The 57,671-nt window shown below is 41.3% G+C and carries 43 protein-coding genes and 6 tRNA genes (2 of these 49 running past the window's edge); 10 read left to right on the forward strand and 39 right to left on the reverse strand.

Going from position 1 to position 57,671, the window contains the following annotated elements; translation table 11 throughout:
- Positions 1-582, forward strand: partial view of a YeaH/YhbH family protein gene (locus MSG37_RS11420; RefSeq protein ID WP_248470791.1) — the final stretch only. Its footprint begins 687 nt before the window's first position; the window shows 582 of its 1,269 coding nt (coding positions 688-1,269); its start codon lies off the left edge, out of view; it ends in the stop codon at positions 580-582.
- A gap of 9 nt (positions 583-591) precedes the next feature.
- Positions 592-2,106 (forward strand): SpoVR family protein, encoded by a 1,515-nt coding sequence (locus MSG37_RS11425; protein WP_248470792.1) that lies wholly within the window; start codon positions 592-594, stop codon positions 2,104-2,106.
- Positions 2,107-2,172: 66 nt separating this feature from the next.
- Here the strand turns inward: MSG37_RS11425 and rplY are convergent, their stop codons facing one another.
- From rplY to MSG37_RS11485, 12 genes are all read right to left on the reverse strand, one after another.
- Positions 2,173-2,460: a 50S ribosomal protein L25 gene (gene rplY / locus MSG37_RS11430; protein WP_202722036.1), complete on the reverse strand. Its 288-nt coding sequence runs from the start codon at positions 2,458-2,460 to the stop codon at positions 2,173-2,175.
- A gap of 148 nt (positions 2,461-2,608) precedes the next feature.
- Positions 2,609-3,157: a DUF882 domain-containing protein gene (locus MSG37_RS11435; protein WP_248470876.1), complete on the reverse strand. Its 549-nt coding sequence runs from the start codon at positions 3,155-3,157 to the stop codon at positions 2,609-2,611.
- Positions 3,158-3,253: 96 nt separating this feature from the next.
- On the reverse strand, positions 3,254-4,558 hold the full coding sequence (locus MSG37_RS11440) for a L,D-transpeptidase family protein (RefSeq protein WP_248470793.1): 1,305 nt from the start codon (positions 4,556-4,558) through the stop codon (positions 3,254-3,256).
- Positions 4,559-5,057: 499 nt separating this feature from the next.
- Positions 5,058-5,143 (reverse strand) — tRNA-Leu (locus MSG37_RS11445).
- 121 nt (positions 5,144-5,264) lie between these two features.
- A tRNA-Cys gene (locus MSG37_RS11450) sits at positions 5,265-5,338 on the reverse strand.
- Positions 5,339-6,112: 774 nt separating this feature from the next.
- A tRNA-Leu gene (locus MSG37_RS11455) sits at positions 6,113-6,198 on the reverse strand.
- A 121-nt stretch (positions 6,199-6,319) separates the two neighbouring features.
- Positions 6,320-6,393: transfer RNA gene (locus tag MSG37_RS11460), tRNA-Cys, on the reverse strand.
- A gap of 12 nt (positions 6,394-6,405) precedes the next feature.
- Positions 6,406-6,481, reverse strand: a tRNA-Gly gene (locus MSG37_RS11465).
- Between the two features lie 152 nt (positions 6,482-6,633).
- Complete coding sequence (gene pgsA, locus MSG37_RS11470; RefSeq protein WP_248470794.1) at positions 6,634-7,182, reverse strand: CDP-diacylglycerol--glycerol-3-phosphate 3-phosphatidyltransferase; 549 nt, start codon at positions 7,180-7,182, stop codon at positions 6,634-6,636.
- A gap of 47 nt (positions 7,183-7,229) precedes the next feature.
- Positions 7,230-9,059, reverse strand: coding sequence for an excinuclease ABC subunit UvrC (uvrC, locus tag MSG37_RS11475; RefSeq protein WP_248470795.1), 1,830 nt, complete (start codon positions 9,057-9,059; stop codon positions 7,230-7,232).
- An 18-nt stretch (positions 9,060-9,077) separates the two neighbouring features.
- Complete coding sequence (uvrY, locus tag MSG37_RS11480) at positions 9,078-9,722, reverse strand: UvrY/SirA/GacA family response regulator transcription factor (protein WP_248470796.1); 645 nt, start codon at positions 9,720-9,722, stop codon at positions 9,078-9,080.
- Between the two features lie 206 nt (positions 9,723-9,928).
- Positions 9,929-10,019 (reverse strand) — tRNA-Ser (locus MSG37_RS11485).
- A gap of 222 nt (positions 10,020-10,241) precedes the next feature.
- Here MSG37_RS11485 and MSG37_RS11490 point away from each other — a divergent pair.
- Positions 10,242-11,951 (forward strand): S16 family serine protease, encoded by a 1,710-nt coding sequence (locus MSG37_RS11490; RefSeq protein ID WP_248470797.1) that lies wholly within the window; start codon positions 10,242-10,244, stop codon positions 11,949-11,951.
- 67 nt (positions 11,952-12,018) lie between these two features.
- Positions 12,019-12,534, forward strand: a complete 516-nt coding sequence (gene fabA / locus MSG37_RS11495; protein ID WP_220781851.1) for a bifunctional 3-hydroxydecanoyl-ACP dehydratase/trans-2-decenoyl-ACP isomerase — start codon at positions 12,019-12,021, stop codon at positions 12,532-12,534.
- A gap of 103 nt (positions 12,535-12,637) precedes the next feature.
- Here the strand turns inward: fabA and rmf are convergent, their stop codons facing one another.
- The 5 genes from rmf to rlmKL form a co-directional block, all read right to left on the reverse strand.
- Complete coding sequence (gene rmf, locus MSG37_RS11500; protein WP_220781850.1) at positions 12,638-12,814, reverse strand: ribosome modulation factor; 177 nt, start codon at positions 12,812-12,814, stop codon at positions 12,638-12,640.
- Positions 12,815-13,000: 186 nt separating this feature from the next.
- The gene (locus MSG37_RS11505; RefSeq protein WP_248470798.1) at positions 13,001-14,872 is read right to left on the reverse strand and encodes a DUF3466 family protein; all 1,872 of its coding nucleotides are present in this window, start codon (positions 14,870-14,872) and stop codon (positions 13,001-13,003) included.
- Positions 14,873-14,902: 30 nt separating this feature from the next.
- Entirely contained in the window at positions 14,903-16,822 is a 1,920-nt protein-coding gene (locus MSG37_RS11510; protein ID WP_248470799.1) for an ABC transporter ATP-binding protein, read from the reverse strand.
- A 1-nt stretch (position 16,823) separates the two neighbouring features.
- Complete coding sequence (locus MSG37_RS11515) at positions 16,824-17,060, reverse strand: glutaredoxin family protein (RefSeq protein WP_248470800.1); 237 nt, start codon at positions 17,058-17,060, stop codon at positions 16,824-16,826.
- Positions 17,050-19,185, reverse strand: coding sequence for a bifunctional 23S rRNA (guanine(2069)-N(7))-methyltransferase RlmK/23S rRNA (guanine(2445)-N(2))-methyltransferase RlmL (gene rlmKL, locus MSG37_RS11520; RefSeq protein WP_248470801.1), 2,136 nt, complete (start codon positions 19,183-19,185; stop codon positions 17,050-17,052). The genes MSG37_RS11515 and rlmKL overlap by 11 nt, the downstream gene beginning before the upstream one ends.
- A gap of 712 nt (positions 19,186-19,897) precedes the next feature.
- Between rlmKL and MSG37_RS11525 the strand changes: the two genes are divergently transcribed.
- On the forward strand, positions 19,898-20,503 hold the full coding sequence (locus MSG37_RS11525) for a peptidylprolyl isomerase (RefSeq protein ID WP_248470802.1): 606 nt from the start codon (positions 19,898-19,900) through the stop codon (positions 20,501-20,503).
- Between the two features lie 352 nt (positions 20,504-20,855).
- On the opposite strand, the gene MSG37_RS11530 is transcribed toward MSG37_RS11525, so the two are convergent.
- The 13 genes from MSG37_RS11530 to MSG37_RS11590 all read right to left on the reverse strand — a co-directional run bounded on the left by MSG37_RS11530 (position 20,856) and on the right by MSG37_RS11590 (position 41,747).
- Entirely contained in the window at positions 20,856-21,392 is a 537-nt protein-coding gene (locus MSG37_RS11530; RefSeq protein ID WP_248470803.1) for a cell division protein ZapC, read from the reverse strand.
- Positions 21,393-21,565: 173 nt separating this feature from the next.
- A complete protein-coding gene (gene pyrD, locus MSG37_RS11535) occupies positions 21,566-22,585 on the reverse strand; it encodes a quinone-dependent dihydroorotate dehydrogenase (RefSeq protein WP_248470804.1) in 1,020 nt (339 codons plus the stop codon).
- A 59-nt stretch (positions 22,586-22,644) separates the two neighbouring features.
- Positions 22,645-27,489: an NAD-glutamate dehydrogenase gene (locus tag MSG37_RS11540; RefSeq protein ID WP_248470805.1), complete on the reverse strand. Its 4,845-nt coding sequence runs from the start codon at positions 27,487-27,489 to the stop codon at positions 22,645-22,647.
- Positions 27,490-27,750: 261 nt separating this feature from the next.
- Positions 27,751-30,051: an MMPL family transporter gene (locus MSG37_RS11545; RefSeq protein ID WP_248470806.1), complete on the reverse strand. Its 2,301-nt coding sequence runs from the start codon at positions 30,049-30,051 to the stop codon at positions 27,751-27,753.
- Positions 30,052-30,063: 12 nt separating this feature from the next.
- On the reverse strand, positions 30,064-31,080 hold the full coding sequence (locus tag MSG37_RS11550) for a YCF48-related protein (protein ID WP_248470807.1): 1,017 nt from the start codon (positions 31,078-31,080) through the stop codon (positions 30,064-30,066).
- A 53-nt stretch (positions 31,081-31,133) separates the two neighbouring features.
- The gene (locus tag MSG37_RS11555) at positions 31,134-32,498 is read right to left on the reverse strand and encodes a DUF1329 domain-containing protein (RefSeq protein WP_248470808.1); all 1,365 of its coding nucleotides are present in this window, start codon (positions 32,496-32,498) and stop codon (positions 31,134-31,136) included.
- Positions 32,499-32,517: 19 nt separating this feature from the next.
- Positions 32,518-34,566: a DUF1302 domain-containing protein gene (locus tag MSG37_RS11560; RefSeq protein WP_248470809.1), complete on the reverse strand. Its 2,049-nt coding sequence runs from the start codon at positions 34,564-34,566 to the stop codon at positions 32,518-32,520.
- A gap of 316 nt (positions 34,567-34,882) precedes the next feature.
- A complete protein-coding gene (locus MSG37_RS11565; RefSeq protein WP_248470810.1) occupies positions 34,883-35,113 on the reverse strand; it encodes a DUF2835 domain-containing protein in 231 nt (76 codons plus the stop codon).
- Between the two features lie 119 nt (positions 35,114-35,232).
- On the reverse strand, positions 35,233-37,794 hold the full coding sequence (gene pepN, locus MSG37_RS11570) for an aminopeptidase N (RefSeq protein WP_248470811.1): 2,562 nt from the start codon (positions 37,792-37,794) through the stop codon (positions 35,233-35,235).
- Between the two features lie 124 nt (positions 37,795-37,918).
- Complete coding sequence (prc, locus tag MSG37_RS11575) at positions 37,919-39,964, reverse strand: carboxy terminal-processing peptidase (RefSeq protein ID WP_248470812.1); 2,046 nt, start codon at positions 39,962-39,964, stop codon at positions 37,919-37,921.
- Between the two features lie 33 nt (positions 39,965-39,997).
- Entirely contained in the window at positions 39,998-40,633 is a 636-nt protein-coding gene (gene proQ / locus MSG37_RS11580) for an RNA chaperone ProQ (protein WP_248470813.1), read from the reverse strand.
- A 286-nt stretch (positions 40,634-40,919) separates the two neighbouring features.
- Complete coding sequence (locus tag MSG37_RS11585; protein ID WP_248470814.1) at positions 40,920-41,375, reverse strand: GAF domain-containing protein; 456 nt, start codon at positions 41,373-41,375, stop codon at positions 40,920-40,922.
- Between the two features lie 81 nt (positions 41,376-41,456).
- A complete protein-coding gene (locus MSG37_RS11590; protein WP_248470815.1) occupies positions 41,457-41,747 on the reverse strand; it encodes a YebG family protein in 291 nt (96 codons plus the stop codon).
- Between the two features lie 191 nt (positions 41,748-41,938).
- Here MSG37_RS11590 and MSG37_RS11595 point away from each other — a divergent pair, with 191 nt between their 5' ends.
- The 3 genes from MSG37_RS11595 to MSG37_RS11605 are packed head-to-tail and all read left to right on the forward strand — an operon-like array spanning position 41,939 to position 45,801.
- Entirely contained in the window at positions 41,939-42,562 is a 624-nt protein-coding gene (locus MSG37_RS11595) for a paraquat-inducible protein A (RefSeq protein WP_248470816.1), read from the forward strand.
- Positions 42,552-43,199, forward strand: coding sequence for a paraquat-inducible protein A (locus MSG37_RS11600; protein WP_248470817.1), 648 nt, complete (start codon positions 42,552-42,554; stop codon positions 43,197-43,199). The genes MSG37_RS11595 and MSG37_RS11600 overlap by 11 nt, the downstream gene beginning before the upstream one ends.
- Complete coding sequence (locus tag MSG37_RS11605; protein ID WP_248470818.1) at positions 43,177-45,801, forward strand: MlaD family protein; 2,625 nt, start codon at positions 43,177-43,179, stop codon at positions 45,799-45,801. The genes MSG37_RS11600 and MSG37_RS11605 overlap by 23 nt, the downstream gene beginning before the upstream one ends.
- A gap of 106 nt (positions 45,802-45,907) precedes the next feature.
- Here the strand turns inward: MSG37_RS11605 and MSG37_RS11610 are convergent, their stop codons facing one another.
- The gene (locus tag MSG37_RS11610; protein ID WP_248470819.1) at positions 45,908-47,134 is read right to left on the reverse strand and encodes a nucleoside recognition domain-containing protein; all 1,227 of its coding nucleotides are present in this window, start codon (positions 47,132-47,134) and stop codon (positions 45,908-45,910) included.
- 59 nt (positions 47,135-47,193) lie between these two features.
- Between MSG37_RS11610 and rsmF the strand changes: the two genes are divergently transcribed.
- On the forward strand, positions 47,194-48,618 hold the full coding sequence (rsmF, locus tag MSG37_RS11615; protein WP_248470820.1) for a 16S rRNA (cytosine(1407)-C(5))-methyltransferase RsmF: 1,425 nt from the start codon (positions 47,194-47,196) through the stop codon (positions 48,616-48,618).
- Between the two features lie 345 nt (positions 48,619-48,963).
- Here the strand turns inward: rsmF and MSG37_RS11620 are convergent, their stop codons facing one another.
- The 8 genes from MSG37_RS11620 to apbC all read right to left on the reverse strand — a co-directional run bounded on the left by MSG37_RS11620 (position 48,964) and on the right by apbC (position 55,557).
- The gene (locus tag MSG37_RS11620; protein WP_248470821.1) at positions 48,964-49,752 is read right to left on the reverse strand and encodes a TatD family hydrolase; all 789 of its coding nucleotides are present in this window, start codon (positions 49,750-49,752) and stop codon (positions 48,964-48,966) included.
- A 45-nt stretch (positions 49,753-49,797) separates the two neighbouring features.
- Positions 49,798-50,124 (reverse strand): PilZ domain-containing protein, encoded by a 327-nt coding sequence (locus MSG37_RS11625; protein ID WP_248470822.1) that lies wholly within the window; start codon positions 50,122-50,124, stop codon positions 49,798-49,800.
- Positions 50,125-50,130: 6 nt separating this feature from the next.
- The gene (gene holB / locus MSG37_RS11630; protein ID WP_248470823.1) at positions 50,131-51,048 is read right to left on the reverse strand and encodes a DNA polymerase III subunit delta'; all 918 of its coding nucleotides are present in this window, start codon (positions 51,046-51,048) and stop codon (positions 50,131-50,133) included.
- Position 51,049: 1 nt separating this feature from the next.
- Positions 51,050-51,688, reverse strand: coding sequence for a dTMP kinase (tmk, locus tag MSG37_RS11635; RefSeq protein ID WP_248470824.1), 639 nt, complete (start codon positions 51,686-51,688; stop codon positions 51,050-51,052).
- Positions 51,685-52,692, reverse strand: coding sequence for an endolytic transglycosylase MltG (gene mltG, locus MSG37_RS11640; RefSeq protein ID WP_248470825.1), 1,008 nt, complete (start codon positions 52,690-52,692; stop codon positions 51,685-51,687). The genes tmk and mltG overlap by 4 nt, the downstream gene beginning before the upstream one ends.
- Positions 52,689-53,564: an aminodeoxychorismate lyase gene (gene pabC / locus MSG37_RS11645; RefSeq protein WP_248470826.1), complete on the reverse strand. Its 876-nt coding sequence runs from the start codon at positions 53,562-53,564 to the stop codon at positions 52,689-52,691. The genes mltG and pabC overlap by 4 nt, the downstream gene beginning before the upstream one ends.
- A gap of 226 nt (positions 53,565-53,790) precedes the next feature.
- Entirely contained in the window at positions 53,791-54,429 is a 639-nt protein-coding gene (udk, locus tag MSG37_RS11650) for a uridine kinase (RefSeq protein ID WP_248470827.1), read from the reverse strand.
- A gap of 12 nt (positions 54,430-54,441) precedes the next feature.
- Positions 54,442-55,557 carry an iron-sulfur cluster carrier protein ApbC gene (apbC, locus tag MSG37_RS11655; protein ID WP_248470828.1) on the reverse strand — a complete coding sequence of 372 codons (1,116 nt, stop codon included), beginning with the start codon at positions 55,555-55,557 and terminating at the stop codon, positions 54,442-54,444.
- Between the two features lie 160 nt (positions 55,558-55,717).
- Between apbC and metG the strand changes: the two genes are divergently transcribed.
- Positions 55,718-57,671, forward strand: the 5' portion of a protein-coding gene (gene metG / locus MSG37_RS11660) for a methionine--tRNA ligase (RefSeq protein ID WP_248470829.1). The gene runs 86 nt beyond the window's last position; only the first 1,954 of its 2,040 coding nucleotides appear in the window; it begins with the start codon at positions 55,718-55,720; its stop codon lies beyond the right edge, outside the window.

Consider the following 57,671-nt stretch of genomic DNA (forward strand, 5'->3'; position numbering starts at 1 on the left):
ACCTTCGATTTACGTTACAACAATTACGCTAAACGTGAAGTACCATCTAGTCAGGCGGTAATGTTTTGCCTCATGGATGTATCTGGCTCTATGGATCAGGCAACCAAAGATATGGCGAAACGATTTTACATATTGCTGTATTTATTCCTAACTCGAACCTATAAAAATCTCGAAGTAGTGTATATCCGCCATCATACACAAGCAAAAGAAGTCGATGAGCATGAGTTTTTCTACTCGCAAGAAACAGGCGGTACAATTGTATCTAGTGCTCTCAAACTTATGCATGAGATCCAGCAAAAACGTTATCCTGAGAATGAGTGGAACATATATGCAGCTCAAGCATCGGATGGCGACAACTGGGCCGATGACTCACCTTCTTGTCATGAGCTTTTAGAAAAGAAATTACTGCCTGTGGTGCGCTATTTTAGTTATATCGAAATCACTAATCGTGCACACCAAACCTTGTGGCGAGAGTATGAAGATTTACAAAAATCACATGCCAATATTGCAGTTCAACATATCAAGCAGGCTGAGGATATTTACCCAGTATTTAGAGAGCTTTTTAAAAAGCAGGCTGTGTAGGAGGCGCTAATGGATACTCCAAATAAAACAACACCAATGGATGATGGCCCAGATTGGAACTTTGATTTATTACAAACCTATTTAACCGAAATTGAGCGCGTTGCCGGGATCTACCGCTTAGATGCATACCCGAATCAAATAGAGGTCATTACTGCTGAGCAAATGATGGATGCTTATGCCGGTATTGGCATGCCAATAGGTTATACGCACTGGTCGTTTGGTAAACGATTTATCGAAACAGAACAGGGCTATAAACGCGGCCAGATGGGGCTTGCCTATGAAATTGTAATTAATTCAGATCCTTGCATCGCTTACCTGATGGAAGAAAATACCATCACAATGCAAGCGCTGGTAATGGCGCATGCAAGCTTTGGTCATAATAGTTTTTTTAAAGGCAACTACCTTTTTAAAACGTGGACTGATGCAAGCTCTATTATTGATTACCTTGTGTTTGCTCGAAACTATATCAGCGAATGTGAAGAACTTTACGGCATTGAAAAAGTGGAAAGTATTATCGACTCTTGCCATGCCCTTATGAGTTATGGCGTTGATAGATATAAACGTCCGAGTGAAATATCGTTCAAAGAGGAGAAAGTTCGCCAAAAAGACAGAGAAGCCTACTTACAAAGTCAGGTTAATGAACTATGGCGCACCATTCCCGATCAACCACAAGAAGAGGCTAAGCTTGAAAAAACTAACTTTCCATCAGAACCACAGGAAAATATTCTCTACTTCATCGAGAAAAATGCCCCACTATTAGAGCCTTGGCAACGGGAGATTGTTAGGATAGTTCGTAAAATGGGGCAATACTTCTACCCCCAGAAACAGACTCAAGTGATGAATGAAGGCTGGGCAACGTTCTGGCATTACACCATCTTAAATCACCTTTATGATGAGGGCTTAGTCACTGACAGGTTTATGCTGGAATTTCTACAAAGCCACACCAATGTTGTCGCGCAGCCAAACTATAACAGCCCCTATTATAGTGGTATTAACCCTTACGCTTTGGGTTTTAATATGTTTGTCGACATACGTCGGATCTGTGAAAACCCAACAGAAGAAGATAAAGAGTGGTTTCCTGATATTGCAGGGAGTGATTGGTTAACAACCTTACACTTTGCAATGGAAAACTTTAAGGACGAAAGTTTTATTAGTCAGTATCTATCGCCTAATATCATCAGACAATTTAAGCTGTTTTCTATTCTTGATGATGATAGAAAAAACCATATCCAAGTTTCGGCAATCCATGATGATTCTGGATATAAAGAGATCAGAGAAAAACTATCTCAGCAATATAACCTCTCTAATCTTGAGCCTAATATTCAAGTACAGAACGTTGAAGTAAAAGGAGATCGTTCATTAACCTTAAGGTATATACCCAACTCAAGGATCCCACTGGCTGATACTTGTCAGCAAGTAGTAAAACATCTGCACCGCTTATGGGGATTTGATGTAAAACTTGAGCAATGCGATGAGGGAAAGATCAGCATTATTGCGGCTTGCCCCGAAAAACCTGCAGAATAATTATTAGGAATATTCAGCCATAAAAAAAGCGCCTTAAAGGCGCTTTTTTATCAAATCAGCTTAAAATTAAGCGAATTTGAAGTCAACGTGTTCGATCATAGGCTTGAACGCATGGCGTTGCATGTCTTGAACGCGAACTTTAACATCTTTACCTTCTAGAGCGATAGTTAGCTCAGAAGTGTAGAAATCTTGGTTCTCTTGAATGTTGATGATATCTTTGTGTTCAAAAACAATAGAGATAGCTTCTTTACCTGGACCGTAGATAACACCAGGAACTTTCTTAGCGTGACGTAGGCGGCGGCTCGAACCTTTCCCGATTTCTGTACGAACTTGTGCAGCGATAGTGTAAGACATATTTAACTCACTTTATAAAATAAAACAAAAAAATTTAAAGTCATCATTTTCGACCAACGACGACTTGCTTAAAGCGGGCGGATTCTAACATAGCACTTTTAAATTAACAAAGTTTATCGCACGTAATTACTCAAATATATGCCGAACATTACCAATTTCTGACCGGGCCAGTATCAATATGAACGAAACCTGAATTTGGATAGTAGCCGACTCCGCCAAGTTTTAACTCAATAGCCGCCTCGCGGATATGAGCTAGTTTGACACCAGGTAAGGCCAGATCTAATGCCATTCCTTTCATATGGTAGCTTTTCTTGGCAACACCATTACTGTTTTTAGCTAACATTGCATTGGTTTTTGGCGAGCGATAGCCAGATATAACATGCAACTCATCCTCAAAACTCAGCTCTTCAGTTAATTTAAACGCAAAATCAAAAAGGCGTTTATCCATTGGTGCAGATTCATTTTGACGATGATCTCTAAGCACTTGGCTAAAATCAGTTAAAATTTCACTTTGATAGTTACCATCTATCCAGTAGCTTCCCTGCCCGCGTTCACCTGTGTGGCGATTATAAAAGCCCAAGCTTCTCACCCCGGTTGTTGAACGACTTGCTTGCGCTTTTGATGGCAACATTGAAAACATCGCTACGCCACCTAAGCCTAATAATAACTGTCTACGAGAGGAACATACTACTGACACACTTTCACCACTGACTACTTTTCCAACAACTGGCAAGCAAACTAACCTTTCAGAAATAAGAAATCAAGCGCAGAAGCTAAATTAGCTAAAACTGCACTACAAGTCATTGATCTGTGCACTTTCGCTGTCTTGAACCTGAGGCCGGCTGTGCATTTGGTAGATATCATTTCTAAACTGCGCTTGATTTGAATCATCCATCCAAGCCGTCCAATAAACTAAATGAACGTTCAATTTAGAATTGAGTGCGAACCATTGAGTGCGTGTTCTGTCTCTGTGTCTATCAACCCACGTTTGCTTATCTTTAACTAAATTTGCAGCCATCCAGTTAGCTAAACCTTCAACGTTTTGCACGCGAATACACCCTGATGATAAGGCTCGATTACTACGCTCGAATAATTCCGGGTCTGACGTGTCATGTAAATAAACGCTAAAATCATTGGGAAAGTAAAACTTATAACGCCCTAACGTGTTATTTAAGCCCGGACGTTGCACAAATCGGTATGGAAATGGTCCTTTGGCTAAATCACTCCACTGCTCCGCAGTTCTTTGCATGCGATTATCATCTCGATCGTACACATCAAAATTACGCTCTGCGATATAGTTACCGTCTTTTCTTACTTGTGGGAGTAGATCGTTGTAGAGGATTTTTTTCGGCACGCGCCAACTAGGATTAATCACTACATTTGAAATAGAGCTACTAAGCAAAGGCGTAGGTCTATAGGGTTTACCTACAATAACTTTAGAGGCTAACTCTACTCTGCCCTCATTAAACAACTCCATCTCAAATGCTGGAATATTGATAACTAAGAAGCGCTGTTCTCGTTGAGCCATAAATTCTGCGCGTTGAACAAAATTGTTTGCCAATATTGATGCCCTTTCTGCAGGCAAAATATTTAACCATTTTATAGTTTCAGGGCCGATAACAGCATCCGGTTTTAAGCCGTGTCGCAATTGAAAACGTTTCAATGCTTCGGCTACAGAACTGTCTAATAATGTTGATTCTGAAGCAGAGGTTTCTATATCGCCCAACAGCCATAAACGTTTAACGACATCTGCAATAATTGGATCTTGCTTACCTGGACGAACAAGCTGTGATAGCTGGATTGGCTGCCACCAATCTTGCTCAGCGAGCCACATTAAATGACGGATTCGATTCTGAACCTGCAAATAGCCAGCAAGTTGAGGCTCTAAAGCCAGTGCTCTTATAAATGGATCATCAAGTTTATTTAGAGCAGCATTGTTTATAGGGATCTGTCGTGATTGCCAAAACGCTTGAATATCTGTTTCTATTTGCTGAATTGCTTCGGACTGGACAGATTGTTGTGCTAACACGACTTTATGTTGGTCAAACTCCGAATTCGGCTTAACCAAAGCAATAAGTGATACCTGTTGATATAGCATTTTTTTAGCACGTTGAAGTCGTTCATCAGCAAGGCTAACAACACTAAAACACAGCAAGCTTATACAACATATAAAACGACAAAACACCATCTAACATCCCTTTTAAACTACTTTGATTAAGTATGGCAAACAATTGTGTTTTGTATATGAACAAAACATAAATTAACCAGCCTTATCCATCGCTGTTGTAGAAGGCTAAAACCCATCGCGTAATTGTTTCTTAGTATTAGCGAGTTAGCGAGAGTACAAAAATATTGAGCTTGTTATAGAAAACAAGATTGACTCTAGGGCTATAGCTCTGACAAAAATGCAGTCGTTATTTTCATTAGCTGCAAAATAACCCCACATTTCAACGCAAAGGCTTTAATGATGCTCCCCGTGGCCAAACTTGAACTGGCACACTTACTCAGCGAGGCCGATCTTATTAAAAGTAATCCCTTGTACTTTTGCCACAGCCGTAAATACAAAAAAGCCCCCGCTTATGCGGAGGCTTTAATGATGGTACCCGTGGCCAGACTTGAACTGGCACGCTTATTCAGCGAGGGATTTTAAATCCCTTGTGTCTACCGATTCCACCACACGGGCAAACTCTTTGATTTTGATGATACGTATTGCCGGTATCAATACTGCTTACTCACTTGCTATTTAAACTAAAGAGTAAACTCACCAAATTCTTGTTCTTTTCATCATAACTCTTAAAGAATTATGGAGGCGCGACCCGGAGTCGAACCGAGATCGACGGATTTGCAATCCGCAGCATAGCCATTCTGCCATCGCGCCTTCTTGTTTCCCATCACTTGGGAACGAGGCACACTTTACCTGAATTAAAATCTCAGTCAATAATAAATTAAATGATTTTATTCAACTGGTTAAAACGCGATCTAACCAGACAAATAACGCTCAGTAGATGCTTATAAAATAGCTAGTTAAGGTAATAAAGGCTCAGTTTTACTTGCCTTGTTCTTTCCTCAACCAAAACAAGTAAAGATACCTGCTGATCTAGCGCACTTACATGCTAAATTTTAATTAAGGTTATAACCTGCTAGTTATAAATGCCTTCCCTTAGCAGCCGACAGAGAGACTTATACCAATTAGTATAAAGATTTAATCGCTCAGCGGCTGCTTTAAATACTTTTCTTAAAGAGGATGGTGCCCGTGGCCAGACTTGAACTTAGATGCCTTATTTAACGAGGCCGCTCTTATTAAAGGTAATCCCTTGTACTTTTTTCATCGGCGTAAATACAAAAAAGCCCCGGTTAATGCGGAGGCTTTAATGATGGTACCCGTGCCCAGACTTGAACTGGCACGCTTATTCAGCAAGGCCGATCTTATTAAAAGTAATCCTTTGTGCCTTACCGCAACTCAAATTTCAGACGTAAAAAAACCAGCTCGGTGGCTGGTTTAAATACTCTTCTTAAAGAAGATGGTACCCGTGGCCAGGCTTGAACTTAGATGCCTTATTTAACGAGGCCGCTCTTATTAAAGGTAATCCCTTGTACTTTTTTCATCGGCGTAAATACAAAAAAGCCCCCGCTAATGCGGAGGCTTTAATGATGGTACCCGTGGCCAGACTTGAACTGGCACGCTTATTCAGCGAGGGATTTTAAATCCCTTGTGTCTACCGATTCCACCACACGGGCAAACTCTTTGATTTTGATGATACGCATTGTCGGTATCAATACTGCTTACTCACTTGTTATTTACACTAAAGAGTAAACTCACCAAATTCCTGTTCTTTTCATCATAACTCTTAAAGAGTTATGGAGGCGCGACCCGGAGTCGAACCGAGATCGACGGATTTGCAATCCGCAGCATAGCCATTCTGCCATCGCGCCACTTTATTAAATTGGAGCGACATATCGGGTTCGAACCGATGACCTATACCTTGGCAAGGTATCGCTCTACCAACTGAGCTAATGTCGCACTTCAATTTAACCTGTTTTCAAGCTGAAGTGTAATTCACTTCCCCTTGACTACGGAATGGCATTCTACCGATTAAATGCCAAGAGTCAACGCTATAATTAGCGATAAATGACTGTTTGCGCACTTATCGAACTTTTCGTTGTTTTAACCAGCTATTCTGCAGTTAAATCTTTCCAAGCTGCGAGAATATAGCTCATCATCGACCATAAAGTAAGAACTGCTGCTACGTAAAATAATGCATAGGCAACGTAAGTCAAAAATTCATTTGGTTGCCAAATTAAGCCTGTTATCGCAACCATTTGCGCTGCAGTTTTATACTTACCAATCCAAGACACAGCTACTGCACCACGTTTACCAATTTCGGCCATCCACTCCCTGAGCGCTGATATTACAATTTCTCGTCCAATCATAATGAGTGCTGGTAGGGTCAGCCAAATATTACCGTACTCAGAGATCAATAATACCAAGGCTGTGGTTACCATGATTTTATCTGCAACCGGGTCAAGAAATGCGCCAAAGCGAGTTGATTGTTTTAATTTACGCGCAGCATAACCATCTAAAGCGTCAGTAACAGCGGCTAACCAAAAAACAAATGCAGATGCAAAAGGAGACCAGGGCTCTGGAATATAAAAAAGCACAACGAAAACAGGTAACAGTATTAACCTGAAAAGTGTTAACGCAATAGGAATGTTAAACGGCATTGTAGAACCTATTAGTCAAAAGCAGCGCCAATCTTGCCTTAATTTTGTTACCCTCGCAATGCATCATGTATCGTTTGTGCCATTTCTAAGCTAATACCGGGAACTTTTACCAATTCTGACACGCTTGCGCCCTTTACTTCTTGAATACCACCTAAATATTGCAGTAACGCCTTACGACGTTTAGGGCCTACACCGGCTATTGATTCCAGTGAAGAAGTATTACGTGTTTTTTGTCTTTTATTTCTATGCCCAGTAATTGCGAAGCGATGAGACTCATCACGAATATGTTGTATAAGGTGTAATGCACCTGAATCTGCAGGCAAAGTAAAGGACTCCTCATTTTCACCATAAATTAAAGTTTCTAAGCCAGGCTTACGACCTTCACCTTTTGCCACGCCAATGAGCGTTGGGGCATTGTCTATGGCGACAAATTTTTCATCTACTATCTTTTGTGCGATCCGTAACTGGCCAATACCACCATCAATAAATAAAATATCAGGGATTTTTCCTTTATCAGTGATTTTATCGAAACGACGAGTAATCGCCTGTTTCATGGCAGCATAATCATCGCCAGGTGTTATACCTTCAATATTATAACGACGATAATCTGCCTTGTTAGGCCCCTCTCGGTTAAACACTACACAAGAGGCTACCGTACTCTCCCCCATCGTATGACTGATATCAAAACACTCCATACGTTTGATGCTACTTGTTGCTTCAATTGCCTCTTCTAACAATAGGAATCGCTGCTCTACAGTATTCTTGTGCGATAAACGTGTATTAACTGCGTTTGTTGCATTGGTTAAGGCTAGCCTTAAAAAACTGGCTCTTTCACCGCGAACATTGGTTTTGATCTCGACTTTTTTATTTTGCCCCGCTTGGATCGCTTGCGCTAATTCAGCTTGCTCCTCAAACGATTCACTAATCAAGATCTCTTTTGGAGTTAAGCGTTGGCTGTCTGCATTGAGATAAAACTGCAGCATAAACGAGCGCAAGACTTCTGATACCTCAGTGTTGGCTGGTACTTTAGGGTAATAGCTTCGGCTACCGAATATTTTGCCTTCTCGAATAAACAGTAAATGGAAGCATGCGACACCTGAAGCATAGTAAGCGCCAATGACATCAAGATCTCCGGATGCATTCGACACCTCTTGCTGCTCTGATACACGTCTTAACGCAGTAATTTGATCGCGAAAAGTTGCTGCTTGCTCATAACGCATTTCTGCAGCAGCTAATTCCATTTGCGCGACTAACACCGACATAACCTGACTATTCTTGCCTTTTAAAAATAGCGTGGCTAAACGAACCTGTTCTTGATAATCAACGGTGCTAATTTTATCAACACAAGGCGCACTGCAACGGCCAATTTGATACTGCAAGCAAGGTCTCGAACGAGATTTATAATATAAGTCGTCACATTGGCGGATAGGGAATATTTTCTGCATCAAGTGCAAGCTTTCTCGCACAGCCCCTCCGTTGGGGTAGGGTCCGAAATATTGTCCCTTATCGCGCTTGGGACCTCGATGATAGGCCAACCGAGGGTGTTTATGATTACTTAATAAGATATACGGGTATGACTTATCATCTCGAAGCAATACATTATATTTCGGCATGTATTGTTTGATGTAGTCATTTTCAAGGATCAGTGCGTCTGTTTCACTGTGAGTCAGTGTGACATCGATATTGGCGATATGAGAAACCAATGCTTGGGTTTTAACATTGGCTAAATTTTTACGAAAATATGAAGAAAGGCGTTTTTTTAAATCTTTCGCCTTGCCCACATAAATCACAGTTCCCTTATGATCATACATCCTGTAAACACCAGGTGATGAGGTGACTGTTTTTAAAAAATCTTCGGCATTAAATGCATCTGGCATAACAGGTTTAAATTTGAGTTAGAATTGTCCCGTATCTAACATCTTATATCTAATTGCTAAGCGAGTCAGCTCTACATCGCCACCAATACCAAGTTTAGCGAATAACCTGTAACGGTAGCTGTTGACAGTTTTAGGGCTTAAATTAAGTTGCTCAGAGATCTCGCTGACCTTTTCACCATTGGTGATCATCAACATAATCTGTAGTTCTCGTTCAGATAGGGTTTTAAACGGATTGTCTTCTGACTGGTTAAATTGACTTAAAGCCATTTGTTGCGCGATTTCCGGTGATAAGTATCTTTGTCCATGAGCAACCTGTCGAATAGCTTGTAATACCTCAGGCGATGTTGCACCTTTAGTAAGGTAACCGGATGCACCTGCTTGCATGACTTTTGTGGGAAAAGGATCTTCGGTATGAATAGTTAGAACAATGATTTTAGCGTGCGCTTGGAAACGTAAAATTTTTCGAGTAGCTTCTAATCCGCCGATGCCGGGCATATTCATGTCCATTAAAATCACATCAGCTTCATTTTTACGACACCACTGAACAGCAGTTTCACCATCACCGGCCTCTCCTACCACTTTAATACCGCGCTCGTCTTCAAGGATCCGTCGAATACCGGTTCTAACTAACTCATGGTCATCAACTAAATATACAGAGATCAAAGTTGTCTTACCCTTAATGCCTAATACTGACCAAGAGGCTTTGGACAGAATTTAAAATGTTATGGGAGATAATTTATCGCATATGACAAGATATAGAAAGGAAAAAATAGCAAATTCAACTCGACTAGTACCTCTATAAATAATTTATTAATTAACAACTTAGCTTAAAAACAAAAAAGGCAGCCCTAGGCTGCCTTTTCTTAATATGGCGGAGAGATAGGGATTTGAACCCTAGATGGGCTATAAACCCATGCCGGTTTTCAAGACCGGTGCATTCGACCACTCTGCCATCTCTCCAATTGGACTAGATATTATGCGTTTCGCAATATGATGTAAACCTGTATAACTAAATTTATGTTTAATGCAGCCTATTATGCTGAAATAGCAAACGATACAAACGATTACGCCTTTAATCATGCCAATCATAATGCTGTTACTGTTGTCGTAATGAGTGTGATCTATCAAAGACTTTGCAAAACTGTGATAGTATCAGCCTACTAAAAATAGCCATGCACTTTTATGAACTCAAACGTTATTCCTGCTTCAGCACTAATTCCTCATTTTACGCTTTCTCCAAAACAGGAATTTACTCCCAGCGCAAAAGCAAACTTATTAGCCCAAGAACGCTGCTCAGACGCATTCAGGTTACTTAGCGAAACTGATAATCAACATATGTTTATCGCAGAGTATTTTGGCTGTAACCGTAAACGTACTATCGAGGCGCTAATCGATGCACATGGCGTATTTTCGCCACAGTTTTTAGTACAGAACGAACATAAAGAACCTATTTGGACACAAAGCTCAAGCAGTGATCCGAAACCGTTAGCAGCCAAACAGCATAAGTATCGATATTTATCAGGGTCAATTCGCAAAACAGATCTAGTCGGTCGTTTTAACAGTGAAAGCAAAGTTTACGAACCGGGCTTGCTGGCTACATGCCATTATTTATTTATTTGTGCAGATTCTTTATGGAAAAGAGAGCCACTTTGGGACTTATTACTTGAGATCCTTGATAAACAAACTTACCACGTCCACTCTCAGCTCGCTGAACTACCGTTAAACTGCAAAATAGTGTTGATTGGCTCTAGTCACCAATATGGTAGCTGTTGGCTAGGAGAACCGAGCTTTTCGCGCCATTTCCCATTGCTTGGTGAACTAATCAATGAAATGGATCTTGATGAGCACTCTGTTGATGACTATTGCCACTGGTTAGCAGGTATTTTTACTGATTTAAATATACAGTTAGAAAATAACGCGTTGCAGTTGCTACTACTATTTTGCGCAAAGCTTGCTGATCATCAATTACGCCTAAGCTTAATGGCAACCAATATTGAACATTTGTTAGCTCAAGCAAAAGCCTATGGCCGTAGTGAGCGCATTAGCCATCAAGCATTGGCCCATAGTATTGCCATGCTCAATCAAAGACATAATGCATCTGAGAGGCTATCAGAACAGAATTTTGATGATCTTTTTATCAACCTACCAACTCAAGATGAAGTTATTGGCCAGATCAATGGCTTAACCGTGATTGAAAATGCTGAGTTTAGCTATGGTGAACCTGCACGTATTACTGCGTCAGTCCACTATGGCGATGGTGAAGTTGCTGACATTGAGCGTAAATCTGAGTTAGGTGGCAATATTCACGCTAAAGGTATGATGATTTTATCAGCCTGTTTATACCGCATATTTGGAAAGGACGCCCCACTTCACCTTAACGCTAACATAGTGTTTGAGCAGTCATATCAAGAGATTGATGGCGATAGTGCTTCATTAGCAGAATATTGCTGCCTTATCTCAGCGATAGCTGAAAAGCCCATTAATCAGAGTCTTGCTGCTACTGGTGCAATCGACCAGTTTGGTAATGTTCAGGCTATTGGCGGTGTGAATGAGAAAATAGAAGGTTTCTTTAAGCTATGTAAGCGTCGAGGTCTAACGGGTAATCAAGGTGTCATAATCCCCTGCTCTAATATGCAACAGTTGAATTTACATCAAGACGTCATAGATGCTGTCACTGAAGGCTTGTTTTCGATTTATCAAGTTAAGCATATCGATGAAGCGGTTGAAATTCTAATGCAACTGCCAGCAGGTAGTGCTGATGAGGACAATCAATTTCCAGACGAGTCGCTATACGGTTTAGTACAGTCTCGGTTAGAAAATCTAGCCGGATACCAGGAAGAAGAACCTAGCCTTTTTGCGAGACTACTCGATAAATTTAAAATTTCTAGCTGATCGGAGTTGTTTAGCGTACACGTGTTCGCTAACCTTGGCAGCTCAAATTGCTGGAGTATAAAAAATAATGAGTTACGCAAACAGTTTTACTAAAGAAGATCTTGTTGCCTGTGGACTTGGCAAACTATTTGAACCAAATTCTCCAAGATTACCAAAAGACAATATGTTGATGATCGATCGAGTATTAAAGATTAATGCCGATGGTGGTGAGTTTGGTAAAGGTGAAATTGTAGCGGAACTGGATATTAACCCTGACCTTTGGTTTTTTGATTGTCACTTTGCCGGTGACCCAGTTATGCCAGGTTGCCTTGGCTTAGATGCTATGTGGCAGTTAGTTGGCTTCTTCCTTGGTTGGGAAGGTGCGCTAGGTAAAGGCCGTGCATTAGGTGTAGGTGAGGTAAAATTCACAGGCCAAGTTTTACCTGAAGCGAAAAAGGTGACCTATAAACTGACTATTAAGCGTAAAGTATACCGTAAATTGGTTATGGGTATTGCAGATGCAACTATGGAAGTTGATGGACGTGAGATCTACAGCGCCAAAGACCTTAAAGTCGGTATTTTTACCGATACTACCTCATTTTAAATCGCTTTCGTTGTCATTAAAATGCCCTCTGAATCAGAGGGCAAAAATGCTGCTTAATTGATCCCTTGTGAAATTCAAAATTCTTAGAATAGATGACTAAGTGCTATTTATTAAATAAGCCACTTACTCGCCCATCAATGCCCTCGCGCCAACCACCAAGCCATTGTGATTTTGAATCAAGCGTCGAATAGGGACAGATCTCTTTTGATCGGCCTCCAATTCCCGCTTGGAAACCTTTTGAAAAAGCTCTATCTAATCGATCTCTTTTTTGTCTTTTCATGCAAGCATCCTCTCTTCGATAACAAAAGAAGCTATCGCTTCACCCCATAAATAAATCTTTTTTTACTCGAGATCAATCCCCAAGAAACCACTTATTCACGGTTATTTTTTAAGCTATTGAGAAATCTTACAAATTTATTGCAAAAAAAATCGAGGCATTAGCCTCGACTTTTATCTTAACAATATCTTACTTAAAACGGCGTCTAAACCATAACAATGGCAAGGCGAACAACCATGCAAAACTAGCTGCCCCTTTGCGCTCATAATTATCGTCACTACCGTCATCGTCTACAACAGTACAGGCTTCAGCTGTTGCACCAGCAGGCTGTAATACAACCATACGTGGTAAATACGAGGTTACAGGCTCACCATTACCATTTAACTGGAAGAATGGTAAACCATCATCTCCAAGAACTAAATTACCGTCTTCATCGAATTTATAAGATGGCTTACGGATAAATGCAGTACCAACAATAGTGCCATCTTCATTAATGCTATTCGCTTCAACTACTAAGATATCACTTTTATAGGTCAATTTTGTGCCATCACCATCTGTCACTTCGACAAGGTTTCTTTCCCAGTTTCCTTCAGCATCTTGCTGGTAACCTTTAGACTCACAAGTTAGTAAGCTATTCAGATTCTTAAATTCACCTTCAGGGTACTCAGTATTTGGTAGTTGATATAAGAAACCAGCTTTTGGGCGCGGCTTCTCTTTATCGTGGGTCGTTTCAATGTAACCAACAACTTGCCCTTGATTATTAATGTCACGTGCTCTGCTGCCTAGGTCAGAGATACTATTATAAAAATCATTTGGCGTAACGAGCGGAGTCTCTGGATTATTAGTGTCGAAATAGAAAAACTTATCACGACGATAACCGTTGATATATTTGTTATAACTACCAACTAATATGCCGTTGTCATTAATATCATAGGCTATTGATGAGTAAACATCTCGAGCTTCATCAACATCTACCCAGTTGTACTTGTATTCGTCTGTAGTTGCATCTTTAGTCCAATAGGCTGCATCGTAATATAATCTGTCTTTATCGTTATCACGATAGACATAAGAACGACCCGCTACAACTCCCTCGTTATTAACTCCCAACCCCTGCGCACTATATACAGAATCATTAGTTACTTCGAGACCAAGAGGTAGCATCGTTGGTGTAACCACACCTGCATCATACTGCCAAACATATCCACGAATCTGATACTGAATATCACTATAACCATATTGGTTCGGAAATTGAGCCGCTTGAATACAGATTTCCTGTGGCGCGGTTTCACTATTGTTTTCAACGCAGGAATTAATGATGTTGCCACTATTATCGCTAATATCAGTACTTGCATAACCGGCAATCAAACCACTATTATTTACCGCTGCAGCACTTGAAAAACCACCGACTGTTATTGTTTGCTCTTCAGACTCACCTTCTTTATAAACATATTGATTATAAGGCGGTAATAATGCCACTTCTGCATCAGTACCTGATTTGACAAAACCACGCTGTTCATATTCACGGTAATACCAAAACTCTTGAGTCTCGCTACTACCGTCATATGGAAGAGTTTGCTCTTCTGCAGTCATTGCACCGACTTTAAGGCCTGAGTCGTTGATATCATAAAAGAAAGTATCTACTGAGTTAGCAGTGTCTTCATCTTCAGGAAATGTCGGTGCAGTGGTGCCGTTAACGCTTTCAAACGTTGGCAACCACTCATTACCAATTGAATTAAAAGTAAAGTTGTTTGCAATAATCGGCAAATTAACAGAGTAAGTAATAGTCTCTGAATCCGCTACACCATCTTCAATGTCGATAACGCCGTCATCTTCTTCTGAAACAGTAAGCTTTTTCTTTCCTTTAGCAGCGCCAACAGCTTCGTTGCTACTATTAACCGCCATACCATAACCGTTACGGGTATTAGCTATGGTTCCGTTTAAATCGTAAGTATCAAGATCGATATTAATAATTTCATATACAGGTGCAGCTTGCACACCTTGAAGTACGCTTATCACGCCAACAGCTACTAACGATAGGGTTTTATCCAACTTAAACTTCATTAACTCGCTTCCTATTTCTTATTTTTTAGCTTACTTCAATGATTCGAGCTCTTCCCATCGCTCAAAGCAACTCTCAAGCTGACTCTCCTTATCGGACAACGCTTTTAAGTTTTCATTCACTATTTTTTGTTCCTGGCTATAAAACTCAGGCGCACTAACAATAGTTTGTAGTGCTTCAAGTTCTTGCTCTAACTGCTCCATCAAAGCAGGTAAAGACTCTAATTCGCGCTGTAACTTATATGAAAGCTTTTTCTCGGCTTTCTTTTCAACTACTGCAGTAACAGGTTTTGCTTCAGCAACAGCTGCTTGGACAGCTTTTTGTGCTTGAGGTTCCTCAGAGTAGAATCGAGCCCCTTGAGAAACCGCATCCTCATAGCCACCAACATATTCACTCCAACCACCATTGCCTGTAAACCACCAGCTACTGGTTACTGTATTGTCAATGAATGCACGATCGTGACTAACAAGTAACAATGTACCTTTATAATCAGCAAGTAAAGACTCTAATAACTCTAACGTCTCAATATCGAGATCGTTGGTCGGTTCGTCGAGGATAATAAGGTTTGCAGGCCTTAGCAACAAACGCGCAAGTAATAAACGGTTCTTTTCACCACCAGATAAAGCTTTAACAGGTGTTCTAGCGCGCATTGGCGAGAATAAAAAGTCCTGTAGATAACTTAATATATGACGGTCTTGACCATTAATGGTGACGGTTTTCTTACCTTCACCAACGTTATCTTCAACCGTTTTTTCAGGATCTAATGCCTCACGATATTGGTCAAAGTACGCAATTTCCAGCTTGGTTCCGACTTTAACATGACCTGACTGTGCTTCTAGCTGACCAATCAACAACTTAACCAAAGTTGATTTACCACAACCATTAGGCCCGATTAGTGCAATACGGTCACCACGTATAACTGTTGAGCTGAAATTTTTAACTAAATTCTTTTCTGGTAGGTTGTACTCTAAGTTTTCTATATCGAAAACCAACTTACCCGAGCGCTCTGTATCTGCCACAGCCATTTTAGCGCCGCCTTGACGATTAAGACGCGCCATACGCTCAACACGCAGATCTTTAAGGGCACGCACGCGGCCTTCATTACGGGTACGTCGAGCCTTAACACCTTGACGGATCCATGCTTCTTCTTCAGCAAGTTTTTTATCAAAGTGAGCATTTTGTTCTGCTTCAACACGCAGCCATTCAGCTTTACCTTCAAGGTACGCTTGATAGTTACCAGGCCAGGATGTAACAACACCACGATCTAAATCTACGATTCGTGTCGCCATACGTTGAATGAAGCCACGGTCGTGACTGACAAACACAATTGCGCCGCGATAGCTAAGTAAGAACTGCTCGAGCCATTCAATGGTATCGATATCTAAGTGGTTAGTTGGTTCGTCGAGTAACAGTAAGTCAGGATCGCTCACTAGTGCACGAGCAAGTGCCACTTTACGCTGCCAACCACCAGATAGCTCCGATAATGGAACCTCTGAATCCAAGCCTAGTAGTTCACAGTTTTGACTAATACGGTTGTCTAATTGCCATCCATTAAGGTGGTCAATTTCTTCCTGTAAACGTTCCATTTGCTTTAGCATACGTTCCATCTCATCAGGAGATGCTGTTGCTAAATCGTGTGACAGCTGATGATAACGTTCAAGTTTTTCACCGACCTCTTGCAGGCCTGCTGCAATATAAGCGTATACAGTACCCTGCTCTGCTTTCGGTGGGTCTTGCTGTAAACGGCTGACTTTAACATCTGTTGCAATGTTAAACTCACCTTCATCAAGCAAAACATCGCCACTTAATACTTTCATTAAGCTCGATTTACCCGCACCATTACGACCAACGATACAAACGCGTTCACCAGGTTCAATAGTGAAATCGGCGTTTTGCAATAATGGGGTATAACCGTAGGCTAAAGAGCCGTTATTAATACGTACGAGACTCAACTTACGCTCCTAAAAATTCTGCTAATGCTTCGAGACCAAATGGCCAATTTAGTTCAGTTTGGGTTTCGACTAATTTGACAACAGGAATACGAATACCGTATTGCTCTGCAAGAGATTGATCATCACAAATATCTATCATGCTATATGGCACGTTTGCTTGATTGAGCAAATCAGCTGCCAACTCACACAGATGGCAAGCATCTGTGTGATACAAAATAACTGTCAAGTTACTTGGCATGTGTGATTAGCCAAGTGTTATGAATGTGGGGGTTGCGCTTATAATCAAGCGGTAACGTTTGATTGTCGATATTCTTTACAGACATTCCTTTAGCTTCAAGATCTGCAATTTCCATCTTAAATTTGCGCTTGTTATTTGAGAAAATAATCTCTCCACCTGGGTTTAACAGCTTAAAGATGTCTCCAAGCATATCCACGTGATCACGTTGCACATCAAAAGAATCTTCCATTCTTTTTGAGTTTGAAAAGGTTGGCGGATCAATAAAAATCAGGTCAAATCTGTCGTGAGTACGTTTAATCCACTGCAAACAGTTCGCTTGAACAAACTGATATTTATCGCTATTTAGACCATTTAATGCAAAGTTCTCTTTAGCCCAGTCAATATAGGTATTTGACATATCAACTGTAGTAACAGATGTCGCGCCGCCTAATGCTGCGTGCACAGAAGCTGAACCAGTATAAGAGAATAAGTTACACACACTGCGGCCTTTTGACTTATCGCCAACTAACTTACGCGTTAAGCGATGATCTAAGAACAAACCTGTATCAAGGTATTCTTTTAGATTTAACTTAAATTTAGCGCCATATTCGGTAGTGATTAACTCAAGCTTGCTTGCAGCTAACTTCTCATATTGATTGGTGCCTTTTTTACGCTCACGAGTCTTTAAAATAATATGGTTAGGGTCAATACCAATGGCACTTGGCAGTGAAATGAGCACATCAGTTAAGCGGCGCTTAGTCACTGCTTCTGGGATTTGTGCAGGCGCTGAATATTCTTGGATCACAACGTAATCAAGATACTTATCAACAGCTACATTATATTCTGGTAAATCAGCATCATACAGGCGATAGCTATCAACACCTTCCTTCTTTGCCCATTTTTCTAACTGCTTAAAGTTCTTTTTAATACGGTTAGCAAACGGCACTGCGATATCACTAACATCACCTTCAATTTTGATATTAGTAGGGTCAATTCGGCGCGTGTTTTCAGCATGAACAGTATAAAGGTTAAACGCACATTCAAGCGCACCGTTATTCATCTTCATCTGTTTGTCAGCTTTAAGCTTTAATGCAGATAGCAGCTCAATATCGCTATTAAGAATTGCTATGTTCCAACCACCAAACTCAGCTTTAAACTTATCGCCTAACTGATAGTACAATTGCAGTAATGAAGTAACGTTACCTAAACGTTCACCGTAAGGTGGATTTGAAATTAAGTAACCAGCAGTTGCTGGAACTTCAATATTAAGTGCATTACAAACACTGAAGTCAATAAGTTCTAAAACACCGGCGTTTTCTGCATTGCGCTTAGCAAGTGCGACTAATCGAGAATCGATATCAGAACCATAAAACTTAAGCTCACAACGCGTCTTACCAATTGATGCACGCGCTTGCGCTTCGTTTAATAGTTCTTGCCACACTTTTTTGTTATGCGGTAACCAATATTCAAAGCCAAAACGCTCACGGTGAATACCCGGCGCCATATCACATGCCATCATGGCAGCTTCAATTAATATCGTGCCACTACCACAGAATGGATCAAGCAGATCAGAAGGTGCACTCTGCCAACCACTACGTACTAGCATATTCGCAGCTAAGTTTTCTTTTAGTGGCGCCTCCCCCGTTGTAGAGCGATAGCCACGTTTATGTAACGCTGGGCCAGAAAAGTTAAAACCAATTGTAATTTCGCCACGTCTAAAGTGCGCGTCGATTCTAAAATCTGCATCAACACGTTCTACATTTGGACGACTAAAATCATCATCACGGAAACGGTCAACAATAGCATCTTTAATTTTCAGCGCGCCAAACTGGGTGTTCTTAATAAAGCCACCCAAGCCGTGAAAATCAATGCTAAAAGTACTGCGATTTGAAAACTGCATTTGCCAGTCAATGCCGTAAGCCGCGTTATAAAGCTGCTCCGGAGATTCACATGGACCTTTATAAATAACGTAAATGATTCTGCTGGCAAGTCTTGACCAAAGGGTAATACGATATCCCAGTTCTAAAGGCGCGGTGAAATATACACCAGCAACACTTTCTTTAATGTCAGTAGCGCCAAGCTCGGCGAGTTCAAGTGATAACGCGTATTCATAGCCCCGAGGAGCAGCAGCAAAAAAATTTAACATTGTTTAGTCGACACACAGTAAAAATTAGTTCGGTATTATACCTGTTAGCGGGCTTAAATGATAAAAGTTATTGGCTAAAGCAAAATTAAATCTGTGTAACAGCAAATAAAACCTAAATTGAATCACTATCACTGTGTAACCAAACGCGCTTTTGGTAAAAATCTATAGCTGATTGCACAGTTTTAGTAACGGCAGTTTTGTCAGGCTATTGCAACCAAACAACCCTCGCCTAGCTCCCTATACTCATTTTGCTTTATCTGCTTTTAAACATCAGTTTGCAACGAAAAGCGCAGTGCATTGCCATACATGGCAATAAGATGTGAACGCCTATAACCAAGTACTATGTTTAACTATTGCCAGTCGTTTTGATCTGCATGTTTTAATACTAAAGAAAATTACGTAATTGCCTAACCTAACAGCCAATTGTCCCTAATCTCAGTACATATAAATCATGGTAAGAATTGAGTCAGCCCATCAAAATGATGGTAATGGCATAATAAACAAAAGCAAGCAGCCGAAAGCCTATAACAATCTCAAACGGCGTAAAACCAGCAAATACATAACAAACCATTCACTTTAAATGCGACACTTTGTATCGATTTAATCTATAGCATTGATCTAACGGATTAAATCAATAAACTCAAGCCTCACACAAAAACAACAACACAAAACACTTATGCAACAATGTATAACTGTCTAAAGTGAGAATATAATGAATAAAATCCTACCCGCTTTTCTTTGTCTAGGTTTAGCTGCATGTGGCGGCAGTGATAGCGACAGTGCAGATATTACTCCCCCTAAAGAAGTACCAGATTTACAAGCTGATGTTTGTTATTTAATGGCAACTAATATGGGTGAAATTACTTTAGCAATTGATTTAACCAACATGCCAATTACGGGTAAAAACTTCAAAGATTACGTCGATGATGGCTTTTATGACGGCACGTTATTTCATCGTGTAGCCCACAACTTTGTAATTCAAGGTGGCGGATTTACAACGGGCATGGTTGCTAAACCCGGCAATGATCCGATTGTTATTGAAGCTGATGTTGGGATCAGTAACGAGCGCGGTACAATTGCGATGGCACGCACAAGTAACCCTAATTCAGCAACATCTCAGTTCTTTATCAATGTGTTAGATAACCCACAACTAGATGCATCAAGTTCAAGCTATGGCTACGCCGTATTTGGAAAAGTCGTCGAAGGGATCGAGATTGTCGACCAAATCAATATTCTGGATACGGTTGACAGTAGTGAAGTACCGGTAAATGAAGTTGTCATTAACTCAGTGACTGAAGCAAGTTGTCCAGCCAGCTAAAAAGATTTAATAGAGAGGTGTTGAAAGTTTAAGCGACACCTCATCAATTAAATAATAATGGGTCTCAGTAGACCGTTGTTAAAATAGCTAAGACTAAAATGGATAAAACAGCTGTCCAATTTAGCAAAATAATCGAACGATTATTTTTAAATAGAGGACTAGTATTTAGTAGAAGTAGAAGTAGAAGTAGAAGTAGAAGTAGAAGTAGAAGTAAGTTTAGCTGAAGATTAGAAATCAAATAAATACAAACAATGTAATAGGCTTAACTTGCTAATATAAACCCTTCCTTCTTAAACAAAAGATAAAAAAATCGACTTGACCTTAGCTGGCAATGAAATATAAGGGTAAAGGCTTAAGCAGCGTTAACTTGTCTAATACCTACCGGTAAAGGCCCTAACCTATCGTTCATGACTTTAATTGTCTCAAATTGCGTTAGCGATTTAACATCCGTTAATCGACATTCTGCAGACATAATCATCATTAATGATGCTTGCAGTCCAGACTCGATGACAAGGGCAATTACTGAATGCTCACTGGTCGTTAGTTGTAATAACTTACCGACTTCACTGTAAACACATTGATGGGATACGTTAAAAAACCAAGACTTTGGCATTTGAGGTTTTAATAGAAAATGTGCAGCAGTTGCATTAAGAGCTATCTGAACAATAAGCGCATCATTTAAAGAAAGTGACTTTGATAAACGGTCTACCAAATCAATATAAAATTTAGCATGTTCAACACTAAACTCTAACGGCTGCTTGGCATCTGGTATTAGGGTCTTTAATCCATAAGGTGACAAAAACTCCATGTCATCCCCTAACGAAACACTCAATACTTCATGTTTCTCATTATATCCCCATTGCCAATCCCTTTTTGGCATTAATAACATAACGTTTACCTTTATTTTAATATAATTGGATAATAGATGATTATTTCATCAATATCAAAATAAATTTAATTTCTATAATTATGATCGTTAAAAATAAAAACGATCATAGAGATCTATATTTAGATCTAAATGATCGTTTTTCGATCCAATAGTTATTATTCAATCTTAATTAACTATTTAATACGATATGCTTCAACAATATCTTTAATTAATTTTGGACCTTGATAAATAAATCCTGTATAAATTTGCACCATTTCAGCGCCAGCATCTAATTTATCTACCGCATCTTCAGCAGCGTTAATTCCACCTACACCAATAATAGGTAATTTGCCTTTTAAGCAATCAGCTAACTGCTTAATAACGACTGTTGATAAAGAATTCAATGGCTTACCACTTAGCCCGCCCGCTTCGTTAGCATTTAGTAATCCACTTACGCCGTCACGAGTCAAGGTTGTGTTGGTTGCAATTGCCGCATCAAATTCACTTTTAATTAATGCCTGAGCAATCTTTTCGATTTCTTCGCTTGATAAGTCCGGCGCAATTTTTAATGCAATCGGTACATACTTACCATGCTTTTCTGCAAGTTCTTTTTGTTTTGCTTTTAGTGATCCAAGAAGATCATCAAGAAGATCGCCATATTGAAGCGTACGTAAACCAGGAGTATTTGGTGAAGAAATATTGACCGCGATATAAGCAGCGTATTGATAAACCTTATCCATACAGATCAAATAATCTTCTTTACCTTGCTCTACAGGTGTGTCTTTATTTTTACCAATGTTAACACCAACCATAGCATTTGATTTAACAGCTTTTAGGTTTTCAACTAGGTTATCAACACCTTTGTTGTTAAAGCCCATGCGGTTAATAATCGCTTTTGCTGGCTTTAATCTAAAACAACGTGGCTGATCATTACCTGGTTGTGGGCGCGGCGTTACAGTTCCCACTTCAATATGGCCAAAGCCCATAGCGTGGAATGCATCAATACATTCACCGTCTTTATCCATGCCCGCAGCTAAACCCACAGGATTTGGAAAAGTCAGCCCCATCATGGTAACAGGGGCTGGCTTAATATTTTGCGCATAAAAGCAATTTAGAGGCGAATTACCAGTAGACTTTAAACTGCCCATAGCAAAATTATGCGCTAGTTCTGGATCCATCTGAAACATGAACTTTTGTGCGATTTTATAAAACATGTTTTCTCCTAGACCGAAAAAAGCCCCGGCATTTGCCAGGGCTTCTGATTTTAATCAGATTACTTCTGCCCTTCACAATGAAGGATCAAAAGATTAAGTTCACGTAAGGCTACAGAGAACTTTGCAAACTCGTGGCTTTGCGAAGTCTTGAAGTCAGATAGCATGTGGAACCAACGTTCCAACAAGCTTTGATTCGACTCAATCCACTCTGAGATGATTTTGTTCGCATCACAGCTTTCAGTGCAAGTTCTTAGTACAACAGAACTTAGTGATCTCTGCTGCCAATCAAGCTCTTCTCTAAAAGCTGCTCTTGCGAGTGCTTGCCAATGGTTAGTTACCGGTTGCGCGCTAATTTGCTCTAGGAACCAGTGTAAGTCTACACTCGCGCCTAGCTTAAAGTAGGTTTCGGCAACTAATGGAACTGGCTTGCTCTCAGATTCACAAATTTGAGCAATATCTAATGCTGAGAACAGAGTGCTAACATTCGCTACAACCATAGCGACGTCTTCAGGTACGCCCTCTTTTATCAATGCGTTCGACTCAGCTCGAATACCTTCTACCTCTTCACTCACCATGTATTGGTGAACACTTTCTTTCAATTCATCAAATACTGGCTTGAAGAAGGCTATCGTTTGCTCGATATTCAAGTTGCGGTTGCGATGACGTAGGAACCATCGACTCGCGCGTCGAATGTTGCGACGTAATTGATGCAACATTTCACATTGTACTACAGCTGGTATTACGCCATTCAAATCTGTTATAGATTTAGTTAAATCAGCTAAACCAAATACTTCGCGGGCCATAGTATAACAAATTGCAGCTTCCGCTACTGAGGCACCTGTCTCATCTTGCATACGTTGCACGAAATTAAGTCCCATATCATTGACTAATTCATTAGCCAAAGATGTAGCGATAATTTCACCTCTTAGAGGATGCTGTGCCATATTTGCAGTGTACTTTTCTTGCAATTGCTTAGGGAAGTACTCAACAAGCAACTGACTCAAGAAGCTATCTTCTGTAATTTCAGAAGTCACAAGCTGCTCTTTCAAGATCATTTTCGCGTAAGCAACCAAGACTGAAAGCTCTGGACGAGTTAGCGACTTACCATTAACTAAACGGTCTGCCAATTCATCTTCATTTGGCAAGAACTCAAGCGCTCGGTCCAATTTACCCTCTTTTTCAAGGTAATGGATAAAGCGGATCTGTTCTTTAAGTTGCTCGGCGCCACGAACCTGAGTAATCGAGATTGAGCGAGTTTGATCTTTACAATCTTGCAGTACGATACGACTCACTTCATCAGTCATATCTTCAAGCAAACGGTTACGCTGTTTAACAGTCATTTCACCGTCGACGACTAAAGCGTTTAATAAGATCTTGATGTTAACTTCGTTATCTGAGCAATCTACGCCGCCAACGTTGTCAACGAAATCAGTATTCATACGGCCGCCGTTAGCACAGTATTCAATACGACCTAGCTGAGTACAACCTAAGTTACCGCCTTCTCCAATAATCTTGGCTTGAACTTCGTTACCGTTTACACGAATTGCATCGTTAGCACGGTCACCCACTTCTGCATGAGACTCGCTGTTCGCTTTAACATAAGTACCAATACCACCGTTCCAGATAAGATCTACTTGCATTTTAAGTAACTCTTTTAAGAGTTCTAACGGTGTCATTGACGCTTTTTGGCTACCTAGCATCTTCTTCATTTCAGTAGATAAAGGGATAGACTTAGCTGAACGCAAGAATATGCCACCACCTTTAGAAATAAGCTCTTTATTGTAATCCTCCCAGCTTGAACGCGGCAGAGCAAATAAACGCTCACGCTCTACATAACTAGTCGCAGCATCTGGGTTCGGGTCAATAAAGATATGCATATGGTTAAAGGCTGCGACTAAGCGCGTGTGCTTTGAAAGCAACATACCATTGCCGAATACGTCACCGGCCATATCACCAATAGCTAAACAGGTAAAATCTGTAGTTTGGCAATTTACGCCCATTTCACGGAAGTGACGTTTAACAGATTCCCATGCTCCGCGGGCAGTAATACCCATTTTCTTATGGTCGTAACCGTTACTACCACCAGATGCAAACGCATCACCTAGCCAGAAGTTATACTCAATAGCAATTTCGTTAGCGATATCTGAGAAGGTTGCGGTGCCTTTATCTGCTGCAACAACTAAGTACGGGTCGTCTTCATCATGACGAACAACATTTTCAGGCGGTACAACATCACCATTAATAATGTTGTCACTGATATCGAGTAAACCGCGAATAAATAAGCGATAACACTCTTGGCCTTCAGCAAAAAATGCCTCTCGATTACCATCGGTAGGAAGTTGCTTACAAACAAAGCCACCTTTAGCACCGACAGGAACAATTACCGTGTTCTTAACCTGCTGTGCTTTTACAAGACCAAGCACTTCGGTACGGAAGTCTTCACGGCGATCAGACCAACGCAAACCACCACGAGCCACTTTACCACCACGAAGGTGAACACCTTCAACCCGAGGTGAATAAACAAAGATTTCATACTTTGGTAGCGGCTTTGGCATCTCTGGGATCAAGTTTGGTTCAAACTTGAACGAGATATATGACTTAGGTAAACCAGACTCTAACACTTGATAGAAGTTAGTTCGGCTAGTTGCATTAATTAGGTCAAGGTAACGACGAATAATACGGTCATCATCAAGGCTTGATACATCTTCTAAGCGCAGATCAATTTGCTCAATAAACTTGTTCAATGTACGCGTTTTCAACTTAGGGTTGAATTTACGGATATACATTTTAACAAGTAAATCAGCAATTTGTGGATAGCTTGAGAACGTTTCCTCAATATACGCTTGGCTAAATGTTGAGTCGATTTGACGCATATATTTAGCGTAAGCACGCAACACTGATACTTCGCGACCAGTTAAGCCTGTAGCCAGAACCAAACGGTTAAAGCCGTCATCTTCAAGTTCTTTCTTCCACACTTGAGATAGTGCAGTTTGGAAACGCTCTTGGCTATCGGCAAGATCATCTGTGGCAACATTTTGAGTTGTCATCAAGAAATCTAAAATCCAATACGTCGCGCCGTCTACCGTCTTAACTTCATATGGTCTTTCGTTAATTACACGTAGCCCGAAGTTTTCAAGCATAGGTAACACATCTGAAAGATGGATAGGCTCATCTTTATGGAACAGTTTTAAGCGAACTTTATTATCATTTAATGCCGTTTCTTGCGGCTGATAAAATAGCATTCCCAGCTTATGATCATCATCCAGTTCTTCAAGGTGCTGAATATCAACAACTGATGAGCTTGGTAATACATCTTCTTTATAACTACGTGGGAAAGCATCAACGTAACGCTTAATTAAGCTGTTACCTAGCTCTTCGCCTTGTGCACTGATCACCGCACTTGCGAGTTTGTCTTCCCATGAGCGGGCTGCTTCAGTCAAATTATTCTCAATCGCTGCCACATCGACATCCATATTATTATTGTCAACTTTGATAATGTAATGGGTACGCGCCAAAGTTGATTCTGAGAAATAAGTAGTAAACTCAACGTCTTCGCTGCTACCAAAGTGTTGCGCTAAAATTCGTTGCGTATCTTCACGTAGCTTAGTGTTGTAACGATCTTTCGATACATAAACTAAGCATGAGAAGAAGCGGCCAAAGCCATCTTTACGAACAAACAGCTTTAGTTTATCGCGGTCTTGCATCTCAAGTACGCCGTGGGCAATTGAGGCAAGCTGTTCAACACTTGCTTGGATAAGCTCATCACGTGGCAAGGTTTCAAGAATATGCATTAGCGCTTTGTAATCGTGAGAGCGTGGCGCTAGACCTGAATTGTCTAATACTCTTTGCACTTTTTGCGCTAATAATGGGATCTCGCGTGGACTGCGGTTATAAAGGTTTGATGCATAAAGACCGATAAATCTGTCTTCACCAATCACATTGCCTTGCTCGTCGAAGCGTTTTACACCGATATAATCTACATATGCTGGACGGTGAACACGGCTTTTTTCGCTGCTCTTGGTTAATACTAACAAGCTAGTATCAAGTGCTTCTTTACGGGCACTTTCTGAAAAGTTAGACAGCAGTAATCCAGTTTCTGTTTTTGCTTTTGCTGACTTGGTCATTAAACCTAAGCTGGTTGACTTATCAGCGACGAGTTCTAGATCACCTTCAACTTTATGCAAGTCATAACGGCGATAGCCTAATAAGGTAAGGTGATGGTCATTAAGGTATGAAAGGAAGTTCTTAGCTTCACTAAGCTCTTCTTTGGTACCTGGGTAAGGACGGTTTTCAAGCTCTGCAATAGTTTCACCAAGCTTGAGCGACATTGCTTCCCAGTCATTTACTGCAGCTGCAACGTCGGCGATGACCGATTCTATTTCTTTGGTTAGGGTTTTGATATCTGCATCGCTGCTTTGTCTGTCAATTTCAATTAAAAAAACAGCGACTTTATCAACATTGCATTGCTCATCTGAGCTGTAACTAACGTGAGTAACTGCACCATTTTCGCGTTCAATCGCCATTGGCGTGTGCAGCATCATATGTGCAGTAATGCCAAGGCGGTTAAGCGCCATGCCGACTGAGTCGACTAAAAATGGCATATCTGGTTGAATAATTTCGATAATTGAATGGCTTGACTGCCAGCCGTGCTTAGACTGACTAGGATTAAACACTTTAATGTGACCTTCCCCGACGGAGGTCTTATTAAGTGCATTCCACTGGCTTAACACCGCACCGTAGAGATCGCTATCATTGCGCGCATTGAGGTCGTCTTTCGACATGTGCGCATAAAGGCAGGTTGCGAATTGTTCTACTTGTTTTGCTTGTGAATTGGGTACTTTAGCGTGAATTAGGTTGACTACATTTTCGAGCAGTACTGAAGGCATTGCATCTTTCAAGGCCATGTTGCTATTTCCTTAGGGGCTATGGCAGCGCTTTTTAATTTTTATGGATGCTTCGTAAACCGACCTGAGCCTATTTTTGTGACCTAGGTCATAAGCCGCAGTCTATTACTAAATTCGCAACATTTCGAGAACTATTTTAGTGGTACATCCTCATTGTGGCGGCCTTTTAAACGATTTATTTTGCAAAGTTGCGAGAACAATCGCCTATTACGTGTTTTTATGCATAAAAAAAGAGGAGCCTAAGCTCCTCTTGGTCCTATTCTACTTGGGCTGCCGCCAAAACACCGCCGCAATTGCAGGGAGGATAATTATTGCTCCCAACATATTTACCAAAAACATAAATGTTAGCAATATTCCCATATCCATTTGGAATTTTAGCGCAGAGAAGAACCAAGTACTCACGCCAATCGCCAATGTCAGTCCGGTAAAGATCACCGCGCTGCCACGCTCAACAAGCGCTTCATAATATGCTTGTTGAACCGGCATTCCATCACGAAGACGAACCGCCATAGTTGATAAGATATAAATACCGTAATCAACACCAATACCCACACCTAAAGCAATAACCGGTAACGTACTCACCGCAAGGCCAATATCCAACTGCGTCATCAAGGCTTGCGCTAAGGTTGAAACAACATATAGAGGTAAAATGACTGCGATAGTCGCTCGTAGTGAACGAAAACTTATCAGACATAAAATAAATACCGCACCATAAACATAAAGCATCATAGGCAGCTGAGCTTCAGCTACTGCTTCATTCGTTGCAGCCATTACCCCTACAGGGCCTGAAGCTAATTTAAACTGGATTTTATCTGTATCCATTTTAAGCTTTAGCTCATTCACTTTATCAATCACTAATTCAATAGTTTCAGCTTTGTGATCTTCTAGGAACAAGTAGACAGGCATGACCGAACAATCACTATTGAGTAACCCTGAAGTTGTCGGCACTCTCCCAACTGCCTGTACTAAGCTTGCAGTAGTTCTAGGTAGCACACTCCATTTTGGATTGCCTTCGTTAAAGCCCACATTTACCCGTTTAGCAACCGAGGCCAAACTTGCTGTGGATTCAACACCTGGTGTGTTACTAACCAGCCATTCAAACTCGTCTATTTCAGTAAGCACTGAGTGATAGGTACAAGCCTCTGGGAATGCTTCAACGATTACCGTCATCACATCTGTGGTGATTGAAAACTTATCGGTAATAAAGAAGGTGTCTTGGTTATAGCGAGAATCCAGATGCAGTGCTGGCGCCCCGCCCTGCAAATCACCAATCTTCATCTTGTTAGCTTGCTGCAGACCTACGCCATAAAGCACAGCAGTGATCACTAATACCCAAATAGCATATTTAAGGGTGGCAAACTTAGATAATTTAACCCAGATAGGATTAACTTGTTGCTGCTCGGTACTATTTGCAGATACCGAGGTATATGAGATAAGCAGCGGCAGCAGCATTAAGTTAGTTAAAATAATCACCGCTACACCTAAAGATGCTGAAATAGCTAACTCTCGGATAATACCAATATCAATTGCCAGCAGCGTCATAAAACCTATGGTGTCTGACAGTAACGCCACGCCTCCCGGAATTAGCAAGCTTCTAAAGGCTAACGCTGCAGCCGCTTTCGTTGTTTGGCCATCAGTAACTCTACGCTTAACCGCATTAATCATCTGCACGCTATGGCTAACACCAATAGCAAAAACTAAAAATGGGATGAGTATGGACATGGGATCTAATCCAAATCCAACTACAGTGAGTAATCCAAGCTGCCATATCACCGCGACTAAACTACATACCAGCGGCAAAATAGTAAGCGCAACAGATTTAGAGAAAAAGAACACCATTACCGCAGTAACCAAAATAGCGATAAGGAAAAACAGCAGTACGCCTTTTGCGCCGTCAGCAACGTCACCGGCCATTTTAGCAAAACCGATAATATGAATTTTTATTTCATCTGTTTCATATTGCTCACGCAGTTCTTTTTCAAGTTGGGCAGCAAAAGCCAAAGTATCGAGCGCTTCGCCGGTTTGTGGGTCAAAGTCCATTAACTGCGCGCTTACCATAGCCGCAGAATAGTCTTCTGCGATTAAGCGACCGACAATACCGGCTTTTTCGATATTGCCACGAACGACTTTTAAGCCATACTCGGTTGTCGAAAAATCAGCGGGGATCACTGGCCCGCCAGCAAAACCATCTTCAACCACTTCAGTAAAGCGCGTTGATGGTGAAAATAGCGATTTAACCTGAGCTCGGTCGACTCCAGGGATAAAAAACAACTGATCATGCACATTTTTAAGGGCATCGAAGAAGTTAGGATTAAAAATATCACCACTGGTATGTTCAACCGCAACCATAATGCTATTTGCACCACCAAACTGTTTTTGGTGCTTTAAATAAGTTTGCATATAGCTATGGTTAAGCGGAATATTTTTAACAAATGCCGCGTCCATCTTTAGGTTGCTTGCTTGTAATCCTAAAAATATCGTGGCAATCGCAAATAAAAGTATGACAAATGCTCTATGACGAAATAGATAAGATTCGAATCCATTAACTAATTTATCTAACATAGTAAGGCCCTATTATTTTTGTTCTAATTTGATGAGACCTTTATTACCCGCAACCCAAAGATTTCCTTCTGAGTCTTCGGCAATCGCAACTAAGTTTTCACCTTGTCGCTGCTCGACTAACTGACTTTCTCCAGCAGTTGTAATATCGATTATCACCCCAGCATTACCTACAACGCGCAGTGTCCCTTCGCCTAAACGTAAACCCGCATTTATTGTTGAATCAACAGGCAAGTTAACCTTTGTCCAATTAACCAATTGCAGATCGCTAATAAAGACGTTGCCACGTAACCCCATGACAAAAGCAGTATCATCAACAATGGATGCATTAAACAAAGAGCCTTCATATATAAAGTCTTGCTTTAACCAAGTAAGACCTTTATCGACAGAAGTCGCAACGAGGCCAAGCTCGCCAACCATCAGTAAAGTGTTATTTGTTACAGGGATAATTCGATTAAAATGCGGTAATAATGTGCTACGTTCTGAAAGGTAAAGCGCTTCATCTTCGGCTTTTAGCTCCTCTAGATAAGCAACATCTTCTTCAAATAGTAGTTCTTGATGATACTCACTATTCCAGGTGTTACCACCGTCTTGAGTTCGGTAAAACAAACCATAAGCGCCAACAGCAACCCCTTCTTGCTCATTGAAAAACAACACGTCCAAAAACGGTTTTTCAATTTCAGCCGATTGCATTTGCAGCTGCCATGAGTGGCCACCATCTTGCGTATGCAAAATCGTTGCATCATGTCCAACAGCCCATCCTTTCAAAGGCGAAACAAAAAAGACTTTTGTTAATAGCACTTCAGTTGGAGTATTAACTTGTTGCCATGTTTTATCGAAAACAAACGCGTGTCCTCGCTCACCAATGGCAACCAAGGTTTGTTGATTCTTTGCGATATCTAAAATAAGAGAGTTTGCGGCAAGAGGTTGAATTTGTTGTAGTAAATTTTTCTCTTGAGCCAATACTGGAACGGTATGAAAAAGGCTTAAAAAACTCAATATTGAGATAAATCGAAGCATGCTAAACGACATACAAACTTCCTTTAAGATAGAGAGGGGCTTGCGCCCCTCTTAGAGCGGAGGGTTTACCGAATACCTGCACGGCGAAGTGCTGCTGGAGTGAAGTTAGCTTCACTTAGCTTGGCATCAAAGTCATACATACGACCTTCATTATCCAAGCCCATAGCGATATAACGACGCGACTGCAAGTCATGGAATACTTCTAGCGTACTCCACTGGGTTGGCACTTCGTAATAGTTAAGACCGTGAGCGATCGCAACGCGATAAAGTTCATCACGATTATCGTAAAGATCGGCTACCGATACCTGCCATGAATCTTCATCAATATAGAAAGTACGTGCCTTATAGATATGGCGCATGCCCTCTTTTAATGTGGCCTTCACTACCCAAACGCGGTGCTTTTCATAACGCACGTATTCCGGGTTGATATGACCAGGGGTGATGATCTGATCATAATCAAGTTTGTCTGAATGTAACTTGTAGTCGTTATATGGAATATAAAGCTCTTGCTTACCCACTAACTCCCAGTTGTAGCGTACCGGCGAGCCGTTAAACATGTCGAAATCATCGGTTGTTCTTAGTCCATCAGACACTGTACCTGGTGTATCAAACGCAACGTTAGGCGCTTTACGTACGCGGCGCTGCCCGGTGTTATAGGTCCATGCTTGGCGAGGTAACTTTTCTTGATCCATTGTTTCTTTTACAAGCAGCGCTGTACCCGCTAGACGCGCTGGTTGGGTTACTACTTGCTTAAAGAAAAACAGCGTATTGTCGTTAGACAATTTATCAAGAGTCATCTCTGGACGAGAGTACTGAAAACGAATCTCTTCAGCGGTTTCAACCAAGGTATAACTACCACCAGCAGTTGGCGCCGCCTGACTACGTGAGGTTTTAATATCAACACCGCGGAATCGCAATACGTGATTCCAAATAACCTCTAAACCATTTTCCGGCATAGGGAAAGGAATACCAATTGAAGCGCCTTTAATACCATTACCGCCATCAATCAGCTCTGCTCGGGTAGCATTTTCTTTCGTTGCGTCGTAAACAAACTGTGGTACAGATGCTGAGCGTCGAGTCTGATACACATTCATCTTGAATGTTTCAGGATAAAGCTCAAATAATTTCATCTGTCCATCTGATAGATACTCTTTGTACTTATCTTTATTGGCATTAGTAATGGTAAATTCTATCTTATCATTTGGGAACGGATCTGGATGATGCATGCCTTTACTGTAACCGGCTACTGGTTTAGTAATACCACCATCCCAAGCAGGAATAGAACCATCAGCATTTCCTGCCTTTTCGCCACCTAATGGCGTTAGCTCTGTACCTAATTTAGCAGCATCTGCTTCAGACACTTTTGCCATCGCTGCTGGCGCGCTGATAGCAAACATCACTGCTACAGGCAATATCGCAAGTTTATTCATTGTTATTGTCCTTGTGATTTTAAATTGAATACTTAATGTTGAAAGAAACATAGTCTCTATCAGCCATCGTATTGGTTGTCCCTACTCCACCAAAGAAAGTGTTGTACGAAATATCAGCTCCCCAGCGGCTCTGGTAATCAAAGTTAACCCCAACCGCAACTGATTTCTTACCTTCCGTAAATAGGAACATTGGGTCTGGCGTAATACCGTCAACGTCATGAGAGAAAATCACTCGTGGCGCAATATTCACTCCGCCCCATACGTTGTTATAATCAGCTTTGGCAACTAATCGATAACCCCAAGCAAAGTCTGTTGGGAATGGATTTGTTTCTGGTCCGTTATGTAGCGCTTCGATAATACCTGGCATATCTGGGTTACCGCCCGAGCGACCTGTACCAGGTCCATTTAAGCGCAGCTCATCATGGCTTGGCATATCGTGGATCCAAACACCACCGATTTCCGCCAGCATAGTCAAGTTATCGGTACCAAGCGTTGGACCAAATAAGTGAGTAAAAGTAGTTTGTGCTTGCGTGGTATCTAAACGAATAAAGCCTTCGGCATATTCGCCCGGACCATAATTCTCAACTTGAGAAATGCCATCAAGATCTGGACGTAGCCCGGCATTGGCAAGCTGCTGCGGCATTGCAGCGAATAGAAGTTCAACATCGTCAATCTGAAGCGGCTCATCTAAACGGTGAGCAATTTCACCTGCAACAGAGGTGTCACCCAAAAGCGTGTTGAAACTAAAGCCCATAAGTTGAATATCTTCAGGATAAACAATTTGCGCTTTAGAAAAGGTTTCTAATGCAAGTAGGTCTTCGCGAGTCATCGCTTCGCCGGACTGAGCCTTACCGCCTAAACGTTGTAAATCACGACCAATAGCTTCTTGAGTAAAGTTAGCAGTTGTACCGCTGATCAGCGGACGACGGCTATGATAGTTCATGTAATAAAGGCCAAATTCCGTTTCACCAAGCTCAGGTGAATAGTACCCTAACTTGACACCCCATTGGCCGTCATCACTTGCTTCAGCAGGATCTTCCACTAGAGTGGCTTTTGTTGGATAGGCTAATGCAAGTGACGCTAGAGTTGCTGCATCTACTTGGCCAGAACCCACCATACCAACAAGTGCATTGTATTCAGCCATAAGGAAATCTAAATTCATGTCAGGATTAGCGTTAAAGCCTAGCTGAGCATTTTGGCTGTAACCGCCATAACCGGCAAAGTCATTAGTCGAGAAGAATGAACCCGGCGTTGGCACCCATACAGGCTCCCAGTCATACTGATAGAAACCTTCAACTGACAAATTATCAGTCACACCGAAAGACGCCCAAACCATGCCTTGAGGTCTAAATGCTTCTTTTAGTTCTGCACCAGGAGCATTAAGAATATTTAAATCAACTGGGTTAATCACACCAATACCATGGGCAATAAGAGTGCTTTCTCCCCAAGAGACAACTTGATTACCAACACGGATAGAAAGTGGATTAGCACCATCGTTAAAATCGAAGTCAGCATAAACAAACGCATCGAGTAAGCGAATATCTTTACACTGAACTTCAGATGCTTGGCTGTCAGCACAAGGATCGAACTCTTTGCCTGTTAATGGATCATTGAAACCAAAATCACCATCATTCATTTTTCTATCATAGAAATACATTCCACGGGCAAATAGACCGAAGTTTTGGTATTTCAATGATAACTCGTGTAAACCTTTAAAGATCTCTGAGGTAGTATCGCCTTGCGCATACAGTAAATTACTCAAATCACCATTACTTGAGTATGAACCCGGTTGAGCCCATATCTCTGCAGAGCTATATTTTGTATCCCCGAAAGCAGAATAACCAGACCAATCAAATCGAGGGTGATTCACCTTACCAATTTGATTATCCCAGTCTCTACCTTCTGTTCGCCAACTCGCACCTGCAGTCCAAGTCGAGTCGAATGTTCCTTCTACATCACCCCAATTGAATGAAACTGCATTAGCCTGATTTGTCATACCAAATCCGAGCGCTGCAACTATCCCCAAAGCGAGCGTAGACTTATTAAAGCCGTTTTTAACCTTTTTCATTTAGCTTCTCTCCGTAACCTGCTGGATTCTTTTGTTATAGGAATTGATAACCAACATGCTGTTAGCGTACAGGTAACACCATTGTTACAGCATTTACACGAAGTGAGCAAGGACGAAACATAGAAAATATTTAAAAGATTTCGCTACTTAGAAATAATTTCAAATAGCCTTTTTGAGAGTGTATTTAAATCAGCAACAGGTTAACTAGAAAAACAGTGGGATTTTGACTTTATATGGTTTATTAACAGTAGGTTATATGCAAGCGGTAGTTGCCTAACGCCTTGTTTAAAGCAATCGTACGTTTGAAGTAATTACTCTAATCTTTTTCTAAGCTAATTAAATTTCCTTGTGCATCAATTGTCATACAAAAATATGCGCGGATCCCGCTTGATGTTAAAAATCGGCGGAAATGTTTAGCGTTTATCCATAGAGTTTGCCCTTTAACATCCACTACCTCGACTTTATTCACTTCACCGCGGTAATAAGGTAAGAACTCTTGGTAACTGATATTTAGAGGAAATTGGAACTGTTGATGACCTGATGACACGTAATGACTCTCTTGATTTTTAATAGCAATATAATAACGCGCCTCAATGGTAATCAGAAACCATTGAGGCGCGATTAAACTCAGTAATACTCAAATCTGAGTATTATCTCGCAAAAGTCTTAAGCCAAAGCTTTAGTGACTTTTTCATAAAGATCTTTTGAAAGGTTTTCCACTTTCAAAATACGATTTAACTGCTGAGTCATCAATTGTTGACGCTCAGTATCAAACTTTTTAAATTGGATAAGTGGTGTAATTATCCGAGCTGCAACCTGTGGATTCAGTGTATTTAATTTTACAATGGCGTCAGCTAAAAACTCATATCCCAAACCATCTTTTCTATGGAATTCAAATGTATTAGCAGCCGCAAAAATCCCAATTAACGAGCGAACTCTGTTTGGATTATTGAAACTAAATGCCTGATGTTCAAATAACGACTTAAGCGTAGCAATGCACTGAGTGTCATTTAACGTTGCGTGTAAAGCAAACCACTTGTCCATCACTAACGGGGTGTTGAGCCATTTTTGCTCAAACTGAGACATTAGTTGCTCACGGATAACAGATGGCTCTGAGTTCAGCGCGGTTAACGCCGCTAAACTATCTGTCATATTAATCGCTTGAGCAAACTGCTTTTGCGCTAAATCTGCATGAGCGTTATCAACTTTAACTAATAAATTCAAGCAGACATTCTTTAGTGAGCGTGCTGCTGCATCATCGATAGATGCTAACTCTCTAACAGTTGCGAGTAATTCATCTTCACAATTTTCAGCGATCTCAAGTACAACAAACTCCCGGGCCAATGCCAGATTATCCAGATCAACTGTGCTCTTTTGCTCAATTAACGACCCTGCACTAGGCATGGTTAAAATTTCTGCCATTAATGCTTTGTCTAGATCTTCAGCTAGAATTACGCCCTTAAAGGCATCGATAATTCTTGGGTCTATGAACATAGCTTGCTGCTGTTGTAAGCGCTCAACATTTTGCCAAATAGACTGACTAAATAATGCAACTGAAGCTTCCCATTTCGCTACCTCGCTAGTTGCATAACGCATGATATGCACTAACTGAGCAACGGAATAATCAAAGTTAAGCTTCACTGGCGCTGAGAAATCTTGTAGTAAAGAAGCTACTGGCTGCTGCACGATATTTTCAAAACTAAATACTTGTTGCTCCTGAGTAAAGTCTAAAACCTTATTAACAATAGACTGACCCGCAGGGTCAATTAGCTCAATATCGAACGGAATATGCAGTGGCAATTTAGCCGAGCTGTCCGGTGTAGCCGGAATAGATTGCGCCAAAGTCAGTGTATAGGTATTAGCTTCACTATCAAATTGTTCTTTAATATCGACTTGTGGCGTCCCCGCCTGACTATACCAACGTCTAAACTGAGTTAAATCTACGCCACTGGCATCTTCCATCGCAGCTACAAAGTCATCACAGGTAACCGCTTGTCCATCATGTCGCTCAAAATAAAGCGCCATACCTTTTTGAAAACCAGCCTCACCTAACAAGGTGTGCATCATTCTAATAACTTCAGCGCCTTTGTTATAAACGGTAACGGTATAGAAGTTATTCATCTCAATTACAGATTCTGGACGAATTGGGTGAGCCATAGGGCCTGAGTCTTCAGCAAACTGCTGGTTTTTCATCACTTTAATAGCGTGAATCCGGTTAACGGCACGAGAACCTAAATCAGAGCTAAACTCTTGATCTCTAAATACCGTTAACCCTTCTTTTAAACTTAACTGAAACCAATCGCGGCAAGTAACACGGTTTCCGGTCCAATTATGGAAGTATTCGTGACCAACAACAGACTCGATACCATGATAATCATCATCGGTTGCAGAATCTTTATCGGCTAGGACAAACTTAGTATTGAAAACATTTAAACCTTTGTTTTCCATTGCGCCCATATTGAAAAAGTCGACTGCAACTATCATGTAAATATCTAAGTCATATTCAAGATTGAAGCGACTCTCATCCCATGCCATTGATTTTTTCAAGGATTCCATAGCATGATGCGCTTTATGCAAGTTGCCTTTATCAACAAAAACCTGCAGCTTGATATCTCGATTGCTGCAAGTTGTAAAATTGTCTTCAAGTAGATCAAAGTCACCGGCGACTAAGGCAAACAGGTATGCTGGTTTTGGAAAGGGATCATGCCATTTGGCAAAATGTAATCCATCAGTGGTTTCGCCACTTTCAACGAGGTTACCGTTACTCAATAAATACGGAAAAGCTTGTTTATCGGCAGTAATACGTACCGTATAAATAGCAAGAACATCAGGGCGGTCAAGAAAATAGGTAATACGCCTAAAACCTTCAGCTTCACATTGAGTACAATAAGCGCCATCCGACATATAAAGCCCTTCCAGGCTAGTATTGGCTTCTGGGTCAAGTGTTGAACGGATCTGCAACTCAAATTCATTAAGATTAGTTTCAATGACTAGCTCGCCTGCTCGTTCTACATATTGCGCTACTTCTCCATTAATCAACACATTTTGCAATTGAATATCGTCACCAACCAAAATAAGTGGATTGTTATGAGAACCTTGACGACGTACTGTGCTTGTAGCAACGATTTCAGTTTGTTTATCTGCTAAGGAAAAGTCGAGATCGATATGGGTAATATGAAAATCTGGTGCTTGATAATCTTTAAGGAATTTAGCTTGTGGCTGGGACATGAACTACCCTCTTTATTTTAAAAATAGAATAACTACAATCGAAATAAGTAATTATACCAATCTCTATTGTTATTATTTAAGTTAAAAAAAAACGCGCTTTAAGCGCGTTTTTTATCAGTAACTTTTACTGTTTTTGGTTTTTAGCTAACTTTTCGATATCGGCTAAATCCAAGGTTATTAGTGCGGTTTCATCAAGGAAAGCGTCTGCAACCTCAACGTCATCAGGAATGTCATCTAACGACTCAACCTTATCAGCACCTTCTCTTACTAATCTCTCATTAGCGCGCTCAAGTTGCTTTTGATCGTTTTCGTCTCGTTCAGCTAAACGCTCACTCTTAACAAGAGAAACGGTTTTGTCATCGTGGTTATTTTTAAACTCTGCGATGTCATCAAAAATATAACCAAACTCAACATCTGACTTAATACGGTCTTTATGTTTACCGTCTAAGTTAGTGATCAACTGCGGATAAATTTCACCTAATGTGCCATATTGTGCAACAGGAACTTTATCCCAAGGCAATGCATTTTCTTCTTCAGCCTCACCGTATTCCCCAGGCTCTAACGCACTTGGGAATGGAATATCAGGTGTCACACCTTTAAGCTGAGTACTACCACCGTTTATGCGGTAGAACTTGGCAATGGTGTATTGCACGTGACCAATAGGCTTTTCATACATATCGTATATACGCCCTAGGCTCTTATGCTGCTGTACAGTACCTTTACCAAAAGTCGATTCTCCGACAATCAATGCGCGGTCATAGTCTTGTAGCGCTGCAGCAAAAATCTCAGATGCAGATGCACTATAACGGTCAACCATTACGGTTAATGGGCCATCATAAGTCACGCGTCCATCATTATCGCGATTTTGTGTTACACGGCCGTTAGCATCGCGGATTTGTACAACAGGTCCCTGCTCAATAAACAGCCCCGTTAATAAAGTCGCTTCAGTTAACGCACCACCGCCGTTACCTCGAAGGTCAATAATAATACCTTCTACTTTGGCTTCTTTTAACTCGGCAAGTTCTTTAGAGACGTCTTTCGATAAATCCATGTAGAAGCCTGGAATTTGAATGACACCGACTTTACGATTTGCGTAAGGTCCTTCAGTAGGCTCAAGCACTTTAGAAGTTGCTGCGCGGTCTTCTAGACGAATTTTGTCGCGCACAATTGTCAGTTCAAAGGTTTTAGCACTTGAACCGCCCTTCTTCGGCAAAATTTGTAAAACAACTTTACTGCCTTTAGGGCCTTTAATTAGTTCGACTACATCATCAAGACGCCAGCCGATCACATCGACAATTTCTTTACCTTCTTGGCCTACACCGATAATTCTATCTTCTGGCGATAGTTTCTCGCTTGATGCTGCAGGACCACCTGCAACTAAGCTTTTAATCACGGTATAGTCGTCATCAACTTGCAATACTGCACCGATACCTTCTAAGCTCAAGTTCATTTCCATTTGGAAACGCTCAGCATTTCTTGGAGAAAGGTAACTAGTATGCGGCTCGACAGTGCGAGCAAAGGCATTCATAACGCCTTGGAATACATCTTCGCTGTGGGTTTGACTTAAGCGTTTAATCGCATTGTTATAACGCTTCTCTAAAACCTCTACTATCTCGTCCCAGTTTTTCCCTGTAAGAGATAGGTTGAGTGCGTCATATTTTACGCGCTGGCGCCAAAGTTCATCTAATTCAGCTTCATTCTTAGGCCAGCTTGCTTCTTCACGATCATATTCGTACTTGTCACCAGCCACATCGAACTTCATTTCTTCATCGAGTAATGAAAGTGCATAGGCAAAGCGCTCATAACGACGCTTTTGAACAAGCTCATACATCGCATAAGCCTGATTCAAGTCGCCACTTTTCAACATATCGTCAAACTGAGTCGAATAGTTTTTAAAACCATCAACATCAGACTGTAACAATACATTTTTACGAAAATCGAGTTGCTTCAAGAAGCGATTGAATACTTGCTCGGAGAACGCATCATCCATATCAAAACGATGATAATGCGAACGAGTGAAGAGACCAGTAACACGTTTACTGGCGACTTTATGCTGCGGTTCCTGCTTAAGAGCGGGCAACTCGCTGAATTGAATAGTTGGGCTTACTGCCCACGCCGAAAATCCGACAAAAATACTAGCAATGGATACAGCCAGAGAAAGTTTTCGCATCAACAAGTTACTCCTTTAGGTGCTTTTAAGCCATTACAGCAGTATATGTTCAACTCTAACTTTGATAGTTAAACCAGAGTCTAACTGAACTTGAACATCTTCTTTCTTAATGTCCAAAATAACACCAGCTACTGGTGCTTTGCCTAATTTAACATTTACACGTTGATTAGCTTTAAGTTCAGCTAAAACTGCAGGTGTTAAATTCTCAGCTACAACAGCCTCTTTTACTGGCTTACTAGCTGGCGCTGGCTTTGGACGTTTTGCTACAGGCTTCTTAACTGGCTTTTTTGCTACCTTAGCTGGGTTAGCATTCTTAGCCTGAGCTACTCTTTTAGCCTTTGCTTTTTCTTGGCTTTCTTTAAGTGTAGCTGCCGCATGGTCAACGTGCTCTTGCTCAAGCTCACCACAATCGTTGCCATCTAAATCGATACGCTGTGCGCCAGCTTTAACGCACTTAAGGTAACGCCAGCTGCTAGTGTATCTTCTTAACGCGATTCTGAGCTGAGTTTTACTGACTTTAGAATCATCAGCTAACCTTTCCGCTAAATCTTGAAACAAACCGATTTTTAATGGTTTAGTTTCACCTTCAGCTATAAAGCATAAAGGAAATGTTTCGTACAAATACGCAAGAATAGCGTTGGTATCGGTCAACTTTTCTGTTGATTCCATCTTTACTTCCACAGTTTAAAAAAGGGACACCACCGACAAGTGAGTCACTTGTATCAGTATATGTGTCGTTTATATTTGTCTGATCAGGCCGTAAATCGCAAATGAAAATTGGTTAACATTTGTTTTTACACCCTAAAACCAAACCTACCTTAGCAACAACAAAACTCAAACTCCATTTATTCATTTGATGAATGCAACCGAGTTTAATTTTTTAATTACTCAAACCGCTTATTATAGAGAGGCTTCAAATGATTGCGACCTACAATTAACGATAATTGCTCGCGGATTAACCAAATAGGCAAATTTCGAGACTTTTAACCAAGGTTTCTACGCCTTGTCGATCAATTTCAGTGAATCTTGATAACGATGGACTATCAATATCTAGCACACCGATAACAGTTCCATTCTGCCTAAAGGGGACAACCAGCTCTGAATTACTGGCGCTATCGCAAGCAATATGTCCTGCAAACTGATGTACATCATCAACCATTTGAGTTGCGTCCAGTGCAACCGCGGTACCACAAACGCCTTTACCAATTGGAATGCGTGTACAAGCCACTTTACCTTGGAAAGGCCCGAGAACCAATTGATCATTTTTCACTAAATAAAAGCCAACCCAATTTAAATCTTCAAGATTTTCATTAAGTAACGCTGAAAAATTGGCTAAAGCGGCAATTACGTCATCTTCTCCCTCAAAAAGAGCCTGAACCTGACGATTTAACGTATCGTAAAAAGCATTCACTGCAACTATCCCTAACTGTTAAATGACCTTCTTAGTTGAGGTTGCATTCTAACAATAAACAGTAGTTTGGGATCAAGTGGTTTATTTTGCTTCTTTAGTTTCGGATTTTTTCGCAGTTTTCTTTGCTGGCGCTTTCTTATCAAGCGCACCACCTTTTAGTAAAACTTGTAAATCGTCTTTGTTCTGAGCTAAGTAAAAACTTAATTTTTCAATATCGTTTTCAGTTAATTCAAGCTCACTTTTACTCAAAAAAGGCATGAGGTTGTCTGCGACATCGAGCATCTTATCGTAGGCATCAGCTTCCTTTTTAGATGTAAAAGTCATCTTTTCAACCCCTTCTCTTACCACTACAAATTGCGTTACAACGGCCATGTCCAACCTCACACTGTTTTTATATACAGTAAAGAGTCTCACACATTGAACTTCTTATGCAAGTTTTCTCGTTTTTCTGATAAACTTCTTTGATTAATGACTCAATATTTTCAATTGCATAGGTGTCGTTCAATGAGATTTGAGTCCGAAATAAGGCGTATATCGTCTACTTAAGTGATAAACGGGTAGGAATGGAACCGATAGATCATAGTATTAGTTTGTGTCAGTCATGCGACTTAGTCATAAGAAAACGCGCGTTACCTTCCGGTGTGCGGGCGTTATGCCCTCGCTGCCATACGCCTATTTACGACACGCCATATTGTTCAATTAATGGCATGCTTGCGCTCTGCTTAACTGCTGTATTCTTTTTTGCACCCGCTAATTTATACCCTGTACTGTCGTTAGAGTTTCTTGGCAGTATTAGAACAACCACTGTACTTGATGGCGCTTTTGCGGTGTATAACCAAGGTTATTGGCTCGTTGGCATCGCCGTACTCATATCCGCTGTCCTTGCTCCCGGTTTTTTATTATTGTCAGTTTTAAGCCAAATTTTAATTATTAAATACGGACTCGCCTCTGCAGTATTGAGAAAAACACTTAAGCAACTTTTAAAAGTTCAGGGACTATTAACCCAGCTCACGATGCTCGAAATCTATGTTATTAGCTTTTTAGTAGCAGCGTTTAACCTTGCAGACTTTGCCACGGTGTCATTTGGTTTCGGTACATTTTGTTTCACTATGCTGTTTATTATGACGTTATTTTTAGTGCGAGAATACGATCTAGAACATATGTGGAGTTTTCTCGATGAGCAATAGCCATAACGAGCACGCAACTTTAGGTAAGGATATCGGCCTTACGTTGTGCCCTACTTGCCATAAGGTAACCTGTTGTAAATCGGCAAACTGTAGCCGCTGTGATGCACCTTTGATTGTTAGAGATTACGCAAGTGTGCAAAAAAGTTGGGCGCTACTCATTACTGCGGCCATTTTGTTGATCCCTGCAAATATTTATCCGATTACAACGCTAACGAATCAAGGGCGAGTCACCCAAGATACTATTTTCTCTGGAATTGCTCACTTGGTAAAAACTGACATGATCCCGATTGCGATCATCCTTTTTACCGCCAGTATTTTAGTACCTATTTTAAAAATTGTTGGCTTAACCATATATTTGTCAGCAATCACCTTTAAGCTGCCAATTTCAAAAAAGAAGTTGATGACAGGCTTTCATATCATTGAATGGATTGGCCGTTGGTCAATGCTAGATCTGTTTGTCATTTCACTTACCGTTGCTGTCGTCAATATGGGGCAATTATTAGATGCTAAACCTGCCCCAGCCGCCACAGCCTTCGCCCTTGTTATTTTACTCACGCAGCTCGCTGCAAAAGTCATAGATACCCGTTTACTCTGGGATAGATTGGAAGCAAAAGATGACTCAAGTACAAACGCCTAAAATCGTAAAGAAAAAACTATTCTCACCGATTTGGTTATTACCTATTATTGCGCTTGCACTTGGTGCTTGGCTCGGCATTAAAAGTATCCGAGAATCCGGCATTGAGGTAACCATACATTTCCCGAGCGCTACCGGTATGGACATTGGCAAAACGCTGGTGAAATACCAAGGGCTGACCGTTGGTAAAGTCGTTGATATGAGTATTGATGACTCACTTCAAGGCGTGAATGTCAATGTGATCATGGATTATCGTTCTGCCCCGTTTATTAATGATGGAACTAAGTTCTGGTTGGTAAAACCTAAGGCAACAATTACCGGTGTCGAAGGCTTAGATACCCTATTTTCTGGAAATTACATCAGTATTTTACCTGGCGAAGGTGAGTCTCGTTCGTTTTTTGAAGCAGAGACAAAGGCACCAGTGATCACTCCCGGTGTCGAAGGACTTATCGTCCACATTACCTCAGATAAACTTGGCTCTCTTGATGTTGGCTCGCCTATTTTTTATCGCCAAATCCCAGTCGGACAAGTCGTTGGCTATCACTTAGAAGGTACCGACGAGATTTTAGTAACGGCTTTTATTCAGCAGCAATATGCTGAACTCGTTAAAGTAGACTCACAATTTTGGAACGTTTCTGGAATAAGTGTCGATGCCTCGCTATCAGGGATAAAGGTCAATAGCGAAAGCTTAGCGTCAATCTTAGCCGGTGGAATTAGCTTTAGCTCCAACAGTAATTCATCACTTGCACAAAATAATCATGAGTTTTCATTGTATGAAAATGAACAAGAAGCCCTAGGGGGCGTGCAGTTCGACCTTATCGCTAAAGGCAGTGAATCGGTTTCAAGTAATGCTGCTATTGTTTATCGTGGCATTCAAATTGGTCAGGTGGTGACTAAGCAGCTCAGTGAAAATGGCATTGTACTATCGGCTAAAATTAATAGCTTGTATGAAGAGTTACTCACTGACAGTGCACACTTTTGGCTTGAAGGTGCAGATATATCACTTTCTGGGATCAAACATCCAGAAAGACTGATCACCGGCAGTGTGATTAATTTTGTACCAGGAACTGGTGCTGCAAGAAGCTCTTACCCTTTACTTAACGAAGCGCCTGAATCCAGTAATGATAAGAAACTGCTGCTTACCTTAACTGCCAACTCGAACCCAGGCGTAAGCGCTGGAGCCGAGATCCATTATAAACAAATCAAAATCGGCCAAGTATTATCAAATCAACTTACTGACGATTTTAGCCAGGTCGAATATCAAGCTGAGATTGATGCTGACTTTGTTGGCCTAGTCAGTGGAAATAGTCACTTTATTGCTGAATCAGCATTAGAAATTGATGCTAGTTTAGAAGGCGTAAAGGTTAATACCCGCGACTTAAACACGCTCACAAGCGGCGCATTGAGCTTAATACGCGGCACCAATAAATCCTTAGCAAAAGCTGGAGATAAACTTGCTGTGTTCGCCAGTAATGACGACGCAAACAAGTTTTTCCATCAACAAGGCTTGATAACTAAGCGACTCATTCATCAAGATGCCGCAGATTTAAACGCTGGCTCACCTGTTTACTACAAAAAAATGCAGATAGGTACAGTCACCCAAGTTGACTGGCAAGCAAGCGATAATAACTTCGCAATCGATATCGCTATTGAAAAAGCCTTTGCTAGCCTGCTAACCGAGCAAACTGTATTTTGGCGTAATAGCGCACTATCAATTAATGCCAGCTTAAGCGGTGTTGAGGTCGATGTTGCGCCACTTATGGGCGCTTTAAAAGGCGGGATTAGTTTAGGCTTACTCGACGACAACAAGGTTACCAATGGTAAAACATTGTACGACAGTAAATTTCTTGCACTTAGCCAAGCACAAGCTATTACGCTAACCTTCCCTGCCACTGTTAAATTGGCAGCAAAAGCCCCTATTCGTTATCTTGGCCATAAGGTTGGTGAAGTAGAAACCGTCACCTTAACTCCTAACCTAAAAGAGTTAACGGCTACCGCCTACTTATATGGTGAATATGCCGCTAATTTTACTCAGCAAGATGCAGCTTACTCTATTGTGGATGCTAATATTTCTCTCGCTGGGATCACTGCACCAGAAACCATTTTAACAGGCCCTTATATCGAAGTGTTCCCAGGAACAAGCAATGCTAAAGCCGATTCATTTAACGGTGAAATAGCATCAAAGTTCCATAACATTGATGATGCATTAGTGTTTAACCTAAGCAACAATGCTTTAGGATCTGTAAAAGCTGGTACTGCGATTTTCTTTAGAGGAGTCAAGATAGGTCAAGTTGATACCTATGAGCTTTCACAGCAAGGAACAGGTGTTGTGATGCAGGCGCATATCAAAAACAAATATAAGCACTTGGTAAATAGTACTAGCGTATTTTGGGACCTATCAGGCGTTAAAGTCGATGTTGGGTTATTCTCAGGCGCTCAAATTGAAACAGGTTCACTAGAAACCATTCTTGCTGGCGGCATTGGTGTTGCGACAGAGATGCCAACTTCTGCGGCGAACAAGATATCAAGTGAGCAAAAAACATTTAAGCTTAACAAACAGCTCGAACCAGAATGGCTAAACTGGGCGCCTAACCAAGCTCTATAAACTGCCAGAAAGTATAAAAAAGCGAGGCTTCATGCCTCGCTTTTTTATCGATGAAATCTAACCTAACTAAAAGCCCTGTTATGCCTAGTCTTGACTTCTGGCAGTATTATCCATAAAACTGATAACACACTAAAATTGCCGCGATAATCCCTGCCAAGTCAGCAAATAAACCACAAGCCAGTGCATGGCGCCCATTACGGATCCCTACTGCGCCAAAGTACACTGCCAATACATAAAAGGTCGTTTCGGTACTCCCCTGTAAAATCGCTGCTAAACGCCCAGCAAATGAATCTACACCGTAATGTTGCATAGTCTCTAGCATCATTGCACGGGCGCCTGAGCCACTAAATGGCTTCATAATTGCTGTGGGCATAGCATCTACAAAACGTACGTCTCCCCCCGCAAAAGCAACAAAGCCAGCAATGATTTGCAATAGGTAATCTAAAGCGCCAGATGCCCTCAGTAAGGCAATTGCCAGTAACATAGCGAGTAAATAGGGGATTAACTTAATTGATTGAGCAAAGCCCTCTTTTGCGCCTTCGATGAATTCATCATAAACGGCGACTTTTCGTATGCCTGCCACTAAAACAAAGCTGAAGATAAGTAGCAGCAAAATGCCGTTACCAAGTGCGGTACTCACCTCACCTATTGCCGTAACCGTTAACGTGCTGAGATAAAAAACTAACCCTATTATCGAAGATAAAATAACGCCCGCATAAGCAAGCACCACAGCATTTAGTAACGATAAACGCTGCACAAGTGCAACGATAGTGAGTCCCGCCAATGTTGATGCAGTAGTAGCGAGTAATATTGGCAAAAATATATCAGCTGGCGCCGCTGCGCCTTGTTGAGCACGATATAAAAACACAGTTACCGGCACTAATGTTATTGACGATGTGTTTAAGACTAAAAATAGAATTTGCGCGTTAGTTGCAACATGCTTATTTGGGTTCAATGTTTGCAGATCTTGCATCGCCTTAAGTCCCAAAGGCGTTGCAGCGTTATCTAATCCGAGCATATTCGCGGTAAGATTCATGGTTACACTGCCATATGCAGGATGCCCTCGCGGCACTTCAGGCATCAGCTTTGAAAGCAGTGGTTCAAACATACGTGAAAAAACAGCGACAACTCCAGCCTTTTCACCAACGCGCATTAATCCCATCCACAGCGACAATACACCAACTAAGCCAAGGGCAATTTCAGCTGCAAGTTTAGCGCTTGAAAAAATGGCATCAACACTTTGAGAAAGCACTTGTGTTTGCCCTGTTAGCAACTGAACAAATATCGCCAATAATGCGGTAGCAAAAAAGCCAAACCAGATCTTATTTAGCACGCAATTTATCTCTTTAACTCTGTTATAATCTCAGTACTTTACCGCATTATCTTCAACATATGGCTCATTTTAATCAGAATTTTCTCGATAGTATTGAACGCGAACTCCCATCTCACCTGACAATGGACGACTTTATTGCCTATAGCAATAAACCATTACGACTATCGATTAGGGTTAATACGCTCAAAATTAGCGTCGATTGCTTTATCGAGTTAATGGCATCTAAAGGCTGGCAGTTTGACCCAATTCCTTGGTGTGCAGAAGGCTTTTGGATCACCAATAATGTTGAGATCCAGCTAGGCAACACTATCGAGCACTTGCAGGGGTTGTTTTATATTCAAGAAGCAAGCTCTATGCTGCCCCCAACAGCACTATTCGAGGGCAAAACAGCCGATATCACAGCCGATACTCGAGTGCTTGATATGGCTTCAGCACCGGGCTCAAAAACCACTCAAATCGCGGGATTGATGGAAAACCAAGGTCTACTTGTTGCTAACGAGTATTCAGCAAGTCGCGTTAAAGTTTTGCACGCCAATATCGCCAGAATGGGCGTATCTAACTGTGCTTTAACTCATTTTGATGCCCGAGTATTTGGCGAATACTTATTTGAAACATTCGATTCAATTTTATTAGATGCGCCTTGTAGCGGCGAAGGCACAATCCGTAAAGATCCTGACGCACTCAAAAACTGGGATAACAACGAAAATAAAGGCATTGTTGACACTCAAAAAGCACTCATTGAATCTGCATTTTTAGCGTTAAAAGTCGGTGGTAGTCTAGTTTATTCAACTTGCGCATTGAGCCGACAAGAAAACCAAGATGTCTGCCATCATTTAAAAGCTGTATTTGGTGATGCTGTCGAATTTATGTCATTAAAAACATTATTCCCCCATGCTGATAGAGCTTGTACCGAAGAAGGCTTTTTACATGTTTGGCCGCAGATTTACGACAGTGAAGGCTTTTTTGTCGCAAAAATTAGTAAGCTGGCTGCGGTCGAACGCCAGCAAGAAGAACCAAGAAAGCAAAAAAACTTTCCATTTACTCCTGTAAAAGCAAAACAAATAGCGGAACTAGAAAGCTATTTCAAAGATACGTTCGGTATTACTTTGCCAAAAGATGCTGAGATTATGGAGCGTGACTTAGAGTATTGGTTATTCCCCAAAGCCATGACGCCACTAATTGGCAAAATGCGCTTTCAGCGGATAGGGATTAAACTGGCTGATGCCCTTAAAAAAGGCTACAAGGTGCGTCATGAGGCGATATTGGCGCTGTCCTCACCGAGTATGATTAACCTTAGCGATGAACAGGCTAAAGAGTATCTGATGGGCCGAGATATCAGTCTGCCAGAAAGAATTAAACCTCAAGGTGAAGTTATTGTTAGCTATGCTAACGTTTCACTTGGTGTGGCTAAACATCTAGGTAATAAATTAAAAAACAATCTTCCCAGAGACTTAGTTAAAGATAAGATTGCACTTTACCTTTAGAATAGCAGCTTGTAGACACAAATAGTTACATTTAGACCGAGTGAGCTTGAAAATAACCAGTCAAAACCTAAAAAGCTAGTCTACACTGTATAGCATCGGTTTTGACAACGAGCCGCTCGGAGATTAAATGGTAGATAATAGCCACAGAACAGTGCAGTTATTATCTAATTGAAACACAAATTTCAGTACACGATGTACTGCGAGAGTGGCTTTTACCTGATTTTACCTTAAGTGGTAATAACTGTAGCGCACGGCTCCTAGTGAGCCATTCCCCTAGACCCAGAACAATTGGAATAGTTTTGGGTCTTTTTTTGTCTGAAATTTGAGATGAACTCACGGCAATGATTAACGCCCAGCTAAACGAGCCGCATCTTTGAATAATTTAAAGAAGTTTTCAGTCGTGTAGTCTGCTAGTTCAGGGTATTTCTCCCCTCTCAGCTCAGCAACAAACTCAGCAACATCTCTCACAAAAGCAGGTTGGTTCTCTTTACCACGGTGCGGCACTGGTGCCAAATACGGTGAGTCGGTTTCGACCAAAAGTCTATCTTTTGGAACCTTTCTGATCACTGTACGCAGATCACCAGCATTTTTAAAAGTCACAATACCCGATACTGAAATATAGAAACCAAGATCCAATGCTTCCTTAGCCATTTCCCAACTTTCAGTAAAGCAATGAAGTACACCGCCGACACGGTCAGCATTACCACGCTTTAAGAAGTTAATGGTGTCTTCGCGGGCATCGCGAGTATGAATAATAAGAGGCTTATCTACTTTTACCGCTAGATCTATTTGCTGCTCAAAACATTGCTGCTGTAGCGCTTTGGTTTCATTCGCATAAAAGTAATCAAGACCTGTTTCGCCAATCGCAATGACTTTTTCATCGCGGGCAAACTGCTCAACTTCTTCAATGTTTAGGCCATCTTGTACATCTAACGGGTGTACGCCCGCTGACAAAAAGACTTCATCAAACGCAGCCATTTTTTGCTTCATATCAGTAAAGCCTTGTTGGCGAACGTTAACGCAAAGGAAATAGGCAATATCACGAGCTTTAGCAGCTGTAATAATTTCTTGAAGAGAAGCCTGATCTGGCGCTATTTTAAGACGGTCTAAATGACAGTGTGAATCGATAAGCACTATAAAAACCCAACAAACAACAAAAAGGACAGCAAGTCTACCCAGCTACATAGTGCAGGTCAAATCTGCAGAGGCAAGCTCACTCGAAAGTAGCTGTTCGATATGGTGCTTATGAAAATCAGGCTCGGTTAAAATTTTTACCCCAACACCTGCTGGCCGACCACCAGATGCGCCTAACGGGTTAATCCAAACCACTGAACCACTAAAATCATATACTTGATTCATTGCTGGAAGTTGATAAGAAACCCTAACCTCTTGGCCTAACGTGAAGCTTTCAGTTGTCGTTATGAACATACCTATTGGTTTAATAAAAGGCATATAAGCGCGATAAAGCTGCTGTAAAGATTCAAATTTAACAACAAGATTTGGCATAGGGTTTTATTGACTCATTAACTGATTATACTCAAGCGTTAGTCCTTCGAATAACGCTAACGAATTGACGTTAGGCATTACCGATAAGCGAGTTTCTAATTGCATCACTTTGGCAGCAAGAGTTGTTAAACTAACCCTTTTTAATGGGTCGAGATCTTGCTTTTTAACTAAAACTCTATGCAATACGAGATATAAAACTTTAAGAGCATCAGAAACTTGCTTCTCACTTACGTTGGTTAAGCTATCACACAGATGCCCAGACGACAAACTTTGTAACCAGCCTTGCCTGTATTCCACCAAGCTTTTATCGCGCCCTGTTGCCACGGCATCTACAATCGCTAAGGGGCCACCAACAACCGGTAAGCACCAAGACAAATCCTCTGAAGTTTCCAGTTCTTGTTGTAACCACTGTTTAACCTCTGCTCTTGCGGGAAGGTTAAATGCTAAACGTTGGCAACGGCTACTAATCGTCGCTAACAATCGACTTGGTGAATTCGCCTGTAGAAACAATATAGTATCTTTACCTGGTTCTTCCAAGGTTTTAAGCAATGCATTGGCAGAAGCTTGATTTAACCGCTCGCTATTTAAGATCACTGCAACGCGGCGGCCACCTTGTTGCGGCGTGGTCGACAACTTCTGACAAAGAGAACGAATTTGATCAACTTTGATCTGCGCCCCATCAGCTTCAATGCGATAAAAATCAGGGTGATTATTGGCTTCAAGTAGCTGGCATGATTTACAAAAACCACAACCTCCAGTATTGCCTACTTGTTTACATAAAGCAGCCTTAGCTAACTCCAATGTAAGTTGTTCACCACCAAATCCGAGATCCATACCTAGCAGATATGCATGGCCAACCCGATTATTTTTTAGCTGCAAACAAAAATCGGCGATAGGATCGCGTAACCACGGAAGCATAGTCATCTTACCAACTCAATTCTTGTAGCAAGGCAATAATGTCTTTATGCACCTCAGCCATACTTTGGCTAGCATCGACAATTTTAATTGAGTCATCAGCGTCAGCAAATTCTAAAAACGTTGCACGAGTACGATTAAAAAACTCAATCTCTTGATTTTCAATTCTATCTAACTCGCCACGGCGAGCTGCGCGCTCAAGGCCCAGCTTTGGCTCGATATCTAGATATAATGTTAAATCAGGTTTAAAGCCTTTTAGCGTTGCATCACTAATTGCAGATACTAAAGGCATAAGCCCGCGACCACCGCCTTGATACGCCAAAGACGATAGATTGTGTCTATCACCTAAAACCCATTCACCTTTCGCAAGTGCAGGCTTAATGACATTGGCAACCAATTGCGCTCTTGCTGCGTAAAATAGCAAGCACTCTGCTTCATCACATAAAGGATCATCTTCATTAGCCACTTTGACTAAATCACGCATTTGCTCCGCAAGTGGCGTACCACCAGGCTCACGTGTACAAACCGGTGCTTTGCCTGTGTGTTTTTCGATAAAGTCTCTAACCAGAGCAATTGCGCTTGATTTACCCGCACCTTCAAGCCCTTCGATAACAATAAATTTTGCGCTATTTTGTGTATTCGTATTCATCGATTTCTCTGATATTTATTCACTGCTCGATTGTGCTCGTTCAGTGTTTTTGAAAAAACATGGCTACCATCATTTCGTGACACGAAATAAAAATAATCAACATCCGCTGGGTGCGCTGCAGCTTGAATGGCCGCTAAACTCGGAGCAGCGATTGGCGTTGGTGGTAATCCATTAATTCTATATGTATTAAATGCGGTCGTTTCACGAAGGTCTTTACGGGTGATATTGCCATTATACCTATCGCCCATGCCGTATATAACTGTTGGATCAGTTTGTAAACGCATACCTTTACGTAATCGATTAACAAATACCGCTGCGATCCACGGCCGCTCGCTCGCTTTGCCGGTCTCTTTTTCAATAATTGAGGCTAAAATAAGTAGCTCATAAGCTGATTTAAGCGGTAAACCTTCTTGCCTACCCTGCCAGGCTTTATCTAACTCAAGTTGCATTTTTAAATAACTTTTATTCAGTAATGCCTTCTCGCTACTTCCAGCAATGTAATGATAAGTATCGGGGAAAAACTTACCCTCTGGCAGTCCTGAATCATCGCCATTTTCTCGTAAAATCTGTGCAAAAACATCTTCACCTATTGTCAATCTAGGTTGTTGTTTAAGTACCTCCTGCCACTCTTTTACTGTTTGACCTTCTAGCAAGGTTACGCCGAAGGATTTTTCTTTGCCGCTTACGATTTTAGCAAGCAAAGTATTGACCGTGTCATTAGGATTTACATCATAAAGGCCTGAACGAATGCGTGCCAATTCAGGCTTTATGCGTACCAACCACTTAAGCTTCCATCCTTCTTCGATCAGTTGCTCAGACTCTAATGCACTAATAAACTGATTAAAGTTAGTGCCGCGCTTTATGTCTAGTTCTTTAGATTCTGTTAATTTAACTGGCGTTTCGCCATAAGCCAGCAGAGTTTGATAACCCCAGTAACCGCCAATTGCCGCAACGGTTAACAGCGTAAATAATACTGCGAATAATCCTATTATTACTTTTTTCATAATGTCAGACTGAGCTGTTCTCTTACTTTAGATGTCAAAGAAGTGCGGCTAAATTGCTTATCATCAATTGCCACCACATCAATAAGCCCAAATAGGCTATTGGTTATAAAAGCATGCTGAGCCTTGGCCAGCATACTGTAATGAAAATCGCAGATTTCGACTTTATAGCCCATCTCTAGCAATTGGTAGAGCACCTGCTCACGCATCATACCAGCTACGCCAGCGAAACTTATTCTTGGGGTCATAATGACTTGTTCAACCACAAAAAAGATATTTGCCATCGATGACTCGATAATATTGTCATCTGAGTCTATTACCAACCAGTCTTGAGCATGCTTAGGCACAGCGGCAGATTTAATTAATACTTGCTCTAAACGATTACAATGCTTGATCCCTGCAAGCTTTGACTGCCTGCCGAGTTTAATGTCTGATAAAGCTAAACTGATCCCCTCTTGCTGCCAAGTTGCATATTGAGCAGGCAGAGCATGTACTGATACGATTTCATTTACAATCGGCAGACCCGCTTTGCTGCTTGCGATAACGACTTCATCACCAGTAAAAGCTAAATTGTGACGAACTAAATCGATACCATAACCTCGACCACCAGCGCCACGAGTCAGCAATAATTTAATACAAGAATCAGGATTAGCCTGAGCTAAATGGGTTAACTGTTGCTTGAGCTCCGCAGATGGAAGCCAATTAAAACCAAGTCGAAAAGCGCCTTGAATAAGACGCTCTAAATGTGCCGTCAAAAACTGGATCTGGCCTTGGTTTACTCGCATTGTTGCAAATAAACCATCGCCGTAAGCCAACCCCCTATCTAAAGGGTTTACATTGGTATCGGGTTGTCCATTTACCCAAACGTCAGACATTAGCAATCCTGATTACTTTGACTAGCAGCTTGTTGCAGTACTTTCTCACTTGTGGCCAAAGCTTAGTTAAGCTATTTAGGCCAGTTAACTCATTATAAGGGGCGGACTGAGTTACAAAGAATTGAAACTGCTCAGCGACATCCAAAGCGTGGATGTTTAAACCTGTAGCAATCTCAATATCAGTTAAGCGCATATCCGCTAAGTTCCCTTACATGAGTAAGTTGTCTTATTTTGCGAGTAAATGCTGAATACGTGCTTTTAGGATATCCGTAGCGATACGGTTTTTACCACCGCGAGGCACGATGATATCAGCGTATTGCTTTGATGGTTCAATGAACTGCAAGAACATTGGACGAACAGTTTCAGTGTATTGCTGCATAACAGAATCCATTGTTCTACCACGCTCGGCCACATCACGTGATAAACGGCGCATAAAGCAGATATCCAGCGGAGTATCCATAAATACTGAAGCGTCCATCTCTTTACGAAGAGCTGGGTCTGTCAGTAGTAAGATCCCTTCTAAAATAATCACTTTTTTAGGAGTCAGTGATACTTTTTCGTCGGTACGCGTGTGCTCTTTGTAGCTATATACAGGAACATCTACCGCATTACCGGCTTTTAACTCACGTAAGTGGCTACACAATAACTCATGGTCCAGTGCTTTAGGATGGTCGTAGTTAGTTAGTACACGCTGGTCCATAGATAAATGGCCTTGGTCGCGGTAGTATGCATCTTCTGCAATCACGCCAATTTGATCTGTACCTAAATCGCGGCAAAGCTCTTCGTAAATCGTTTTAGCGATTAAACTTTTACCCGACGCTGACGCGCCTGCGATACCAATTACAACACAATCTTTAGAATTCATTTAAAATAGACCTTATTCGTCATCAGACATGCTAATTGATACTTTAGGCTGTGCTTGACATAACGCAAGCTGTGCCCCGACCTTTCTAGCGATTTCACGATAAATACCAGCAACTTGACTTGATTCGTCAGCCACTACCGTTGGCGTACCTTTATCTACATCTTCACGAATATTAAGTTGTAGCGGTAATTGACCTAGTAGCGGAACGTTATAGCGAGTTGCCATCTTCTGGCCACCTTCTGCGCCGAATGGGTGATCTTTATGACCACATTCTGGGCATAGGTGGAAACTCATATTTTCAACAATACCCAATACTGGGATGTTTACTTTTTGGAACATGCTCACGCCTTTTTTAGCGTCAGCCAACGCAATATCTTGCGGTGTTGTAACGATTACAGCGCCACTGACTGGCACTTTTTGCGACAGCGTTAATTGAATATCACCCGTTCCTGGTGGCATATCAATCACTAAGTAATCCAGCTCTGGCCACTCTGTTTCAGTTAATAACTGTACTAACGCACCAGCCGCCATTGGTCCACGCCATACTGCTGCTTGGTCACCATCTAGCATAAAGCCGATAGATTGCGCTGCAATACCATGTGCCGGAGCAAAGGTCATGATCTTACCATCAGGCGATACTGGTTTGAAATCTTCAACGCCCAGCATCATCGGGATGGATGGTCCATAGATGTCAGCATCTAAGATACCAACGCTAGCACCTTCTGCAGCTAATGCTAACGCAAGGTTAACTGCAGTCGTTGATTTACCTACACCACCTTTACCTGATGCCACTGCAATCACTTGCTTAATATTAGGTAGAGGTTCAACAGCACTGATTGCCGATACGGTTTCTGGTTGGAAATCGATTTCGCATTCTACTTCATCGATAGCATCCAATGTTGCTAGTGCTTTAGTCACTGCCATTACAATGTCACGATACTGCGTCTGACAAGGATATGAATAGCATAAACCTAGTTGTAGTCGCTTACCTTCAATCGCAAGTTTTGTAACCATGCCTGCGCTAAGCAAACTCTTGTTCAAATACGTGTCTTGAAAGGTATCGAGAATCGCTAAAACTTGACTGAGTAAAGCATCATCGAGATGATAATTTGGATGTGTTGAAGACAAAATGCTGACCCCCTAAATAAGATTTGCGCAATTGTACCAGATATTCTGGCAAACATTAGTCTAGATTTAATCCACTTGTGCGAGCTTTTGATGAAACTATGCATAGGATCGGTTAGTATCTATGCCATTCCAATTTGGTTCCCAGCGATTTTGAGAAAAGATGGCAAATTCACAACGTAAAATTCTAGTCACAAGTGCCCTTCCATATGCTAATGGTCCTATCCACTTAGGCCATATGTTAGAGTACATTCAAACCGATATCTGGTCACGTTTTCAAAAGCTTCGTGGACATGAATGTCACTATATCTGTGCAGACGATGCTCACGGCACGCCAATCATGCTTAAAGCACAGCAGTTGGGGATTACGCCTGAAGAGATGATCGCTCAAGTTCAAAAAGAACATGAGCAAGATTTTGCTGACTTCAATATCCAGTTTGATAATTTCCATAGCACTCACAGTGACGAAAACCGCCAACTTGCTAGCGATATTTACATCAAGTTACGCGACAACGGCTACATCAAAACCAAAACGATTTCTCAACTATTCGATCCTGAAAAGTCGATGTTCTTACCAGACCGTTTTGTAAAGGGTACTTGCCCACGCTGTAAGTCTGAAGACCAATACGGCGACAACTGTGATAACTGTGGCGCAACTTATAGCACTACTGATCTTATCAACCCTAAGTCGGCAGTATCGGGCGCTACGCCAGTAATGAAAGATACTGAACACTTCTTCTTTGACCTGCCAGCATTTGAAGGCATGTTAAAAGAGTGGATCAACTCTGGTTCATTACAACAAGAAATGGCTAACAAGCTAGGTGAATGGTTTGAGCAAGGTTTGCAACAGTGGGATATTTCTCGTGATGCACCTTACTTTGGTTTTGAAATTCCAGATGCACCAGGTAAATTCTTCTACGTATGGTTAGACGCACCTATCGGCTACATGGGTTCATTTAAGAACCTGTGTGATAAGCGTGACGATCTAAACTTCGACGATTTCTGGGCTAAAGATTCAACTGCTGAAGTTTATCACTTCATCGGTAAAGATATCGTTTACTTCCACAGCCTATTCTGGCCTGCAATGCTTGATGGTGCTGGGCTACGTAAGCCAACTAGCGTTTACGCACACGGTTATGTAACGGTAAATGGCGCTAAGATGTCAAAGTCTAAAGGCACCTTCATTAAGGCACGTACTTACCTTGATAACCTAGATCCTGAGTACCTACGTTACTACTACGCCGCTAAATTAAGCAGCAGAATTGATGATCTTGATTTAAACCTTGAAGATTTCGCGCAGCGCGTTAACTCTGATTTGGTCGGTAAGCTAGTTAACTTAGCATCGCGCACCGCAGGCTTTATCAGCAAGCGCTTTGATGGCAAGCTAGCAAAAATTAACGATACAAGCCTAACAACAAGCTTCTTAGCGAAACAAGAAAGCATTGCCAACTTCTACGAGACTCGTGAATATGGTAAAGCTATGCGTGAAATCATGACGCTAGCAGATATTGCTAACGCTTATGTTGCAGATTCTGCACCATGGCAGTTGATCAAAGAAGATGACAAGCAAGAACAAGCACATCAAGTTTGTAGTAATGCACTTAACTTGTTCCGTATTTTGGTGACTTACCTTAAGCCTGTGCTACCTAAGCTGGCGCAAGATGTTGAAGCCTTCTTACAAATGGAGCTGACGTGGGACAACTTAGATATCGATCTAGCTGGCCACGAAATTGCTAAATTTAAGGCATTAATGCAACGTGTTGAGATGAAGAGCATCGAAGCAATTATCGAAGCCTCAACTGAAAACTTGCAAGTAACTGCCGAACCTGAAGTTAAAGCAGAGGTTAAGAGCCCGCTTGAACAAGATCCCATTAGCGATGAGATCAGCTTTGATGATTTTGCTAAGATTGATCTGCGCATTGCACGTATCGCAAAAGCTGAACACGTTAAAGAAGCCAACAAGCTTTTACGTCTAGAGTTAGATTTAGGCGGCGAAACCAAGCAAGTATTTGCTGGTATTAAGTCAGCTTATGCGCCTGAAGATCTAGAAGGCAAGCTAACTGTTATGGTTGCTAACCTTGCACCGCGTCAAATGCGCTTTGGTGTATCTGAAGGTA

This window comes from Shewanella sp. 1CM18E, assembly GCF_023161665.1.
GTDB lineage: Bacteria > Pseudomonadota > Gammaproteobacteria > Enterobacterales > Shewanellaceae > Shewanella.

Coding starts and splice junctions, on each gene's coding strand:
- MSG37_RS11440 (WP_248470793.1), bottom strand. CDS start 4,558: ATGCTATATCAACAGGTATCACTTATTGCTTTGGTTAAGCCGAATTCG.
- pabC (WP_248470826.1), bottom strand. CDS start 53,564: ATGTCTGACGTTTGGGTAAATGGACAACCCGATACCAATGTAAACCCT.
- prc (WP_248470812.1), bottom strand. CDS start 39,964: ATGCGAAAACTTTCTCTGGCTGTATCCATTGCTAGTATTTTTGTCGGA.
- tmk (WP_248470824.1), bottom strand. CDS start 51,688: ATGAATACGAATACACAAAATAGCGCAAAATTTATTGTTATCGAAGGG.
- MSG37_RS11530 (WP_248470803.1), bottom strand. CDS start 21,392: ATGTTATTAATGCCAAAAAGGGATTGGCAATGGGGATATAATGAGAAA.
- MSG37_RS11540 (WP_248470805.1), bottom strand. CDS start 27,489: ATGGCCTTGAAAGATGCAATGCCTTCAGTACTGCTCGAAAATGTAGTC.
- MSG37_RS11425 (WP_248470792.1), top strand. CDS start 592: ATGGATACTCCAAATAAAACAACACCAATGGATGATGGCCCAGATTGG.
- proQ (WP_248470813.1), bottom strand. CDS start 40,633: ATGGAATCAACAGAAAAGTTGACCGATACCAACGCTATTCTTGCGTAT.
- MSG37_RS11505 (WP_248470798.1), bottom strand. CDS start 14,872: ATGAAGTTTAAGTTGGATAAAACCCTATCGTTAGTAGCTGTTGGCGTG.
- pyrD (WP_248470804.1), bottom strand. CDS start 22,585: ATGTTTTATAAAATCGCACAAAAGTTCATGTTTCAGATGGATCCAGAA.
- holB (WP_248470823.1), bottom strand. CDS start 51,048: ATGACTATGCTTCCGTGGTTACGCGATCCTATCGCCGATTTTTGTTTG.
- MSG37_RS11600 (WP_248470817.1), top strand. CDS start 42,552: ATGAGCAATAGCCATAACGAGCACGCAACTTTAGGTAAGGATATCGGC.
- MSG37_RS11545 (WP_248470806.1), bottom strand. CDS start 30,051: ATGTTAGATAAATTAGTTAATGGATTCGAATCTTATCTATTTCGTCAT.
- MSG37_RS11605 (WP_248470818.1), top strand. CDS start 43,177: ATGACTCAAGTACAAACGCCTAAAATCGTAAAGAAAAAACTATTCTCA.
- fabA (WP_220781851.1), top strand. CDS start 12,019: ATGAGTTACGCAAACAGTTTTACTAAAGAAGATCTTGTTGCCTGTGGA.
- MSG37_RS11560 (WP_248470809.1), bottom strand. CDS start 34,566: ATGAAAAAGGTTAAAAACGGCTTTAATAAGTCTACGCTCGCTTTGGGG.
- pepN (WP_248470811.1), bottom strand. CDS start 37,794: ATGTCCCAGCCACAAGCTAAATTCCTTAAAGATTATCAAGCACCAGAT.
- mltG (WP_248470825.1), bottom strand. CDS start 52,692: ATGAAAAAAGTAATAATAGGATTATTCGCAGTATTATTTACGCTGTTA.
- pgsA (WP_248470794.1), bottom strand. CDS start 7,182: ATGCCGTTTAACATTCCTATTGCGTTAACACTTTTCAGGTTAATACTG.
- MSG37_RS11555 (WP_248470808.1), bottom strand. CDS start 32,498: ATGAATAAACTTGCGATATTGCCTGTAGCAGTGATGTTTGCTATCAGC.
- MSG37_RS11595 (WP_248470816.1), top strand. CDS start 41,939: ATGGAACCGATAGATCATAGTATTAGTTTGTGTCAGTCATGCGACTTA.
- rplY (WP_202722036.1), bottom strand. CDS start 2,460: ATGTCTTACACTATCGCTGCACAAGTTCGTACAGAAATCGGGAAAGGT.
- udk (WP_248470827.1), bottom strand. CDS start 54,429: ATGAATTCTAAAGATTGTGTTGTAATTGGTATCGCAGGCGCGTCAGCG.
- uvrC (WP_248470795.1), bottom strand. CDS start 9,059: ATGCCAGATGCATTTAATGCCGAAGATTTTTTAAAAACAGTCACCTCA.
- MSG37_RS11625 (WP_248470822.1), bottom strand. CDS start 50,124: ATGCCAAATCTTGTTGTTAAATTTGAATCTTTACAGCAGCTTTATCGC.
- rmf (WP_220781850.1), bottom strand. CDS start 12,814: ATGAAAAGACAAAAAAGAGATCGATTAGATAGAGCTTTTTCAAAAGGT.
- MSG37_RS11515 (WP_248470800.1), bottom strand. CDS start 17,060: ATGCCAAGTAACTTGACAGTTATTTTGTATCACACAGATGCTTGCCAT.
- rsmF (WP_248470820.1), top strand. CDS start 47,194: ATGGCTCATTTTAATCAGAATTTTCTCGATAGTATTGAACGCGAACTC.
- MSG37_RS11490 (WP_248470797.1), top strand. CDS start 10,242: ATGAACTCAAACGTTATTCCTGCTTCAGCACTAATTCCTCATTTTACG.
- MSG37_RS11525 (WP_248470802.1), top strand. CDS start 19,898: ATGAATAAAATCCTACCCGCTTTTCTTTGTCTAGGTTTAGCTGCATGT.
- MSG37_RS11550 (WP_248470807.1), bottom strand. CDS start 31,080: ATGTCGTTTAGCATGCTTCGATTTATCTCAATATTGAGTTTTTTAAGC.
- rlmKL (WP_248470801.1), bottom strand. CDS start 19,185: ATGTTAAATTTTTTTGCTGCTGCTCCTCGGGGCTATGAATACGCGTTA.
- MSG37_RS11590 (WP_248470815.1), bottom strand. CDS start 41,747: ATGGCCGTTGTAACGCAATTTGTAGTGGTAAGAGAAGGGGTTGAAAAG.